Genomic DNA, 57671 nt, shown 5'->3' on the forward strand with positions numbered 1-57671 from the left:
TTTGGAATGGGAAGAAGTATACCGCGATAATTTCTACGGAACTTTGAAAAGTGAAGTAGAACGTATTTGGGCCAAAGGCAAAAATGTGATTTTTGATATTGATGTATCTGGCGGATTGCGTATCAAGCATAAATTTCCTGAAGAAACTTTAGCCGTTTTCGTGAAACCACCAAGCGTGGATGAACTAAAAAGAAGATTAAAGGAGCGCTCTACCGAAAGTGATGACAAAATCAACATGCGTATTGCAAAAGCTTCTGTAGAACTGGCTACAGCACCACAATTTGATGTGATTATAAAAAACTACGATTTAGATATTGCCTTGGAAGAAGCGTATCAATTGGTAAAGAATTATGTAAAAAAATAGTAATTAGTAAAAAGTTACTAGTAATTAGCTTAAAAATGGGTGAGATAAAATCATACAAAGATTTATTGATTTGGCAAAAAGGGATTAAAATAGTCTGTTTAGTTTATCAATTAGTAAAATCATTTCCTCAAGAAGAATTATATGCTCTGTCAAGTCAGTTAAAAAGAGCTTCAGTATCTATTCCTTCGAATATTGCTGAAGGCTATGGAAGAAATACGGATAAATCATTCAGTCATTTTTTAGATATTTCAAGAGGCTCATTATTCGAAATTGAAACTCAGTTACTAATTGCTAATGAACTTGGATTTATAACAAGTAAGACTTTGTATACAGAAATTTTAAGTCAAATTGAGGAAGAATCCAAAATGATTAATGCTTTCTCTAAAACCCTCAAAAACTAATTACTTTTTACTAATCACTAGTCACTAAGTCAATGAAAATAGGTCTTTATTTCGGAACGTTTAACCCCATTCATGTTGGGCACCTCATCATTGCCAATCACATGGCGGAACATGCCGATTTAGACCAGGTATGGATGGTGGTTACGCCACACAATCCTTTGAAGAAAAAAAACACATTGCTCGATGATTACCATCGTTTGCAAATGGTACATCTTGCTACCGAGGATTTTCCAAAAATAAAACCTTCGGATATTGAATTCAAGCTGTCACAGCCTAATTACACCGTGAACACTTTAGTTCACTTACAGGAAAAATTTCCAAGTTATGAGTTCTCCTTAATCATGGGCGAAGACAATCTCAGGTCGTTGCACAAATGGAAAAACTACGAAGCTATTCTGGCGCATCACGAGATTTATGTGTATCCACGACTCGAGACCAAAGGCCGAACAGGTGAAGCAATTGTTTCGGAAACAGAAAATGCAACTTTCAATAATCACCCAAAAATTCATATGATTGACGCTCCAGTTGTAGAAATATCGTCGACATTTATTCGGGACAATATAAAAAAAGGAAAAAATGTGCAACCGTTATTGCCTGCAAAAGTTTGGGAATACATTGATCACAATAACTTTTATAAGAAGTAATTACGCCAAAATTCTTTTCAATTCTACTTCAATATTCTCAAAAATAGTATTCAAATTATCGTTTTTACCGGATAATAAAAACACTTCAGTACTTGGCATTTGCTTGCTGTTCCACAACAATTGGATTTTATTTTCTACTATTAAACTTTTTGAATTGCAATCCCAAACGACAGCGATTCCGGTGTTTTTCGAAATTATTTCGAGCATTTCATATTCAGATGGAATGATATAATTCGGAATCATCGAAGGTCGTTTTTTATTAAAAACATGCAGCCAGAACAATTTAATATGCGGAATCTGCGCATTGTGGCTGAACCATTTTTGGTCGTTTAACCAATGCTCAATTGCTGGGAAATCTTTTATTTTTATATTGGATTTTAATTCGGATGCATCGATAGTGTTTGAGCCAATAACAACTTGCTTAATTTCTCCTACCTTTTTTTGAATGGTGTCAAATGTATCGTATTGCTTGGTAACAACTGCAAAATCTAATTTTTTAGAATCCACCAATTCAAAAAGTGTATCATTTTCATGAAAACTAAAATCGATAAATTCAAATTTTGAAACCAAGGCACTTCCCAAACTACTCATCAAGTGTTTTGAAAGTCCAATTGAAATTAATCGATTCGCATCAAACGCTTTCGCACGGAAACCATTCTCCACATTTTCCAATCGGTCTAACGCCTCGATGATTAAATTATTGAGTAACTTAGCATATTCCGTTGGTTCTACACCTTTTGACTTTCGATTAAAAAGCTTATACCCTACATGCGCTTCTAACATAGATATTTGCTGACTTACAGCAGGTTGACTGATAAATAACTCTTTTGCAGCCAAAGAAAAATTACCATTTTTATAAACGGATTTAAACGTTCGATACCATTCGAGATTGACCATGATATAAATATATTTATTACAAACATAATTTAAATTATTTTTACTAATAACATATTCGCCCTAAATTTGTACAAACAGAATTAGAAATGAAAAAAATCGCACTATTTGCCATTATAGCATTAACCGTTAGTTGTATTACAGCAACTGCACAAAATAAAAAAAACATGAAAAAAGTATTATTTGTTGTTACCAGTCACGATAAATTAGGTGACACAGGAGAGAAAACAGGATTTTGGACAGAAGAATTTGCTGCGCCCTACTATGAACTTTTAGATAAAGGAGTGACTATTGACGTCGCTACTCCGCTAGGTGGCCAACCCCCGATTGACCCAAAAAGTGAAGATCCTTCAGCTGCAACTGAAGATACTAAACGATTTGATGCTGATACTGAGCTATTGGCAAAACTAAAAAATACAAAAAAATTAGTCGATGTAAAAGAGTCTGATTATGATGCCGTTTTCTACCCAGGAGGTCACGGACCGTTATGGGATTTAGCTACAGATGCAACTTCAAGTGCTTTGATTGAAGCATTTTATACCAATAATAAACCCGTTGCTTTTGTGTGTCACTCACCAGCTGTACTGAAAAACGTAAAAGTAAATGGCGAATTTTTAGTAAAAGGTAAAAAAGTAACTGGATTCTCAAACACAGAAGAGGCAGCGGTAGGTTTGACTGACGTAGTTCCTTTTTTATTAGAAGATGCTTTGCAGGCCAATGGCGCAACGTATTCAAAAGTAGCAGACTGGCATCCTTATACCGTCGAAGATGGTTTATTGATTACAGGTCAAAACCCAGCTTCGTCTAAATTAGTTGCCGAAAAATTATTAAACCAATTGAATTCAAAAAAATAAAAACATGTTAAATTTCGAATTATACAATCCTACCAATTTAGTTTTTGGAAAGGGGCAAATTGAAAAACTTTCCACTTTAGTGCCAAAAGGAGCAAAAATTCTTCTCGCGTATGGTGGTGGAAGTATTTTTAAAAATGGAATTCACGAACAAGTAATCAATAACCTAAAAGGTTTTGATATTGTGGAATTTTCAGGAATAGAAGCAAATCCTCATTTTGAAACATTGATGAAAGCAGTTGCGGTTATCAACGAACAAAAAATAGATTTTATTCTTGCAGTAGGAGGAGGATCCGTAATTGATGGGGTGAAATTTATTTCAGCTGCAGCTCATTTTGATGGAAATCCAATAGACATTCTTCAAAAAAGAATAATGACTACTGATTTAACTAAGATAATTCCTTTTGGTACTATACTTACTTTACCGGCAACAGGTAGCGAAATGAATTCTGGTGGAGTAATCACTATAGAATCCACTCAAGAAAAATTATCCTTTGGCGGTAGTGCCTTGTTTCCAAAGTTCTCTATCTGTGACCCAACCGTAATTGAATCTTTACCAAAAAGACAATTACAAAACGGAGTTGTTGATGCCTATACTCATGTTTTAGAACAATATTTAACGTATCCGCATGAAGGGTATCTTCAAGATAGAATTGCCGAAAGCATTTTACTAACCTTGATTCAAGTAGGTCCTGATGTTGTTGAAAAACCAACTGATTATCCTTTAGCGTCTAACTTTATGTGGAGTTGCACCATGGCTTTGAATGGGTTAATCCAAAAAGGAGTTCCTTCTGATTGGGCAACACACATGATTGGTCATGAATTAACGGCTTTGTATGGAATCGATCACGCCAGAACATTAGCCGTTGTAGGGCCAAATTTATACCGAGTAATGTTTGAAACCAAAAAAGGAAAGTTAGCACAATATGGAAAACGTATTTTTAATTTAACCGGAACTGAGGACGAAATTGCAAACGAAGCTATTAGCAAAACAGTTGAATTTTTCCATACTATGGGAATGGAAACTAAATTATCTGATTATACTAAAGAGTTTGATAAAACAGCTGATTTCATTGTAAACCGTTTTGAAGAAAGAGGTTGGTTAGGTTTAGGAGAAAAGCAAAATATCACTTTAGAAAAGGTAAAATCAATTGTTGAAATGAGTTATTAATTCAGATAACTGGATGACTGATTATAGCTGTTAAAATAAAAAGGCGTTCTCATTTTTGGGAACGCCTTTTAAAATTCTAAATTATAACTAACTAACTCAATTCTCATTATTTTGTTAAATTATTAAACAATAAATAACAAGAACGAAAAAGTGATGTTTATATTGTGTTAAAAAATAAAATAAAATAAAATTATTTTTTATCCGCTGCCATCACAGGGTTTCCAACATATCTAAAAATCAACCTACTCGTTCTAATTTTATTTGTATAATCAGTACTTTTTTAAGTACTTTTGATTAAATTCAATAAAAAAATGGCTGAAAATATAAAATTTGCAGTAATAGGTGGTGGAAGTTGGGCAACAGCAATAGCAAAAATGTTATGTGTAAATCTTACTGAAATCTCATGGTATATGCGCAATGAAGCTGCTATAGAACACATTAAAACATACAAACACAATCCAAACTATTTAAGTTCCGTAGAATTCGACATCAATAAGCTGAAACTGACCAGCGATATCAATGAAGCTGTAGCGTATGCAGATTATATCATTTTTGCTATTCCGTCTGCTTTTCTAGGTGGTGAATTAGAAAAATTAACGGTTTCATTAAAAGATAAAATCATTTTTTCAGCGATTAAAGGAATTGTTCCAGAAACAAGCTTAATTGTAGGAGAACATTTCCATGTAAAATATGACATTCCATATTACAACATCGGTGTAATCACTGGTCCTTGTCACGCAGAAGAAGTAGCTATGGAGCGTCTTTCTTACCTTACCATTGCGTGTGGCGATCCCGATAAAGCAAAAACCGTAGCTAAAAATCTATCTGGAAATTATATCAAAACTAAAATTACAGATGATATCATAGGAACGGAATATGCGGCCATGCTTAAAAACATTTACGCTATTGCAGCGGGAATTGCTCATGGCTTGGGCTATGGCGATAATTTCCAGTCCGTATTGATGAGTAATGGGATTCGAGAAATGAAAAAATTCATCAAGAAAGTTCATAGAATGAAACGCAACATCAATGATTCCGCTTATTTAGGTGATTTATTGGTTACCGGTTATTCTATATTTTCCAGAAATAGAATGTTTGGAAATATGATTGGTAAAGGCTACACCGTTAAATCAGCAATGATGGAGATGAGTATGGTTGCAGAAGGATATTATGCCGCAAAAAGTGCGTATAAACTCAACCAGGCTTATGGTGCCAAAACACCAATTATAGACGCTGTTCACAGTATTTTATACGAAGGACAGGATGCTAAGTCCGTATTTAAGAAACTTACTGATAAACTGGATTAATTCAGCTACAGATTTAATAACCAAACACAATCACTTCATGAGCGAAAGATGGAAATACCAAATTAAAACTGGTGGAATTTGGGGTCTATTTATGACGGTTTTCAATGTATTATTCGACATTAAAGAAATTCCTTTTTCAGAACAGGTTGCTACACCTAATTTTTATATTCGCGCAGCTGCTTATATCCTTGTAGGGGTATTTGTTTTAGGGTATTTTACCTGGAAATCCAAGGTTAAACAACAAGCCGCTAAATAATTTTATGAGTGAAAGATGGAAATACCAGCTTAAAATAGGATCAATTTGGGGGGTATCATTTTCTGTTATCATACAAATATTTGACTTGTTAGAGATGTCATTTTCACAAGCCTTTTTATCCAAAAGAAGTTTACTACGAATGCTGTTTTTTATTGTAATCGGGATTTTTCTTGGAAGCAAAAAACAAAAAGAGAAACTAGTATTGAATTATCTCACGATAACCCCGTCAACAAATAGAATAGGCACTTCTTCAACGAAATCCTCATGGATGGAATGTGCTTTGAAAATGAACTTTTTATCGTATAATTTGTCTCCAATAAAAAACGTTAGCATGAACTCATTGTTGAGCGCCAAAACACTTTTTTCAATCATTTCAATTTTCACCACTGAAACTGCTGGCACTTCTACAAAAGCGTGACGCAAAAGCGATGTTTTCTTCATTTCGCCATCAATAGTCCCAAAAGCTTTGGAAACCACCATAACACTTTCGATTAAGTAATCGCTATCATTTACTAAATAAGCATACCACACTTTTTCCATGAAATCGTCACTCCATTCTTGCACTACAGCAAGAAATACGTTTTCTACTTCGGGGATGATGATGTCGGCTTTCATTTATTTGATTGTTTGATTGATTAACGATTTTTGATTGCAGATTTAAACTTCTAAAATGCTTCGCCAGTTCGCTTTCGCTCGGGTCAAAAATCGCTAATCTTAAATTTTATATGCTTGATTTGAATTGCTCTAAGAAACGAACGTCATTTTCGTAGAACATACGGATATCGCCGATTTGATACAACAACATGGCAATTCTTTCGATTCCCATCCCGAATGCAAAACCGTTGTATTCGTCAGGATTGATGCCACAGTTTTTCAAAACATTAGGATCTACCATTCCGCAACCCATGATTTCTAACCAACCAGTTCCTTTGGTAATTCTATAATCGGTTTCTGTTTTCAGACCCCAATAAATATCAACCTCAGCACTTGGCTCAGTAAATGGGAAATAGGACGGACGCAAACGGATTTTTGATTTTCCGAACATCTCTTTGGTGAAATATAAAAGCGTTTGTTTTAAGTCTGCAAAAGAAACGTCTTTGTCAATATACAAACCTTCCACTTGGTGAAAAATACAGTGTGAACGGGACGAAACAGCCTCGTTACGGAATACTCTTCCCGGAGAAATCGTACGAATAGGCGGTTTGTTGTTTTCCATGTAACGCACTTGCACTGATGATGTGTGCGTACGCAACAAAATATCAGGATTCGTTTGAATGAAAAACGTGTCTTGCATGTCACGTGCCGGATGGTATTCCGGTAAGTTTAATGCGGTGAAATTATGCCAGTCATCTTCGATTTCCGGACCTTCAGAAACGTTGAAACCAATGTTTGAAAAGATGTCAATGATTTGGTTTTTTACCAATGAAATAGGGTGACGAGAGCCAATAGTTATTGGTTCAGCCGAACGCGTCAAATCACCATAAAAACCTTTAATTTCTTCTTTACTTTCTAAAGCTTCCTGTATGGTTTTTACTTTGTCTTCGGCAGAAGTTTTAAGCAAATTGATTACTTGTCCAAATTCCTTTTTTTGGTCGTTAGGAACGTTTTTAAATTCAGCGAAAAGGTCTTTTAAAAGTCCTTTGCTTCCCAGAAATTTAATTCGGAATGTTTCTAATTCTGCTGCATTTTGCGTTGAGAAAGCTTGTGCTTCGCCAATATATTCTTTTATCTTATCTATCATTTTCATCCAATAATTGAGAGTGCAAATTTAGGAAATTTGTTCCAAGTATACTCTTTAAAGTTTAAAGTTTCCATTCTAAATTGTTAGATTCCTTTTTACCGCTGTTCTGCTTCTTTTTAAATCCTAAAAGTTCGTTTAAGCAAGGTAATATTAACTCAACATTAAAATCGGCGCACTGAATACTACTTTATAAGTTCTCTTTCGAGGAAATAATTCACAATAGCTTCTTTCATTAAAACCGACTGTTCTCCAGCTTTTAAAGGTGGTAATTCCTCTTTTACTTTGTAATGTGGCCAGCCTTCTTCATCAAAAAACTCAAATTCATAGAAACCATAAGGCTCTAACAACCTGCAAATCGCAATGTGCATCAGGTTTAATTTTTCGTCTTTTTTGTATTCACTATGAACTTTTCCAAGTTCTTGTACGCCAATTAGATAAATAATAGCGTCGAGATCTAAGTCCTCACCTTGAGAAAATTGATTGGAAAGTATATTTACAAGCTGTTCCCAGCGTTCTTTAAGTTGTGTGTCTCTTGACATTTCTTTAATTATGAGTGACAAATTATGAACTATTAGTCCATAATCTATGAAATTATTTTGAGCAAAGATAAGAACTTGAAAATTGGCAATGGTAAAGAACAATTCTTTTATATTTGCACTTTTATTTTTCTTAATTAAGTATCATGGGATTTTTGGATATTGTTTTGGGTGTATTACTTGCTTTTGCTTTATATAAAGGCATTAGAAATGGTCTTTTTGTAGAATTAGCTTCTTTGGTTTCGCTATTGGCAGGAATTTATTTTGCCATAAAATTTTCGTCATTTATCAAAGAAATCTTAGCCGGATTTGTGAAATGGAATCCCAATACAATCCAGGTAATTGCTTTTATACTCACATTTATACTCGTAGTAATTGGAATATCCCTTTTGGGTAAATTCCTCACAGGAATTGCTGATTTTGCCTTTTTAGGATGGCTAAATAAACTAGGTGGCGGATTCTTCAGGGTGCTAAAAACAATTTTGATAATAGGAATTGTTTTCAAGGTTTTCGAAAAAATAAACTACCATAATTTTTTAGCCAAAAAAGAAACCTTAGACAAGTCTCTTTTTTATAATCCAATCCAAAAAACAGCAGGATTCATGTATCCTTCGATAGAAAATTGGTATGATGATTTGAAGAAGAAGTAATAGATAGATTTGAGAATATATAAAAATTTAGCTAATAACTTATGCTTGAAAAAACATTAAACAAAGTATTCTTTTTAATAAAAACAATCTTTGTAATACTAACTTCACTTGTGTTTTTTGCTTTATTATTTAGAGTAATTTCTCCAAATATGAAAGGAATTTCAAATGTGGACTTAATCGATTATTTCAAGTTTTCTATATTACTGATTTGCTTCTATATTCTTTTAAAAATTATTAAAAAACGAATACAGCATTAACTCAAATTGGAATTACTTCACTTCCTTAATTGCACTGCTTTCAATCCAGCCTTCGGTTCCATCCGTTAGTTGTACTTTTTTCCATTTTCCAATGGTTTCCCCCACATAGACTTTTGTTCCTTCGTGCAACACAAATATTGGCTGACCGCCATTTCGGGGTTCGCTCTTTACATTGGCCATTTCGGCAAAAACAATAGCCGGTTTTTCAGTATCAAAGTGACTTTTTTCAAAAATAGTAGACGAAACGCTGATTAGAATTAGAAAAAAAAGCACAAACATTCCAAAAAAGAAAATCCTTTTTGAAAGTGTAATTTGTGAAAAATAATACCCGATAAAAAACAACAGGAACGCCGTTGCCAATCCTACAGAAATCCATGCCCACGTATTGTAATGATAGATTCCCGTAAAATCACGAATCAGCTTTGCAAAACCTACTTTTGGGATTACTTTGATTTCATCGATAGTTCGTTTTTGAGCGAATTTCAAGTTGTTAATCGCATCGGTATTATTTGGATTTAAAACCAATGCTTTTTCATAATTATAAATAGAAGGTGCTACTTTATTCAATTTATAATACGCATTCCCTAAATTAAAATATAATTCAGAAGAGTGTTTGCTCTCTGTCAAAACACTTTCATAAGCCGCAACCGCTTCATTATATTTCCCTTTTTGATAATACTCGTTTCCTTTTTCAAAGCCACTTTGGGCAAAGAAAACTTGGGTTGTCAATAATAATATATAAAGTATGTTTTTCATTTTAATGTTATAAGTTGTCGATTAACCATTCTTGCAAATCTAGATGAGATTGCTTCGTTCCTCGCAATGACATCGTTGGTTAAGCAATTTGTTTTTCTAAATCTGAAATAATCACTACCGCTTTATCAAAATCCTTTTGTATCGTAACACTTGATGATGGTGCATATCGAGCGATTTCACAGTTTTCCGTAAGTGCAATAAAATCAGTCACCGCTTCAGGATTTGCATTTCTTGACAATAACAATTCTTGAATATTATCTTTACTCATTTCTGAAGTTTCAATACGCAACTTGGCTTTCAAGAAATTATGCATTGCTTTCTCCAGCGCAATGTAAAACAGTTCTTTGTTATTGATTTGTTTCTTGGCTTCAGATAAATATTTCTTCGCCAATCTATTATTCATTCGAATTCTATTTCCGGTAATATCACCATCAATAGCTTCTTTTTTCTTTTTGAATAATACAATTAATGGCAGCATTAAAAATGGAAAAAAGAACAATCCGTAAAATAAATTAGACCCAAAAAAGTCTTTCTTATTCATTGTCAAAAGATTGCTTTTTAACTTTATGAATTTGAATTGCTCTACTTTGTCTATTTTATTCTTGTTCGTATCCGTGCCAGAAGCTACTGTTGCATCAGTAGGCGAAGGACCGTCAAGAACATTAATCATGATCTCTTGAGAACTTAGCGTTTTATAGGTTTTGGAACCCAAGTCAAAATAGGTAAATTTTAATGGTTTTATCGGATAATTCCCTTTGTACTGCGGAACGATGGTGTAGCTGTCCGAAATTTTTCCGGTCATTCCTGAAAGTGGCGTGTTAACTTGTTCGCTATGAACAGCTTCATACATTTCCAGCGCATTGGGAGCTATCGGTTTTGGTAAACTGAATAATTTCAGATTTCCTTTTCCGGTTACACTTACTACTAAGTCCAGGCTTTCTCCGTTTTTTAAATTAGTTTTGGTTGGTGTTACTTTGAAATCAAAATTCCCAACAGCACCCGAGAAATCTTCCGGTTTCCCAGCTTCGGGAAGAGCTTTTACATTTATGGTTTTAGCTCCTGCAGAAACTCTCTTGCTGCCCTCGGTGACAACCATTCGACCAAACATATCCCTGCGATTCGACGGCAATTGAACATCAATATCTAATGACAATGGTTCAATGACCAACTTTCCTGATTTTTGAGGGTACAAAACTATTTTTTTAAGCACAATAAAACGGTATTTCTCCCCTTTAAACATACCTTCTTCAACAACAAATCGTTTTATATCAATGTTCTGACTCCAGAAATCATTGTATTTTGGCTTACTAACTTCGTTAGAATTTGTGACTCCAATATTATAACTGAAATACATTTTATAAACTACCGTAATGGATTCGTTTACATATGGATTTGTTTTAGAAATATCAGCAACAAGATAAATATTATCATCTGCCGAAACACTGGTATCATTTGGATCTCTGGGCTGTTCCGTTGCAGCGGTAACATTTATTTTTATAGGAGCTGTTTTATAAATTTGCCCGTTGTATTCTATAGCGGCTTGCTTGATAACCAACGTCCCTTTTTGATTCGGCAAAAGAAAATAAGAATATATTTTCTCAAAAGAGCTTCTTCCGTTCACCCAAGATTGACTCACTTGCTGGCTTGGTCCGGCAATAATTCTAAATCCTTCAAAAGACGGTTGGACAAAATTATCTCCATCTACATTCATCATAAAATCGATACGAAGTCTCTCGTTTATACCTAGCGTAGCTTTACTCACTCTAGCCTCAAATTGTACTTGAGCACTAAGTAAATTGCACACCATTAAAACTAGTACAGCTATAAATTTTTTCATTTTCAAATTATCTAATTCAACTACCAATCTTTCTCCGTCTTAACTGGTTTCCCTTGTACTTTTTTGGCGTTTACTTTATCCTGTACCTTCTTTTCTTCTTTATTCACTGCATTCAACAGGTTTTCCAGACGTTCTTTAGAAATTCCTCCGGGAGCTGGTTTTGGCTCTCCATTTTCATTTGGTTTAGGGTCTTTATTTTGCTTGTCTTTATCTCCCTTATCGTCTTTCTTTTCTTTATCCTTATTGTCTTTTTTATCTTTTTCTCCGTCTTTCTTATCGTTCTTCTTGTCTTTATCGCTCTTTTTGTCGTCTTTTTTATTGTCATCCTTTGGAGGATTTTCTTTCAGCATTTTTTTTGCCAAAGCATAATTATAACGCGTTTCTTCATCTGTTGGATCATTCCTCAACGCGTTTTTGTATGCCTCAACCGCTTGTGTGTAATCCTTTTCATTCATGAAAACATTCCCTAAATTATGAAAGGCTCTGTGTTTTTGCGGTCTTGTTTTTGAATTTTTTAAAGATTTAGCGTATGCAAATTTTGCTTCCGAAGATTGTTTTTGTTTATAAATAGTATTTCCCAAATTGAAAGGCGCTGTTGCTTTATTTGGAAATTTTGAATCCGAAATTCTATAATTAGCTTCGGCATCTACAAATTTATTTTCAGCATATTCCTCGTTCGCTTTAGGCAATATTCTATCTTTCTGTTGTGCGTTTGCAACAAAAGAAAAAAGCAATAACAGATATAAAATTATGTTTTTCATTGTATTTTTAAATGTAAGTGTCAAAGTATACTTAGTGTTTTTGTTCCAATAATGGAGCGCAACTTTATACTTTAAACTTTTTTATTCTCGTTAAATAAATTCAATTTGTTTACCCAACTTGTTTTTCTTTCCAAAAGGAAAATATCCAGAAATAAGAAAACAAAAGCAAAACCTAAAAACCATTGAAATTGCGATTGAAAATCAGCCATTTCTGTCGCTTCAAATTCTGTTTTTTGAATATTATTCAATGCATTCTTAATATATTCAAGGACTTCTTTAGTGTTGTTTCCGTTTACATAACCGCCTTTTGTCGCTTTAGCAATCGCCGTCAGGCTTTCTGGAACTCGTTTCGTTATAACAACCTCATTGTTATTATCTCTTTTGAAACCTTCGACAATTCCATTTCTTTTCAATGGAATCGTACCTCCTTTTTCAGTTCCAACACCAATTGTAATAATTTTAATTCCTAGTTTATTGGCCTCTTCCGCTGCTTCTTCTGCACCTTCATTATGGTCTTCACCATCAGAAATCATAATCAAGAGCTTGCTCGTTTTTTTATCATCAAAATACGTTGATGATAATTTGATGGCCTCGTTGAATGACGTTCCTACCGAAGAAACCATATCCGTATTCATGCTTTGCAAAAACATTTTTGCAACACTATAATCCGTAGTAATTGGCAATACCGGGAAAGCGCTTCCGGCATACGCCACAATTCCTATTCTGTCGCTTCCCAATTGATTGATAATTTGCGAAACAATTTGCTTGCTTTTATCCAAACGGTTTGGCGCTACATCTTCGGCCAGCATACTTTTGGACACATCCACTGCGAAAACAATGTCGATTCCTTCCCTTTTTACGGTTTCCATTTTGGTACCAATTTTTGGATTTACCAATCCAAGAATTAATCCGGTCAATGCCAAAAGCAATACTCCTAATTTCAAAACCGGTTTAAAAACAGAACTTTCCGGGCTCAGTCTTTTCACCATTTCTAAATCTCCAAATTCGCGCTGTTTTTTTCTTTTCCAATATAAATTGGCCAAAAAAACCAACACCAAAAGTGGCAGTATAAAAAGGAGGTATAAATATTTTTTTTCGTCTAATTCCATAATTTTTTTTAACCGCTAAGTTCACAAAGAAGGCGCAAAGTTTACTAACTATCTAAACTCATTCCCTTAAAGACTTCTAGTCTTTTGTGTTTTTAAATATTATATAAAGCTTTTAAAAACTGTATTTCGCAATCCTAATTCAAACAATAATAAAAAACCGGCTAACCATACAAATGGCCTGAATTTTTCATCATAATCATAAAATTTCAATTCTTCGATTTCAGTGGTTTCTAACTTGTTTATTGTTGCATAAATTTCAGCTAATTTGCTGTTGCTCGTTGCTCTAAAATATTTTCCACCCGTATTATTAGCAATTTTTCTCATCATTTGCTCATCAATCTCCACTTTCATCATTTGGAAAAGAAATTTTCCATTTGGCGCAATAGCATAGGGAAACATCGCCATTCCGTTTGTCCCTATTCCTATTGTATATACTTTTATTCCGTATTGTTTTGCAATGTCAGAAGCTGTATCCGGTTCAATAAATCCGGCATTATTTACCCCGTCAGTCATCAAAATAACCACTTTACTCTTTGCTTTACTGTCTTTTAATCGGTTTACGGCGGTGGCCAATCCCATTCCTATTCCCGTTCCGTCCACTAAAACATTATCGTATTTTATACTTCTGATAGCATCCAGAATAACCGCTTTATCGCTGGTTACCGGTGTTTTTGTATACGCTTCCGAAGCATACACCACAAGCCCAATTCTATCGTTTGGTCTTTCTTCAACAAAGTCTGACGCCAGTTTTTTAAGTGCTTGCATTCGATCCGGTTTCAAATCTTTGGCAAGCATACTTCCAGAAACGTCAATTGCCATAACAATATCAATTCCTTTGGTCGTTTTTGTTTTATTACTTACATCAACTGTTCTTGGTCTTGCCATAGCAATAATCAAAGAGCACAAAGCCAAAATTCTAAGTACATTCAACATCGGCTTTAGCTTTGTCAAATACGACTTGGAACCTTTAAATCCTTGTAACGAACTTATTTTTAATGTGGCTGATTGATGGTTCTTTTTCCGTAACAACCACACAATTGCTACTGGAATCAGAAGAAACAACCAAAAAAACTCTGGGTTTAAAAAAGTTACTTTAGTCATTATTTACTTGCTTGTTTTAATTCGACAGAGTTCAAAACTCGTTCTGATATTTCATTTGCATAGGTATCTCCTTCTTCATGAAAAAGTAAAATCTGTTGTAATCCACCTTCCTGACTAAACAGTAATGCTTCATAATACATTTTTGCACTTGACTTATCATCTCCATTAATTTGCGAAAAAGTACCATAGGCTTTAATGCCTTTAACCCCTTCTTTGGTTTCAAATTCCTCTTGCTTCACAATCATATTTTGGGCGCCTTGAGCTTCCATTGATTGCAATATTCCATCCATAGATTTAGCCAAATCTATTTGTGTCTCCTGTTTAAATTTTAAAGTAGAAACCATCAGATAAAAAGGATCCAAAGCACTTCCATACGCAAAAGACTGCATTTCTTTGATCAAAGCCATTCCATCTTTAGGAAGTGTTTTTGTCAAATCTACTCTCTTAAGCACTTTTGGTGTTTCTATAATAACTCCAGGATTTCCATAATCACTTTTTACCCACTCTCCTTCCAATAATTCTTTGGTAGGATGACCAATGATATTGTCTTTTACATAACTAAATCCTTTGGTTACAATGAAAAAAGTTGTGGTCGCTGACAATAAAAATACAACAGATGCTACGGCAGTAACAATACGTTTATTTCTTTGTTTGCGCAATTGAATTTGTATCTGCTTTTGTCTTTGCGCTTCATTCAACAACACATCTTCTTCAACTGGTACTTCCACAGGAATTGAATTATCTAATGTCAGAATTGCTTTTTGAATCTTATTTCGATCCTCGGTAATTTCAAAATCCAGTGGTTTTGACTTGGCAAATTTTACTAAATCGGCTTGTTTCAAAACACGCTCCAGATTTTCGATGATTTCCTGTGAAAGCGTCATTTTCTTTTTGACAGAAGCCGCTCTAAGTCCTTGAATCAATTCTGAAGTCGTACTTTCCATTGCTGGAATTTCTATCGCTTCTTCGATATAATTTCTGGCGATATCCGTCAATTCACTATAATAGGCTTTTACTTCCCCTTTTTGCCAAAGTTCTTTTTTCTCTAAAGTATCCAGCAAACTGGTCGCTTTCTCGATTGGCGTTTTATAGATTTCTTCCTGTAATTTCTTTTCTTGGCGGTTTTTAATGAACCAATAAATAAACGCTCCAATACCAATAATCAAAGCAAAAATCAACAGGTATTTCCACCAGTCGCCAATCGGGTTATCTGCTGGAGCAATGTCCTTAATGTCGAACATTTTTTGTTTCAAAGTATCCACTTGAACATTTGCCACTTCAAGCAAAAGTGAATCCGTCATAAACGGTTTGCTGTCGATAAAGATCTTTATACTTGGAACAACATATCTACCGGAATCAAATTGGGTTAAACCGTATTTTTTGATTAATTCATAACGGCCATCCATTTTGACAGTATCAATAGGATACGACTGAATCACCTCTAAAGCACCAAAATTTTTTAGTTTTGGAAAAATCACTTTAGACGAAGTATCAACAGTAGTTTTTATGGACAGTTTAAATTCGGCACCAATTTTATTTTTAATCGTATCAATACTTGTGACTACTTGCTTTTGTTGTGCAAAAACAGCCGTAGAAAGCAGCAATAGTAGTAGGTATAATTGTTTTTTCATCTTTTATTATTGAACCCTTATCTCGATTTGAAATAACTTAATAATTTCGTCACATAACTTTCGTCAACTCTAGTGTTTACAACACCTGAACCTGATTTACTGAATGTTTCTTTAAAATAGTTGACTTTATCGTGGTACTGTTTTTCATAATTCATTCGCACTGCTTTCGAACCGGTATTTATCAATTCAATTGCTCCGGTTTCGGCGTCAAGCATAGAAACCATACCTAAATCCGGCATTTTTTCTTCTCGAATGTCGTACACGCGAATACCCGTTATATCGTGTTTCTTGGATGCTATTTTTAATGTTTGCTCATAATCTTCCGACATGAAATCAGAAATTACAAACACAATCGCTTTCTTTTTTTGAGTTCCCGATAAAAATTTTAAGGCTTGGGCAATATCTGTTTTACGGCTTTTAGGTTGAAATTCTATTAATTCTCGAATGATTCGCAACACGTGTGATCTTCCTTTTTTTGGCGGAATGTATAATTCGATTTCATCCGAAAACAAAATCAAACCTATTTTATCATTGTTTTGAGTTGCCGAAAAAGCCATCGTTGCAGCAATCTCCGTAACAATATCTTTCTTGGATTGATTTTTTGAACCAAAACTTTCTGAACCCGAAATATCAACCATTAACATCATGGTCAATTCACGTTCTTCCTCAAAAACTTTTACGTGCGCTTCGTTGTAACGTGCGGTTACATTCCAATCAATCGCACGAATATCATCTCCGTACTGGTATTGACGCACTTCACTGAAAGTCATTCCACGCCCTTTGAAAGACGTATGATACTCTCCCGAAAAGATGTGATCGCTCAATCTTCGGGTTTTGATTTCTATTTTTCGTACTTTTTTTAAGAGGTCTTTTGTATCCATTTCTTTAGTAATTAGTAATTAGTGAATAGTGAATAGTAACCAACCAAGGCTAATTACTATTCACTTATTACTATTCACTTTTAGGGTACTTCTACTTCGTTTACAATTTTGTTAATGATGTCTACTGAAGTAATATTTTCTGCTTCTGCTTCGTAGGTAACTCCAATTCTGTGACGCAACACATCATGAACTACAGCACGAACGTCTTCTGGGATTACATATCCACGACGTTTGATAAAGGCGTAGCATTTTGCGGCATTCGCCAAATTGATACTTCCACGTGGCGACGCTCCAAAACTGATTAATGGTTTCAAATCAGCCAATTTATATTTTTCTGGATAACGCGTGGCAAAAATGATATCAAGTATGTATTTTTCTATTTTTTCATCCATGTAAACTTCACGAACTGCTTCTTGAGCGCGTAAAATTTGTTCTACTGAAACCACAGGATTTACTTTTTCATAACTTCCTTTTAGGTTTTGACGAATCACTAAACGCTCGTCTTCCATTTTTGGGTAATCAATAACCGTTTTCAACATGAAACGATCGACTTGAGCTTCAGGTAATTGATATGTTCCTTCTTGTTCAATTGGATTTTGAGTAGCCAAAACCAAGAATGGTCGGTCTAATTTGAAAGTAGTATCACCAATAGTCACTTGCTTTTCCTGCATAGCTTCCAGTAATGCCGATTGTACTTTGGCAGGCGCACGGTTAATCTCATCGGCAAGGACGAAATTAGCGAAAATTGGTCCTTTTTTTATCGAAAATTCATTGGCTTTAATATTATAAATCATAGTCCCCACAACATCGGCAGGCAATAAATCCGGGGTAAACTGTATTCTGCTGAAAGATCCGTGTACCGCTTGTGAAAGAGTGTTTATCGCTAATGTTTTTGCTAATCCGGGAACTCCTTCCAGCAAAATGTGCCCCTGACCCAAAAGTCCAATTAACAAACGCTCCACCATATGCTTTTGACCCACGATAACCTTGTTCATTTCCATTGTGAGAAGGTCTATAAAAGCACTCTCTCTTTCTATTTTTTCATTGATTGCTCTGATGTCTAAAGTCGCTGTATTTTCTTCCATTTTATTATTTTTAAAACCTTGAATTTAATGCCCTCGTTTTGATGGTGCAAATTGAATTTTTTTTTAGAAGTAAGATGTTAAAAAATGGTTAAAACTTCGACAAAAGCCCTAATTTTAAGGACGAATTATGATACAATTTTTATATTTTTAAGAACTTTGAAAAATATACCTTGAAATAGCAGATTAATGAATTTCAATAAAAAATAAAAACCATGAATAAAACAAAATTATCGCCTATTGTAGCGGGTGTCATGAATTGGGGAATATGGGATAAAAATCTCAATACCAAAGAAATGGAAAACATGATTAATGTATGTTTGGAAAACAAAATTACCACTTTCGATCATGCCGATATATATGGTGATTACACCACCGAATCTGATTTTGGAAAAGCCTTTGCTTCTAGTAAAATTGCCCGAGGAAAAATACAATTAATATCCAAATGTGGCATCCAAATGGTGACGGAAAACCGCATCAACACAATCAAACATTATGAATATTCCAAAGATTATATTATCTGGTCCGTTGAAAACTCCTTAAAAAATCTACACACTGATTATCTGGATGTTCTTTTACTCCACAGACCCAGCCCGTTAATGCAAGCGGATGAAATTGCCGAAGCAGTTTTGAAACTAAAATCAGATGGTAAAATCATTGATTTTGGTCTTTCTAATTTCACGGCTTCACAAACTGAATTGATCCGTCAAAAAACAGAAATTTTGTACAATCAAGTGCAGTTTTCGGCCACTAATTTTGAGCCTATGGTGGATGGAAGTTTTGATTATATGCAAGCGAACAACATTCGCCCTATGTCTTGGAATCCGCTGGGATCCGTTTTTAGAGAAGACATTCCACAAACCAGACGTTTGAAAAAATTACTGGCAACCTTAGTTTCAAAATACCATTTGGGTTCTGATACGATTTTGCTTTCCTGGATTTTAAAACATCCCGCACAAGTAATTCCTATTGCAGGAACAGTAAACGTGGCCCGAATCCAATCGTTGATGAAAGCAGTCGAATTAGAATTAGACAAAGAAGATTGGTTTGCCATTTGGTCAGCAAGTATGGGGAATAATGTAGCCTAGAATTAGTGTTTATTTCAGCAACTTTAGAATCTAAAAACAGAAAAAAACTCATGACTAAAACAGCCTTAGTGACTGGAGCAACCAGCGGAATTGGTAAAGCAACAGCACAAATATTAGCTAAAAATAACTATAAAATTATTCTTTGCGGACGCCGTGAAGATCGTTTAATTGCTCTTGAAAAAGAGCTTTCAGCACTTACAGAAGTACATACTTTGTCGTTTGATGTTCGGGATAAAAAAGCGGTTTTTGAAAGTATTAACTCCCTACCAGAAGCTTTTTCTAAAATTGATATTTTGATTAATAATGCCGGAAATGCCCATGGTTTAGATCCTATTCAAAACGGAGACTTAGATGATTGGGATGCCATGATTGACATCAATGTAAAAGGGCTTTTATATGTTTCGAAAGCCATAATCCCGCAAATGATTGAACGAAAATCAGGTCATATTATCAACATTGGTTCCATTGCCGGAAAAGAAGTATATCCAAACGGAAACGTTTATTGCGCCTCCAAACATGCGGTTGACGCCTTGAACCAAGCCATGCGCATGGACTTAAATCCTTATGGAATTAGGGTGGGAGCCATTCATCCCGGTGCAGTAGAAACCGAATTTAGCGAAGTGCGTTTTAAAGGCGATACAGACAGAGCGGCCAATGTTTATAAAGGTTTTGAGCCATTACATCCAGAAGATATCGCTGATATTATTCACTTTGTAGTTTCCAGACCGTATCATGTAAATATTGCCGATTTAATAGTATTGCCAACAGCCCAAGCCGCTGCTACAATTTTAAAAAGAGATTGATTATTGTTAATTTTTTATTTCTATTATTATTTATAAACCCTTTAAATATGGCGAATTACAATTCTTTTGAGGAAATGGGAATCTATCAATTAGCTAGAGAACAAAGTAATCACGTTTGGCATTTAATTCAAAACACAACTCTTGGTCAAGATTATAAATTAAGGGATCAAATCAATGGTTCTTCTAGGTCAGTTATGGATAATATTGCTGAGGGTTTTGGCCGGGAGGAAATAAAGAATTTATTACTTTTTTGAGTTATTCAAGAGGTTCATGTTGTGAAACAAAAGCACAATTACAAAGGTCCTTCGATAGAAAACATATCAACGACGAAAACTATTTAGAGTTAACTTTAAAATCTCAAATTATAATCGACCAAATTTCAAAATTCATGAATTTTTTAAAAAGTTCTGATAGAAAAGGATCAAAATATGGTTAATAAATATGTCTTAACAACAATAAAAAATAGAAATAAATAACAAACAATACCAATGATCAACAAACGTATTCTTATTAAAAACCTGCTCGCTCACAATGATGAGAGTAGTTTTTATGATAAAAAGCGCCAGTTGAATTTGCATACACGGGAAGGAAAAGCAAAGTTTTTAAAACACATTTGCGCGCTGTCCAATTCAAATCCCACGAACAATTCCTATATCGTTGTGGGTGTTGAAGATCAAGACAATACTATCGTGGGCGATGACTTTTTTGACGATAGTAGGATTCAGAATTTAGTGAATGCCTATCTGGAAAATCCTCCGAAAATTCAGTACGAAAACGTGCCTTTCCCAAACTTGCCGAAAGATAAAGTTATCGGGCTGGTTACGGTCAAGCCAAAAAGCAAAACTTCCCATTTCAAAAAAGGAATTCACACGATTCCTACCAACAGTATTTTTATACGGCGAGGCAGTAACACGATGCCTATTGAAGGCGAAATTGAAAAGAATTACCAGAATACGGAAACCGTAATTGGCATCGAAAACAACTCTCGAAACAGCATCGAATACACACTAGATGGCGTGATTGATTTTATGAATTTTCGCCACAAGGATATGGCGCCAAAGTATAAAGTATTCAAAGAATTATTTGTGATTTGCTGGGCAGGAATTGCAAAAAAATCGCGGGACAAAACCTATTTATCACGTGTGGATATTGAACTGATCAATGAACAAATCAAGCTGTTTTATTCGGCTCAGGATGTGGTCGAAATTGTTTATAATGAAGATACTTTCACTATTATTGAATACGTTCCTTTGGGTTTAAACGACAAAACAAGCTATTATCCTTTAGAAAAACAAACGATTCATTTTCATGATAATGGCTATTATAAAATAGAAAGGGAGATGCTTTTTCAGCCTCCGGAATTCAACAAAAAAATGTTATTTCATATTTATAATGCCAATATTACTTTGCTGAACAAACTCCAAAAAGGACTTTCATTATCTGAGCGGGAACACAAAGATTTAGAAAACTTGCCCTCAACATTTATGATTTGTTACCTCAACGGTTTTGAAGAAGCCAAACAAAAACTGATAGATGCAAAAACACTGATAAAACCTTTCAACCAAGTGTATTTATCGTTTAAAGAAGCGTTACGGATTTTGAGAAAGATGAAATATGATGTACAGTAACTACAATTATTTTATAGATTTTACTCGGCAAGAAAGCCCAATATATAAGCATTAATTTCTTTTTTCTGCCTTTTATTTCCTCTGTCATTCATGTCATTATGAATGGTATTGGGGAGTTTAATAATTTTAATTCCGAACTTTTTCTGCTCTTCAACAGTAGGTAAAACTCCCTCATCAGCAGGCTGGTCGCTGGAACGAAGCGAGTAAATTTTAGGCTGAGAAGTTCTGGGTAATGACATTCTGCGGTTGTCCAATGAAATTATTTTATTGGCTAAATTTGGGTATTTATGAGCAAATAAAACCGTCATATCACCTCCATTGGAATGTCCAACTAGGTTTACATGTTTGAAATCTAATTCTGGTTTTATCCTTTTCAGTTCATTAAGAACAAACAGGATATTCTCTGCTCCTCTTTCCCAATTTGACCGTCGCACCACTTGAGGAATTCCTGTCAAAGGCAATAAATCATCGGTTGCTAATTCATGCTGGATACTCACTACAAAATAACCTTTGGACGCTAATTTTTTCGTTAGATAGGAATACGATTTATTTGCACCCGGTTTATTTTCTCCATAACCGTGACTCACAATTACCAATTGTTGATTTGAAATTTTATCCTTTACAATTGGGGAATAAAACGCAACCGGAATCAACCTGTTTCTGGAACTGTCCAACCAACTGTCACTATCTGATTTGACCTCAAATTCTTGGTTATTGAGTTTAGTATTTGTATCATTTTTATAAGATGAACAACTTAGCAAAAAGAAACAAAACAGTATTTGCAGGTATGTTTTCATGTGAATTTGGAACATTTATCTGATTGAAAAATGGTTTTTAAAATGACAGTATTGATTTATTATTCTAAATCAAAGCCAACAATTCTTTTAAAACCTGACAGATCATTTTAGCCAAAAGTAACGATAACGCAAGAAGTGCACTCATTTTATAGCGGTTTATTTTTTGTAAAGTTAATCTTAAAAAATAAAAAAAACATCACCTAAAACAGTGATATTTTATTCCCTGATTAAACCAGCATTCTAAAGAAATTCCTATTCTGTTTTTCATGAAAATTACAATCTTTAAAATACCGTTCCTTTTAATTTATTTAAAAAAATAAGTTAAAGTAGCATACTTCATCACTCTTTTACTTAATTTTATGACTTGGAAACAGCATTGTTTTTTGGCTGTTTTTACACTAATAAAGAACATTCAGTACATGAGAACACTTGTTATAGGCGATATCCACGGTGGTTTACGAGCATTGCACCAAATTATGGAAAGAGCCAGCGTTACTAAAAACGACACTCTGATTTTTCTGGGAGATTATGTTGATGGCTGGAGCCAATCCCCTCAGGTACTCGATTTTATAATTGATTTAAAAACCAAACAAAACTGTGTTTGCATTCGCGGGAATCATGATGATTTATTACTGGAATGGCTTGACGAAAGTAAAGACAATCTGTTGTGGTATAAGCATGGTGGTGAAGCGACTGTTTTGGCCTACGAATCCGTTAATGCAGAAACCAAGCAGAAACATATTGAATTCTTGAAATCATTAGAAAATTTTCATCTGGACGAGCAACGTCGTCTGTTTGTTCATGCTGGTTTTACTAATATGAATGGTGTCGATTTTGAATATTTTCCAGGGCTTTTCTATTGGGATAGAACCTTGTGGGAAACGGCTTTGGCATTGGACAAGACTATAAAAACGGATGATATTTTCTACCCAAAACGATTTACTTTATACTACGAAATTTATATTGGTCATACACCTGTCACCCGAATTGGCGAAACAATCCCAGTTCAAAAAGCAAATATTTGGAATGTGGATACTGGCGCTGCCTTCAAAGGTCCATTAACCATTATGGATGTTGACACCAAGGAATTCTGGCAAAGCGAACCCTTGAATCAATTGTATTTTGACGAAAAAGGAAGAAATTAGGTTTTATTGCGCTACTTTTGCACCCATTTAAAAATTAAAAGTATGAAAAAGATTACTACATTAGTTTTGCTATTGACAGTTGGCTTGATCAATGCGCAGGCTTTCAAAGGAAAAGGAGATGTTAAATTTGATGTTGGAGGTAACTTTCAAAACGGCGGATCAGGAATTCGTGTTTCTTCTGATTTTGGAGTTGGAGAAAACATGTCATTCGGATTTGTCACTTCTTATTTGTTATCCGTTTCTAATGATGATTTAGGTAACAAACCTGATTTTGGAGACAGAGTAGATATTAAAGGACGATTCAATGCAAACTTGGGAAATGTTTTTCAATTTGATCCAAAAATGGATATTTACCCAGGATTGGATTTAGGTTTACGAAATTTTGGTGCGCATTTAGGATTCCGTTATTTCTTTACGGAAGGTTTTGGTATTTTCTCCGAAGCTGGAATTCCAATCGCAACTTATAAAACGGATGCCGTAGGTTTTGATAAATTAAACAACCAGTTTACGTTTAATATTGGCGCTTCTTTCAATCTGTAAAAAGATTATTTGCAACGTTTACGAAGCAATTTTAATAAAAAAAGGCAATTTGAATGTTCAAATTGCCTTTTTTAGTTTGTTTTATTTTGTTGTTACAAATCAAATTTGATTCCTTGTGCCAATGGCAATTGAGTTCCGTAATTGATCGTATTAGTTTGTCTTCTCATGTAAGCTTTCCAAGCATCAGAACCAGATTCACGTCCACCACCGGTTTCTTTTTCACCACCAAAAGCACCACCAATTTCTGCTCCTGAAGTACCAATATTTACATTGGCAATTCCACAATCAGAACCAGATTGAGAAAGGAATAATTCCATTTCTCTCATGCTGTTTGTGAAAATAGAAGATGAAAGTCCTTGTGGAACTCCGTTTTGCAACGCAATAGCTTCTTCAATTGTGCTGTACTTCATTACATATAAAATAGGAGCAAAAGTTTCTGTTTGAACAATGTCAAAGTGATTCTCAGCTTCAATGATACATGGTCTTACATAACAACCACTTTCATATCCTTCGCCTTCAACCAATCCGCCTTCAACGATGATTTTTCCGCCTTCTTTTTTGGCGCTTTCAATCGCATCCAAATAATCCTTAACAGCTCCTTTATCGATAAGTGGCCCAACGTGATTATTCTCATCTAATGGATTTCCTATTTGCAATTGACCGTACGCGTTTTTCAATACGCTGATGGTTTTGTCATACACACTTTCGTGAATGATTAAACGTCTGGTTGATGTACAACGTTGTCCTGCTGTTCCTACCGCTCCAAAAACGGCTCCAACCAATACCATACTGATATCCGCATGTTCCGAAACGATAATTGCATTGTTTCCTCCTAATTCAAGGATGGTATTTCCAAAACGTTCTGCAACGGTTTTTGATACGTGACGTCCTATTCTAGTTGATCCTGTAAAAGAAACCAATGAAATTCTTTTGTCATTATTGATTAAATCTCCTGATTCGTTTCCAGTTACCAAACAACTAACACCTTCAGGAACATTATTTCTTTTTAAAACTGTTTTGATAATATTTTGACAAGCCACTCCACACAAAGGTACTTTTGAACTTGGTTTCCAAATCGCAACATCACCACAAACCCAAGCAATCATTGCGTTCCAACTCCAAACTGCTACCGGAAAGTTAAACGCCGAAATGATTCCAACCGTTCCTATTGGATGGTATTGCTCATACATTCTGTGCAAAGGTCTTTCAGAATGCATGGTTAATCCGTACAATTGACGGGATAATCCTACCGCAAAATCACAGATATCAATCATTTCCTGAACTTCACCATATCCTTCTTGAAGACTTTTTCCCATTTCATAAGAAACTAGTTTTCCAAGAGGCTCTTTGAATTTTCTTAATTCATCTCCCATCTGACGAACGATATCACCTCTTTTAGGAGCTGGAACCATACGCCATTCTAAAAACGCTTCCGAAGCTTTTTGCATCGCTTTTTCATAATCTTCTTTAGAAGACGTTTTTACTTTTCCAATTAAAGCCCCATCTGCTGGCGAATAACTTTCGATGATTTTTCCGTTGGCAAAATTAGCTGCTCCAGTTGATGTTCCTTCATTTATCTCCTCAATCCCTAATTGCTTAAGGGCTTCTTTGATTCCGAATTGATCTGCTATTGTTATCATTGTAACTTTTTTATTAAAAATTGTTATATTATTTTACAAATATATTGATTTAAGGTGAAAAACTAAACATTGCTACTTTTATTTTACGCTTTTTAGCCGCAATAGTAGTGGCATCCTTTTGTAGTCTCGTTTTTTTACGAGACCACAAAAGATAGAACGAATAGCGGGGCACAAGCGAAGCGAACTGACGAAGTAAATAGCTCCTAAAACTGAAATAAATTCAGCATTAAACTATTTCTTGGCAACAAATCTTGGATCTGTTTCCATTACACTGCCACATTTTTCGCAGGTTCTCAACTTTTCTGAATTGTAAAAATGTTCAAAATGAGGCAAGAAATCATTCTCGATATTATGCAGTTCAAAATAAACCTCATGTAGCTTGTGATTGCAGGTATCACAAAACCACAATAACCCATCCGTATATCCTTTTCCAGCTCTTTTTCGTTCGATGACAAGTCCTATAGAACCTTCGGAACGTACCGGAGAATGCGGAATTTTAGCAGGATTAAGGTACATATCACCGGCACGCAATTCCATTTCTTTGCGCAAACCATCTTCTTGAATAATCACTTTGATGGTGCCTTCAAGTTGGTAAAATAACTCTTCGGTTTCGTTGTAATGGTAGTCTTTTCGGGCGTTTGGACCCGCAACAATCATAACGATATAATCACCGGATTCCCTGTACAAGTTTCTATTACCAACGGGTGGTTTTAGGAGATGACGGTTTTCATTAATCCATTTATTGAGGTTGAAAGGTTTTGCAATTGCCATGATTTTTATTTTAAATGTAAAGTTATGAAATAATAAATCGTTATTTTTTTTCCTTAATCAAATAAATATACACCGGAAAATGGTCGCTAAACCCTATTTCGGTGTTAGAATGTCGCAACGGATACCCTTTATATTGTCCGCTGGTTTGTATCAAAAATGACTTATTATAAATTCCGGCTTTCCAATATCGAAAGCTCGAATAATCTGATTGCAGTAAAGTTTCGGAAACCATTATTTGGTCAAAAACATCCCATGCATCCCGAAATGCGATGGTTCCAAATCCTTTCTTGGCCATTTCTTCGAATGGATTGTAAATCCCAAAAGGAAGTACTTCTGCCTTTTTGGCTTTGGCACCAAGCCCAATTTTGACACTTTTATTATACGGGCCGTCATTTAAATCGCCCAAAGTAATCACTTTTGCATTTGGATTTATGCGTTGCAAAGAGTCTATTATTTTTCGGTTTAATGCTCCGGCGGCTTCCCGAAACGGACTTGATTTTTTCTCTCCGCCAGAACGAGATGGCCAATGATTGACAATAATATTGATTTCTTCGCCGTCCAAAAATCCGGTTACCAACAATTGATCTCGTGTATAAACCCGATAATTTTTGGTGCTTATTTGCAATTCATCATCTGTTTTTTCTTCAAAACTGGCTTTGGAACTTTCATTCGTATTTCCGCTTTCTTTATAAATGTATAACGGGATATTGCTGTAACTCGTGGGCTGAAATTTCTTTTTTTGATACAACAGCGCCACATCAATTCCTCTTTTGTCGGGCGAATCAAAATGGATGATGCCGTAGTCTTTCTCGATTAATTTGGGTTGCTTGACTAAATCTTCCAAAACGCTTCTGTTCTCAATTTCGCAACCGCCAATAAATGTGGGCGAATCAGTATTTTCAGCAGAACCTATTTCAGATAAAACGCGGGCTAAATTCCCCAGTTTCTTTTCGTACTTATCAAATGTCCAGCGTTGCAAACCGGTTGGCGTCCATTCTTCATCAAAAGTGGCAGGATCATTTATGGTGTCAAAAAGGTTCTCGAAATTATAAAATGCGACGGTATGAATGACGTATTTTTTCTGTTGTGCAGTAGATTTTACTATTGGAAAAAATAAAAAAAGAACAGGAATCCAGTACGTAATTCTCATAGGCATCATTTATTTCCAGTCGTTGATTAGATTCTTTTTTGAATCTGTTTATTGTAAAAATAGTCATTTGGTCGTGAACTTAAAATTATTTTCTAATTGTCTATCTTTGTTTTTGTCTTTTAAGACTCCATGATTCCAATTATTTTAGAAAAACAATAAAACATGAATGCAAACCGATTTACTTTTACACTACACCATTCTGTTTTATATAAATTTCTATTCCTTATTTTTGTTTTACAATCTTTCAACAGTCAAGCCCAATACAAAATGATTACACCACCAAGTTTACAAAAAGGAGATACCGTAGCAGTTTTGGCAACAGCCAGAAAAAATATAGATGACAACTTGAAACCCGCCATCGATTTGTTGCACAGTTGGGGACTGGAAGTTGTTATTGGCAGCACCATAGGTTTAGACAACGATCAATTGGCTGGAACTGACGAACAACGCGCTGCCGATTTTCAGCAACAACTGGACAATCCAAATATAAAAGCAATTTGGTGTGTAAAAGGTGGATATGGAACCGTACGAATGATTGATTTATTGGATTTTACTTTGTTCAAAAAAAATCCAAAATGGATTGTTGGGTTTAGCGATGTCACCGTTTTACACAATCATTTGAATACTATGGGTTACAAATCCATTCACGGAATCATGCCAATAACCGCTCCTAGAGCAACTCCTCAAGCCATAGAAACACTGCGAATTGCGTTATTTGGTGAAAAATTGTCGTACGAAATAGATCCTTTCCTGATGAACAGACCCGGAAAAGCTACCGGAGAATTAGTGGGCGGAAATTTATCGATTCTATACAGTTTGTTTGGCTCACCATCAGCGATTGACTGCGCTGATAAAATCTTGTTCATAGAAGATTTAGACGAATATTTGTATCACATTGACCGTATGATGATGAATTTAAAACGAAACGGTTGTCTCGAAAGCATCAAAGGAATTGTTGTGGGTTCGATGACAAAAATGAAGGATAATGATATTCCATGGGGGAAAAATGCCATTGAAATTATCGAGGATGTTACCAAAAAATACAATATTCCTATCTTGTATAATTTTCCAGCCGGTCATATTCAAGACAATAGAGCTTTAATTTTAGGGAATAATGTCACTATTAATGTCAATGAAAAATGCAGTACGCTGGTTTTTGAATAATGGCAATTTGATTTTTGATTGCAGAAGTTTAAAAACTTGAAACCTTAAACTTAAAAACAAAATTTTTCAATGGCGGAACACAACGAGCTCGGAAAACTTGGAGAAGAAATGGCAGTTGAATTTCTTAGGAAAGACGGCTATACTATTTTAGAAACCAACTGGACCTTTCAAAAAGCCGAAATAGACATTCTCGCCCAAAAAGAAAATACACTCGCCGTTGTTGAAGTCAAAACACGTTCCTCTTTGGAATTTGGTTTGCCTCAGGATTTTGTAAAAACAAAAAAAATTCAGCTACTTGTAAAGGCCGTAGACGCTTTTGTAAACGAAAGAAATTTAGATGTTGAAGTCCGTTTTGACATAATTGCCATCCATAAAGAAGGTAAATCTTTTGTAATTGAGTACCTTATAGATGCTTTTTTTCATTTTTAAGTAATTTTTTGAATGTTATATTTGTAACAAATTGTTTTTTTATTTACATTTGCCATGTTTTTAACACACAACTAACTAAACTTACAAATCTAACTAACTAAAAAAACTTAGAAATTATGAAAACTGTTTCTTCTATTGTAGAAAATTACATCAAAACAAAGCCTTTCTTGTTGAATGCTTTATCACTTGGAATTATCAATTTAACGTCATTATCCAGAAATATAATGACCGAATTAGAAAGTGAATTTGGCAAAGAAGTAAAACAAGGCGCTGTTGTAATGGCTTTAAAAAGATTAACGGAAGAATTAGACTTCAGGTTAAACCATAAAATTAACAAAGTCATCAAGAATATTGGGGAAATCACCGTTCGTTCTGCTTTGACTGATTATACTTATGCTGCATCAGAAACCGTTTTGAACAAGCAAGCCGACTTAATTACTGACATCAATGCTTTTCCAGATATTTTTTACACTTCTTCCAGAGGTGTGAATGAAACTAATATCGTGGTAAGCAATAGCATCAATCACTTAGTTGACAAGCATTTTGCCAATGAAAAATTGATTCAAAAACTAGACAATCTGGCTTCGATTACGGTAAAATTACCTAAAGAAAACATTATCGTTCCAGGGATTTACTATTTCATTTTTCAACGTTTAGCTTGGGAAGGAATCATCATCAATGAAGTAATTTCGACTTCTAATGAGTTCACGATTTTAGTGAGCGAAGAACAAGTGGATGTAGCTTTCAAAGTTATTAAGGATTTGAAGAATTAGAAATCTCACATTCTATAATTTTAAAGCTTCCATCCTACTAGGACTGGAAGCTTTTTTATAAAATAATATTCTGTTATTGTATTTCTAAACAGCAGTTTAAAATTACAAATTCGTTCCTCCCGAAACTTCTAAGCGTTGTCCATTCACCCATTTAGCATCGTCTGTACACAAAAAGGCTACAACGCTTCCAATGTCATCCGGCAAACCTACACGTCCTAAAGCTGTTAATGAAGCAATCAATTGATTTAGTTGTTCGTTATCACGAACGGCACCGCCACCAAAATCAGTTTCTATTGCACCCGGAGCCACAATATTGACTCTGATTTTTCTTTCGCCCAATTCCTTTGCCTGATATTTCGTCAAGGTTTCCATTGCTCCTTTCATACTTGCATAAGTTGAATATCCCGGAAATGAAAAACGGGTCAATCCTGACGAAATATTTACAATTCCACCACCATCATTCAGTACTTCCAAAGCTTTTTGAGTCAGAAAAAAAGGCCCTTTGAATTGAATATTAACCATATCATCAAATTGAGCTGTACTTGTTGTCGCAAAACTTTCGTGAAGACCAACACCCGCATTATTGATTAAAAAATCAATTTTTTCGGCACCAAAAGTACTTTTTAAAGCGCTCGCTACATTTTGAAAAAACAAATCAAAACTACTCACATCTGCAACATTCAATTGAATGGCTACTGCTTTTTGTCCCAGTTTTTCGATTTCGGCAACAACATCATCCGCTTCTGCTTTTTTGCTGTTGTACGTTAGGATTACATCAAGCCCTTTTTTGGCAAGATTAAAAGCCATATCTTTTCCTAATCCACGGCTTCCTCCAGTAACTAATGCTATTTTATTGTTCTTGATTTCCATGTTTATTATTGTTTTAAATTAATACCACAAAATTAATTCAGATGTAAAGCTTGCCAATTGTAAATATCAATCCAGAGTTTGCGAAATTCAAATCAATCTCTTTATACTCGAAAAGCGATAGGTGTCAACGTTGTTTGTTTTTTGAAAAAATTAGAAAAATGTGCCAACTCTTCAAAACCGAGTGAATACGCAATTTCCGAAATATTCCAATCGGTTTCTTTTAAAAGAATCTTGGCTTCATGTATTAATCGGTCACTGATTAATTCAGTAGTCGTTTTACCAGTATTCTCTTTTAAAACTTTATTCAAATGGTTGACATGAATGGACAATCGAGTAGCAAAATCTTTGGCAGATTTCAATTCCAACCGTTGTCGAGGCGACTCTATCGGGAATTGTCTTTCGAGTAATTCCACAAATAAGGAAGAAACTCTGGCTGCCGAATTGTGTTTTGAATATAAAGCAGTTACGGGTTGTAGTTTCTGTCCAAAGTGTATTAACTCCGCCACATAATTCCGAATCAAATCGTATTTATACACATAATCAGAATTGATTTCTTTGTGTATCTTTTTGAATATCAAATCAATTTCTATTGCTTCTTCATCAGAAAGCTCAAAAACAGGATAGCCATCTGATTTAAAAATAGGAAGTTCGTCAAGTACAATTCCGCTTTTATCTTTTGTTAAAAACTCGCTCGTAAAAACACAAAAATTTCCCGATTGCTGCGTGTCTTGCGGCACATAATGATAGGGGATTTTTGGCGTAGCAAATAAAAGAGCATTCTTTTCAATGTCAATTACTTTATCTGCGTATTCCGCTCTGTTTTTTCCTCGTATCAAGCTTATTTTATAATACGCTCTCCTGTCATAAGGCATAAAAGACTTGTCCTTTAGTCTTTCATAAAGTTCTTTGATATTAAAAACATTGAAATGACCAATTTCTTTTTGGATACCTTTAGGTAATAATGTATTCGGTTCCGTACCCGAGTCTCCAGAGATTTCCTGGTAAAACTCGTCTATTGATTTTAATTTCATTGGGAATGAATTTGTAAAAATCAAATATACAAATTAAAACCAAAGCTTAGAATCTTTAAAAGGTTAAACGCTTTCGCCAAAATAATTCATTATATACTCTGCCCGAAAGTCAGCAGATTATTGTCTGGATCAAGTACCGAAAATTCTTTTTGCCCCCAAGGTTTGATCTCTAAAGGTCCATTTGGATGGATGCTTATTTTTTTGTCCAATAACGATTGGTACAATTTGTCAATATCGTCCGTTCTGATATAAACTTGTCCATAATTTTCTTTTGGATCAAGTTCTTTAAATTCAAAAAAATGAATTTGAATACTGTCTTTTTGCACCATAAGATAGCCCTCAAAATCAGCACTACCATATTCCTCAAAACCCAATTCGTTCAAATAGTAATCTCGCGTAATCGCTTTGTTACACATCGGCAATTTGGGATTAATGTCTGTAAGCATATTTATTCCAATTTAATTTGTTCAATGCAAGCCAAATTTAAAAATAACTCTTCCCGTTTAATCTCAATCACTATCAAATTGAATATTTATTTTCTATTTTCCCAACATCTCCATCAATTCCAAAGCAGTTCTGGTATTTTTCACATTGTCAAAAGTCAACAAAAGTCGTAATCCTGCTGGTGTTTGTTTTTCTTTCATTTTACAAATAGAACTATGCGTTTGCACAAATTGTAGTACCTGATGAAAACGATTCGATTGATAATAATCTGATTGTTGATCAGACACAAAATAACCAATCATCTTGCCTTGTTTCATCACTAATTTCTCGATTCCAATGCGAGTCGCAATCCATTTGATACGAATGCTATTCATCAAAGCATTGGCTCGTGGTGGCATTGGACCAAAGCGGTCAATCAATTTATTTTGGAAAATGATGAGTTCTTCTTCATTTTTTACAGCACCTAATTCATTGTACAAACTCAATCGTTCCGAAACGTTATTGATGTATTCATCTGAAAATAATAACTCAAAGTCGGTATCAATTTGCAGGTCTTTTACGTATTCTTTGGTTTCCAAATTATTTTCTTCCGGATACAAATCCTTGAATTCATTTTCTTTTAATTCATCGATGGCTTCGTTCATGATTTTTTGGTACGTATCAAAACCAATTTCGTTGATGAAACCACTTTGTTCGCCTCCCAATAAATCTCCGGCACCACGAATCTCCAAATCTTTCATCGCAATATTAAAACCACTTCCCAATTCACTGAATTGTTCCAAAGCCTGAATTCGTTTTCTGGCATCATCGGTCATGGCAGAATACGGCGGACAAATAAAATAGCAAAACGCTTTCTTGTTGCTACGCCCTACTCGACCCCGCATTTGATGCAAATCAGACAATCCAAAGTTATTCGCATTGTTGATAAAAATCGTATTCGCATTAGGAACGTCTAAACCGCTTTCGATAATTGTGGTTGCCACCAAAACATCAAATTCTCCGTTCATGAAAGCCAACATTAATTCTTCGAGCTTTTTTCCGTCCATTTGGCCATGACCAATTCCAACTCTGGCATTTGGCACCAAACGCTGAATCATTCCGGCTACTTCCTTGATATTTTCGATTCGATTATTAATAAAGAAAACCTGTCCATTTCGCTGAATTTCATACGAAATCGCATCCCGAATCAACTCTTCACTAAAACCAACTACATTCGTTTCAATAGGATATCTGTTAGGCGGAGGCGTTGTAATTACTGATAAATCGCGCGCTGCCATCAACGAAAACTGCAAGGTTCGTGGGATTGGCGTTGCTGTCAATGTCAAAGTATCGACATTCGCCGCAATGGTTTTGAGTTTGTCTTTTACGTTGACACCAAATTTTTGTTCCTCATCCACAATCAACAATCCAAGGTCTTTGAAAACTACATTTTTGTTGACCAATTGGTGTGTTCCAATAACAATATCTAGTTTTCCTTCGGCTAATTGTTTTAGCGTTTCTGCTTTTTGTTTGGCCGTTCTGAAACGGTTTAAATACCCAACAGAAACCGGCATGTCTTTCAATCGTTCCGTAAAAGTGCGGTAATGTTGGTACGCCAAAATAGTTGTAGGAACCAAAATGGCCACTTGCTTACTGTTGTCTACCGCCTTGAAAGCGGCACGAATAGCAACTTCGGTTTTACCAAAACCTACATCACCACAAACCAAGCGATCCATTGGACGATCGCTTTCCATATCGGCTTTGACTTCTGCTGTTGATTTGGTTTGATCCGGCGTATCTTCATAAATAAACGAACTTTCCAGTTCATTTTGTAAATAACTGTCGGGTGCAAACTGGAATCCTTTTTCCAATCTTCTTTTGGCATACAACTGAATCAAATTGAATGCAATATGTTTGACGCGTGCCTTAGTTTTTTGTTTTAAAATCTTCCAGGCATTCGAACCCAATTTGTAAATTTTGGGTGGCGTTCCGTCTTTTCCGTTGTATTTTGAAATTTTGTGCAGCGAATGAATACTCACATACACAATATCATTATCGGCATAAACGAGCTTGATCGCTTCTTGTGTTTTGCCTTCGACTTGTATTTTTTGCAAACCTCCAAACCGTCCGATACCGTGATCGATGTGTGTCACATAATCACCAACTGACAAAGTTGTGAGTTCTTTTAAAGTGATATTCTGTTTTTTTGAATAACCATTTTTGATGCTGAATTTATGATAGCGCTCAAAAACTTGATGGTCCGTGTAACAAGTTATTTGATTTTCTTCGTCAATAAATCCTTGGTACAAAGGCAAAACAACGGTATGATATTGTTTTCTGATATTCTCCGAATTGGCCTCATCCAAGGTTTCGAAAATATCATGAAATCGTTTGGCTTGAGCATCATTGGAACAAAACAAATAATTTTTGTAACCATTGAAATGATTTTCATTCAGATTATTCAACAACAAATCAAATTGTTTGTTGAACGACGGTTGCGGCTGAATGTGAAATTCGAATTTTTTGTTAGTTCTAAAAATAGCTTTTGGACTCAATTCCACAATGGAGAAATCCAACGCTCTTTTTATAAACTCCGTTTGATTCAAGAACAATTGTTCCGGCGTCGAACGTTTTATTTCCTGCGACAATTTTGCGAAAGCTTCTTCGGCTTTGCCAAATTGTTTGTCTAATTGCGATAAAAAATCTTCGGTATTCTGGATAAAAATCACCGTTTTCTCCGAGATATAATCCAGGAAACTTTCTCGGTTTTCCTGAAAAACTTTGTTTTCCACATTTGGAATTATTGTGATTTTCTTCTGTTGCAAAATCGACAATTGAGTCGCTACATCAAAACTACGGATGCTTTCGACTTCGTCTCCAAAAAACTCAATTCGGTACGGATTATCATTCGAAAATGAAAACACATCAACGATTCCTCCACGAACCGAAAATTCTCCGGGTTCTGTAATGAAATCAACTCTTTTAAATTCATATTCGAATAAAACTTCGTTGATAAAATCGATGGAAATCTTGTCACTAACAGCAACTTTCAACGTGTTTTTATCCAATTCTTTTCGGGTAACCACTTTCTCGAATAAGGCTTCGGGATAGGTGACAATAACGGCCGGTTTTTTACGGGAATTGATTCGGTTTAACACTTCGGCGCGAAGCAAAACATTGGCATTATCGGTATCTTCGATTTCGTAAGGGCGACGAAATGAACCGGGATAAAAAAGTACATCTTGCTCCCCAATCATTTGTTCCAAATCATTCAAATAATACGCCGCTTCTTCTTTATTGTTTAAAACAATTAAAAAAGGAAGTTCGGCTTTCTTGAAAACAGATCGAATTACAAACGAAAGTGCAGAACCCAAAAGTCCCGACAGTTGCATTTTGACTTGGTTGTTTTCCAATAAACGAGCAACAATTTGCTGGGTTTTTGGCGAATTATCGTAGGTATTGTATAAGGCTGTTTTACTCAACGCGTGGCAGATTTGGGTCGATAACTGGTGTATTAGGAATGGCTCTTGTGGTGTCCATCATTTTCAATAAATCAGATTCCCCTTCTTCAAGCGGAATTCTACTTTTCTCCACAATTTTGTCCATTTGTCTTTGTAACGAAACCAATTCCAAGTTGATTTCTGATACTAATAATGTCACTTTTTTATCCGGAATATTATCCAAATGAATGAATAAATCCAACAAACGTACTTTAGTGATTAAAGTCGAAATCCTACTTTTTATTTGAGGTTTATTGTATTCATACGGAATATTGGTGTTCAAAGCCATTACTTTTTTAGAAAGTGCTTTCGATTTTTGCTGAAAAGCACCAATGGTTTTTTTAGGTTTCAAGGCTAGTTCAGCCAAAAAAATGCGCCATTCATTCCAGGATGCAATGCTTTTTTCAGAAGCTTCCGTTACAGGTGTGTCATAAAAAACCCAACCTTTCTCTATGTTTTTGAAAATGACTTCTCTTTTTTGCATCTCTTTTTTATTTTCGGCAATACGTTTTTGATTGTCATTTTTACAGGACAACAAAAGAAAAACCAGAGAAAAGAAAACTGCTATTTTATATTTCATGTGTGGCTATTTATCGTTTTTTTAATGGCTGAATGTAATTCACATACGCTCTTAATTTTATAAATTAGAACGAGTTATGCTCCTTTAAAAATTTCCATTAATTAAGCTACAAAGTTACAAAGTAAATTTACAATTACGAATTACCGCATAGGAATAACAATCTAATATTCTTGAAGCAGTTTTTGTGTTTAAAAAGTCATAAATTAAGAAATAGAACTCCTTTTTAAATACTATTTTAAGAAATTCACATTGTTTTTAATCAAAATTATGTTATTTGCGAAAACGTTATCTTTGTTTTTCAAAACAGACAAAAATGAGTACTAAAATATTGATTATTGGAGCTTGCGGACAAATTGGAACGGAGCTTACCCAAAAGCTGCGGCAACTACACGGAACAGAAAACGTAATTGCTTCGGATATCCGAAAGTTAAATATTGATGTTGTCAATTCCGGTCCATTTGAAGTGGTGAACGCTTTAGATTTCAATCAAATTGAACATTTGGTAGAATTACACCAAATTGACGAAGTGTATTTGATGGCGGCATTATTATCGGCTACAGCCGAGAAAAACCCGGCATTTGCTTGGGACTTAAATATGAATTCGTTGTTTCACGTTTTGAATTTGGCGAAAGCCGGAAAAATAAAAAAAATATTCTGGCCTTCGAGTATTGCGGTTTTTGGACCAACAACTCCTAAAGAAAATACGCCACAATATACCATTATGGAACCTTCAACGGTGTACGGAATCAGCAAACAAGCAGGCGAAAGATGGTGCGAATACTACCATAATATTTTTGGTGTGGATGTAAGAAGCATCCGTTATCCGGGTTTAATCAGCTGGTCATCGCCTCCTGGTGGCGGAACTACGGATTATGCAGTAGATATTTTTCACAAAGCACTTTCGGATAAAACATACGAATGCTTTTTATCTTCAGAAACTAAAATGCCGATGATGTATATGGATGATGCCATTGCTGCGACCATCCAAATTATGCAAGCGCCGGTAGACCAAATAAAAATTCATTCTTCGTATAATCTAGCTGCAATGAGCTTTACGCCAACAGAGATTGCTGCCGAAATCAAGAAACACATTCCTGAATTTACCATTACATACAAACCGGATTTCCGTCAAAAAATAGCCGACAGCTGGCCAGCGAGTATTGATGACGCTGAAGCCAGAAAAGACTGGAACTGGAAACATGAATTTGATTTGGAAAGCATGACGGTTGATATGCTAGAACATTTGAAATAGATCTATTAAATATAAAAAATGCCACAAAATTTAGGTTTTGCGGCATTTTTTGTAATGGTAAAATTTGAAATCATTTAAATTCAATACATTATTTTTTGAAAATAATCATCTAATTTTTTACAGCTTTTGTAATGCATTCTAACAATGGCCTATCATCTTGCACCATATAGAAATCAAAAACAACTGAATCATTTGGGTTAAGTTTTAGTGGCTTAATTTCAATTGTTCTGTAGCCAAAACCTGTCACCTCCATTCTTAACAATTCATAATCGACTTTTAGACTATAAGTGCTTGCATTATCTACACGGATATTTTCACAATCTCTTTTAATCCAATAAGTCAAATTACTTAAAGGTTTACCGTTTAATGCCTTTACATTAATCGTAACATTATTATTTGATTTTGTGTGTCTTTTATGCAATGCAATTGTGTAAAAAGAATCATTGTAAGTTGGGAGCTTCTTTTTAACATCGCAGCTAAAAATAATTGTACATAATAATACAAGAATATACTTATTTATTTTAATTAGTTTGTTCATTACAAATTATTTTTGTTCCATTTTGAATTATACTATCGCCGTTAAAATCTTTTCCAATTGCTTCATAAGCGATAACATTGATTATCCTTTCTTTTGTTGCATTATCAAGTTTTTCAAATGCTGCTGTTTTATACAGCCCAGCCCAAGACATATCATCGTAAAATTGCTTTGTCAAATTATATCCTTTAGAAATACCATATTCTTGCAATGATATAGAAATATTCGAACTGAACTTACGAACAAATTCTTCATGATGCGCCAAATTTAAATCTTGTGTTTTAGCAAATTCAACAACTAAATCCGCAAAATCTATATTTGCTTTCGTTATATCATTTGCGAAAAATGATACAAGATAAGCATGTATTCCCTCATGCATGATAGTTCTTGCCCAGGATAAATCCGTCGCATTTGGAAAGGAAAGAGGATGGAATGTTGAAATTGCCGACTTGCTTGCAGTATCGTATACAGATGATGTAGAGCCAGTTGTGGAAAGAAATTTTGAATTATCACTTTTAATAGTCCAATTATAACATGGTTCTTCACCAGAAAATGTTTTAATAATTGATGCAATTTTACCTTCCTTAAGATTCTTGAGATCAAGCAGAACTTGGGTCAAACAAGGGTTTAATTCACTATCATCGATTTTGTCTTCAAAATCCTCCTCTTCGGCAACCACAGGTTCTGCTCCACTACCCCCTCCGCCTCCGCCAAAACCCCAATTAAGAAGAGAACTACTGCTGGAATCTAACTCCCAAGAATACACGTAAAGGTAAGCCACGGTCAGACTTTGAACTGGTTTTCTTGCAGGAATTATTACTTCTTGCAGCTCTATTGGCTCCGTAGCGTATGCTGTTGTGGATTTGCTTTCTATTTTATTTGTTGTACTAGTAGATGGCTTTTTTATAAATTTAGAGATAATGTATCCATTTTTCATTCTAAATCCCTTAAAAAAGTCACCGTTTATGCTAGTAATCAGTACTCGACCTGAGAACTCATTTGTGCTTTGAGCAACATCAGGATACATTGTAAAAACAACACTTTTTAATGTGTCGTTTACTGTAAGCAACAGTACTCTACTATTTTGTTGTTTATCACTATCTGGTAAAGGAATTACAGTTAACAGCTGATCGCTATTTGTTATTTTTTCTAGTGTTATCGCATCATAATTAGACAAAGTAGTCGTTTTGGATGTTTTGTTACCATTAACTTTTAGAGGATTTTGTTGTAAAAACTGAATCGCCTGCTCTCTCGACACGGTTTGAATATTTGATTCATTTTGTAACAACGCCTCTTCTGTACTACAAGACTGCATAAAACAAAGGGTAAAACTCATAAAAAAGAAAACGATTTTCCGCCTTATTTCATTTGTTTGTTTGTTTGTTTGTTTGTTTGTTTGTTTGTTTGTTTGTTTGTTTGTTTGTTTTCATATTTTTTTTAATTAGTTACTATTTCATAAAAATAAGTAATGTTTTACAAGTTACAATACCCACTTTTAGTGATATTTAAAAAATAAAAATAGCCGACAGTTGGCCGGCGAGTATTGATGACGCTGAAGCAAGAAAGGACTGGGGATGGAAACATGAATTCAATTTAGAAAGTATGACTACAGATATGCCATAACATTTGAAATAGTTTCCTTAAAAATAAAGCCAAAAAAAGTCTAGTTCAAGAACTAGACTTTTTTTATGGGGTTTCGATAGAATTACTTTATCTCATAAGTGTTATTTTCCATTTTTAAATCGGCCATTAATCCACTTGGATCAATCGTTATTTTCTTGATGGAAGCTTTTGATTTCGCAATGTTGAATTCAAAGGTTGGGTACGCCCAAGCCCAATCATTCAAAACCGTTCTTTTTACTGCAGGATTTGGATTTTCTTTTTCAAAACTCATCATGCGCAACGGGATGTAGAAACTTTCTGTTGTTCCGTCCGTATATTCCACTGTCAAATCTATCGGCATTGGCATTCTTCCAATTCTTTCTAGAGTAACGGTTGTTTTATCCGCATTTTCCTTTACTTCTTTGATCCCATAATCAATAGTATTGGTAGTTTCAGTCCAATCCACTAAATACCAATCCAGATTTGCTCCAGAAACTCTTTCGGCAGATCTTTTGATATCATTTGGCGTAGGATGTTTGAATTTGAAATCGCTGTAATATTTTTTCAACGTTTTAAATAAATTTTCTTTACCTATTAAGTATATCAATTGTGCTAAGAAAATTTCACCTTTACTGTAGGAAGTAACGCTGTAGACTCTGTTTTCATCAAAACGATCCGCATGAGTTCCCTGTGGCAATTCTTTTCCTGAATTTACCATTGCAAAATACCCTTTATAAGCTGCTGCAAATGGGTTTTCTACTTTTTTATCGGCAATTTCATTAAGTCCAAAATCTTCCAGAAATGAGGTAAATCCTTCATCCATCCATCCGTGTTTTGATTCATTGGAAGCCAAAATATGCTGGAACCAAGAATGTGCCATTTCATGTGCGGTTACTCCTAGCAACCCATCAAACGTACCTTGACCCAAAATCAACGTACACATGGCATATTCCATTCCACCATCGCCACCTTGAATCACAGAATATTGTTTATACGGATAATCTCCAACCGTTTTGTTGTAAATTTCCATCAACTGAACCGTTTTTGGTTGCAGGTTTTTCCAGTTTTGAATGTATTTTGGATTGTTTTTATACAAGAAATGTAAATCGACACCATTAGGTGCTTTTACTACATCATGAATGTAATTCTTATCAGCAGCCCAAGTAAAATCATGAACCATTGGCGCATTAAAATGCCAAGTCAAAGTTTTTGTTTTCTTTGGAACAGACACAACAACACCTTGGTCTTGATAACCGTGACCAATTTCGTTTTTATTTTGCAAATAACCGGTACCTCCTAAAACATAATCTTTATCAATAGTAATGTTTACGTCAAAATTTCCCCAAACGCCATGAAACTCTCTGGCGATATAAGGATCAGCATGCCAACCTTCAAAATCAAATTCAGCCAGTTTTGGATACCATTGCGCCATTGATAATTCTACGCCTTCGGCATTATTTCTACCGGAACGACGAATCTGAATGGGAACCTGACCATCAAAATCTAATGTGAATGTAGTTTTTGAATTTGGTAGAATTGGCTTAGCCAAAGTCACTTCAAGGATAGTCCCAATCTCTTTTGCACTAGCAACTGCTCCGTCTTGCTTGAAATTAGAAATTCGTAAGTAACCAATTTCATTTGGTTTCAAATTTTTAATGCGGCTTTCTTTGACTTCTTTATCACCAACTTTTACTTTGGTGACCATTCTGCCGTCTGGATCTTTGATGCTTTGGATTCTAGCATCCATTTCGCTTCCGGGCTGAAAGGCATTATTAAATAGGTGATAATATACTTTTCTCAAAGTATCAGGAGAATTATTGGTGTAAACCAATTCCTGTTTTCCTTTGTATTGGTATGTTTTTACATCCATAGACACATCCATTTTGTAATCGACATGCTGCTGCCAATACGTACCGTTTTGAGCCAAAAGACTTCCAAAACTTAAGGATAAAATAGAAACTAAAAGTAATTTTTTCATGTAGGTTAAAATAAAAATGGAAGGGCAAATTGCCCTTCCAAAAGTAATGAATTCTTAAAATATTATTTAGACATTTTTTCTGCCATCAGTAAAGCGTTGTATGCATTTACTATTTTTCCTGATTTAGACAGAGCAGTAAAAGAACGTGTGTCATTTGCTTTTCCTCCTACAATAACATCCGTTGTAATTGCAACTCCTGAATCCATCAAAATATGCTTCACTTGTTGAGCAGATAATTTTGGATAGTACGAACGAATTAAAGCGGCAACTCCGGCAGCATTTGGTGCAGCCATTGAAGTCCCTTGTAAATATTTATAAGTATTGCTTGGAGTTGTAGCGTAGATTTTTACTCCAGGAGCAAAAACGTCAACATTAATTTTTCCAATGTTAGAAAAACGAGCCACCACTTTATTTCCGTATTCAAAATTCAACGCACCAATTGTGATTAAATTATCTGCAAACTCTGTTACTTTATCTTGAGAATCGTTAGGGAAGTTTTCTGCATAATCAATGTCTTTTGCATCATTACCAGCTGCGTGAACGATTAATACATCTTTTTTCTCAGCATATTTTATAGCATCATAAACCCATTGCTTGTGTGGAGAAAAGCTTTTTCCAAAACTTCCGTTGATTACTTTGGCACCATTATCTACTGCATAACGAATTCCAAGTGCAATATCTTTATCATACTCGTCACCGTCTGGCACTGCACGAACGGTAAGAATCTGAACATTATTAGCAACACCATCACCACCTAATACGTTGTTTCTAGTTTGAGCAACAATTCCGGCAACGTGTGTTCCATGAAGAATCTCGTTCTTGTCTGGTCCCATCACATTATTGTTTCCGTATTTTGTATCAGTGATATCATTTGGATTATCTCCTACTACTTTACGGTAATCTGTTTTCAGATTGTCTCCATTTATAAGTGCAACCTGATCCTCTAGTTGTTTTTGAACAGCAACTTTTAGTTCCGCTATTGGCAATCCATAAGAAAGCATTTGTTGCATAGCTGCTTTGCTCTTTTGTGTTGCCGGTTCTTGTGAAACAATTGCATTTACCTCCTCAATTGTGTAAACTGGTTTACCAAAATGTTTTGCCAAAACAGCATCACTTGCAGCAATAGTCTCTAACATTTGCTCTGAGCGTGTTTTTCCCGCAACTGCATCAGCAATTTTTTTATCATTCAATGCTTTAGCCTCTTGATACGTAGCGCTATCAACTAAGGTTTTATCTTTAATGATTCTTTCATATTCCAGATTCTCTTTGGTACTATCTCCAAGAAAATTCCATCCATGAATATCATCGATATATCCGTTTTTGTCATCGTCAATTCCGTTTCCGGCGATTTCTTTTGTATTGGTCCAAAGTACCGATTTCAAATCTTCGTGTTCGATATCTACACCAGAATCTACAATTCCAACAATAACTGGAACGCCTTTTTTGCCTTTCAATAATTCAGCATAAGCCTTGTCAACACTCATTCCAGGAATAGTATCAGTTACGATATCCAGATGACTCCAACGTTTCAAGTCATTTTCAGCAATTGGTGCCTTTTTTTTAATGTTTAAAGGTGCGCTTATGGCAACTAGTCCAGAATTAGTGGTATTTGAAACTTGTTTTGAAGCGCCACATCCTACTAATGCTAAAAGAGCAAAAGCAGAAATGTAAATAGGTTTAATGGTATTCATCGAAAATGTTTTTGTTAATTTTGAAATATTTGTCTAAAATAATTTTTTTTGTTACAAAAGGAGTTATGATTAACACTATGTTAAGATTTGTTCGCAAGTAAAAACTTCTGCCAACCGAACGCCTTTTTCTGTTTTTTGTACGGTTATTATTTCATTATGCGCGTCGTGCTCCAAGAACAAATAATAATTATTATCAGCCGCCGCATTCATGAATTTTTCTTTTTCTGGCATGGTCAATAAAGGTCGGGTGTCATATCCCATCACATACGGAATTGGAATATGCCCGGCTGTTGCCAATAAATCAGCGCAAAAAACGATGGTCTTATCCTTATATTGAATGTGCGGAATCATTTGCTTCTCGGTATGTCCATCTGCAAAGAAGATGCCAAAACCCAGCTCTGATGTTGCCAAAAAATCTCCTTCCGGTCTTTGGATAAAATGCAGCTGCCCACTTTCCTGCATCGGCAAAATATTTTCGGATAGAAAAGACGCTTTTTCTCTGACATTGGGTTTTGTTGCCCATTCCCAGTGATTTTCATTAGACCAGAATTTAGCATTTTTAAACGCCGGTTCATAACCGGTTTTATCAGCGTTCCATTGAACACTTCCTCCGCAATGGTCAAAATGCAAATGCGTCATAAAAACATCGGTGATATCGTCACGATGAAAACCATATTTTGCCAACGATTTATCCATGGAATGTGTTCCCCAAAGCGAATAATAACCAAAAAACTTCTCTGATTGTTTGTTTCCCATTCCGGTATCAATCAAAATCAATCGGTTGCCATCTTCAATCAATAAACAGCGTGCCGCAATATCAATCAGGTTATTTTCATCGGCTGGATTGGTTTTATTCCAAATAGTCTTTGGCACTACGCCAAACATTGCGCCACCATCTAGTTTAAAATTTCCGGTTTCTATAGGGTATAGTTTCATTTTTTTATTTTTTTCGAGAGGAACCAAAGTTAAGAAATTCAAACGCTTTTACTGGTCGCAAATAGCTTTTTTCTATTTTTGCATTAGTTATAAAAATGTTATCAATTATGGAAAAAGCTTTTTATACACTATCTTTGTGCTTAATTTAGACAAAATCAATATAAGCTATGATAAAAGTTTCTGACACAGCAAGAAAAAAAATCATCGATTTAATGAAAGATGATGGTTTTGATGCTGCAATTGACTACGTAAGAGTAGGTGTAAAAAGCGGCGGATGTTCTGGATTGTCTTATGATTTAAAATTTGATAAAACAAAAAGCGACGACGATAAAATTTTTGTAGACAACGATATCACTATCGCTGTTGAAAAAAAATCATTCCTTTATTTAGCCGGGACAATTTTAGAATTTTCAGGTGGAATAAACGGAAAAGGATTTGTTTTCAATAACCCAAACGCAAACAGAACTTGTGGTTGCGGAGAATCATTTTCATTATAGTCGAATGTCGAAAGTCATAAAGTCGAAAGACTTGCAATGACTTTAAAACTTTAGACTTTAAAACTTTAAGACAAAAAATATGTCAAAATACACAGAAGACGACTTAAAAATCGAACTCGAAAACAAAGAATACGAATACGGATTTTACACCGAATTAGAATCAGAAACGTTTCCTATTGGTTTAAATGAAGATATCGTTCGCGCCATTTCGCACAAAAAAGGAGAACCTCAATGGATGACCGATTGGCGCCTTGAGGCTTTTCGTGCTTGGGAGCAAATGACAGAGCCAGAATGGGCAAATGTGCATTATACCAAACCTGATTTTCAGGCTATTTCCTATTATTCAGCTCCAAAAGCGGTAGATCCTAATAAAACATTGGACGATGTAGATCCGGAACTTTTAGAAATGTACAAAAAGTTAGGCATCTCGGTCGATGAGCAAAAGATGATGAATAATGTGGCAATGGATATCGTAGTTGATTCGGTTTCAGTAGCGACTACATTCAAGAAAACATTAGGCGAAAAAGGAATTATCTTCATGAGTATTTCTGAAGCCATCAAAGAGCATCCAGAATTAGTTCGTAAATATTTAGGAACGGTTGTACCACAAAAAGACAACTTTTATGCAGCCTTGAATTCGGCAGTTTTCTCTGATGGGTCTTTCTGTTATATTCCAAAAGGTGTTCGTTGCCCAATGGAACTTTCGACATATTTTAGAATCAACCAAGCAGGAACAGGACAATTCGAAAGAACATTATTAGTTGCTGACGAAGGTAGTTATGTTTCCTATTTAGAGGGTTGTACTGCTCCAAGTCGTGATGAAAATCAATTGCACGCTGCTGTAGTGGAACTAATCGCTTTGGACGATGCCGAAATCAAATATTCAACAGTACAAAACTGGTATCCTGGAAACAAAGAAGGTAAAGGTGGGGTTTATAATTTTGTGACCAAAAGAGGAATCTGCGAGAAAAACGCAAAAATTTCTTGGACTCAAGTTGAAACTGGTTCAGCGATAACTTGGAAATATCCTTCTGTTATTTTAAAAGGAGATAATTCAACCGGAGAATTTTATTCGATTGCGGTTACCAATAATTTCCAACAAGCCGATACAGGAACCAAAATGATCCATTTAGGTAAAAACACTAAATCGACCATTATTTCTAAAGGAATTTCTGCCGGAAGATCACAAAACAGTTATAGAGGTTTAGTTCGAATTTCACCAAATGCAGATAACGCCAGAAACTTTTCACAATGTGACTCGTTGTTAATGGGGAATAATTGTGGCGCACATACTTTCCCTTATATCGAAAGTAAAAATCCATCGGCAAAAATAGAACATGAGGCTACGACAAGTAAAATTGGCGAAGACCAAGTTTTCTATTGCAACCAACGTGGAATTCCAACTGAAAAAGCTATTGCTTTAATCGTAAACGGTTTCAGTAAAGATGTATTGAATAAGTTACCAATGGAATTCGCCGTAGAAGCACAAAAATTATTAGAAATTTCGTTAGAAGGTTCAGTAGGATAAAAATTTGTTTAAAGTTTAAGGTTTAAAGTTGAGCAACTTATGATTAACTTTAAACCTTAAACAAAAATGAATGGCGACAATAACTAGGTTTGAAGATTTAGAAATTTGGAAAGAGGCTAGAAGACTCGCTAAAGAAATTCATATTATTTCTGTAGAATCAGATTTAAAAAATGATTTCAGATTTAAAGATCAAATAAAAGCATCATCAGGCTCAGTAATGGATAATATTGCTGAAGGTTTTGAGAGAAACGGAAATTTAGAGTTTAGACAGTTTTTGTCTATCGCAAAAGGATCCGCTGGAGAAACCAGGTCGCAATTATATCGAGTTTTGGATTATAAATACATCAATGAAGAAAAGTTTGAAATTTTAAAAACTGACTTCGAAAATTTAAGTGGAAAAATAAACAATTTTATATCATATTTAAACAAGAAAGATTTTAAAGGCACCAAGTTTCAGTAAACACGAGAACTTTAAACTTTAAACTTTAAACAAAGAAAACATGTTAAGTATAAAAAATTTACACGCCTCGATAGGTGACAAAGAAATATTAAAAGGAATCAACCTTGAAGTAAAAGCAGGAGAAATTCATGCGATTATGGGACCAAACGGTGCTGGAAAAAGTACGCTTGCTTCTATCATTGCTGGAAACGAAAACTACGAAGTAACCGAAGGTGAAATCTCTTTAGACGGAGAAGACCTTTCTGATTTGGCACCAGAAGAAAGAGCACACAAAGGTGTTTTTCTTTCATTCCAATACCCCGTAGAGATTCCAGGAGTTTCAGTAACGAACTTCATGAGAACTGCCATCAACGAAACACGTAAAGCAAACGGTCAGGAAGAAATGCCTGCAAACGAAATGCTAAAAGTGATTCGTGAAAAATCAGAATTATTAGAAATTGACCGTAAATTTCTTTCTCGTTCCCTAAACGAAGGTTTTTCTGGTGGAGAGAAAAAACGTAACGAAATTTTCCAAATGGCGATGTTGGAACCAAAATTGGCTATTCTTGATGAAACCGATTCTGGACTTGATATTGATGCCTTACGTATTGTTGCAAATGGTGTTAACAAACTAAAAAGTGACAAAAATGCAATCGTAGTGATTACGCACTACCAAAGATTGTTAGACTATATCGTTCCTGATTTCGTTCACGTGTTGTACAACGGAAAAATTGTAAAATCCGGAGGAAAAGAACTAGCACACGAACTAGAAGAAAAAGGATACGACTGGATTAAACAAGAACAAGAAGCTTAAAAATTTGTTTGAAGTTTAAAGTTTAAAGTTGCCTCGAGATAACTTTAAACATTTAAACCTTAAACTTTAAACAATCAAAAAATGGAATTGAAAGAAAAATTACTATCGTCTTTTATGGCTTTTGAAGAGCGTGTAGATGTTCACTCTGAACTTCATGACGTGAGAACTGCCGCCATAAAAAACTTTGAAGATAAAGGTTTCCCAACCAAAAAAGACGAAGCTTGGAAATACACTTCGCTAAATGCCATCTTAAAAAATGACTTTACCGTTTTTCCAAAACAAGAAAATGCTGTTGAATTCAACCACGTAAAAAAATACTTTTTACACGAAATAGACACCTATAAAGTAGTGTTTATTGATGGTGTTTTCAGTTCGCATTTGTCGGCAACCACACACGAAGGGATTGATGTTTGCTTGATGTCATCGGCATTGACCAAACCAAAATACAAAATGATTATTGATACTTATTTTAATCAAATTGCCAACAAAGAGGAAAGTTTGACTTCATTGAATACGGCTTTCGCTATTGAAGGTGCGTATATCAATATTCCAAAAAACAAAGTAGCGGATAAACCAATTGAGATTATGTATTTCTCAACAGGAAATGAAGCGGCACTTTTGGTTCAGCCAAGAAACTTGGTGATTGTGGGTGAAAATTCACATGTTCAAATTATTGAGCGTCATCAAAGTTTAAACGAAAACCCTGTTTTAACGAATTCTGTTACCGAGATTTTTGCTCAAAAACGCGCGATTGTTGATTATTACAAAATTCAAAACGATACGCTTGAAGCAAATTTAATCGACAATACGTTTGTTTCTCAACAAAAAGAAAGTCACGTTTCCGTACATACTTTTTCTTTTGGAGGAAACTTAACGAGAAACAACTTGAATTTTTATCACTTTGGAGAACGATTGACAAGTACATTAAACGGAATCACAATTATTGGCGAAAAACAACACGTAGATCATTATACTTTAGTAAAACATTCTGCTCCAAATTGCGAAAGTTTCCAAGATTATAAAGGAATTTATTCTGATCGTTCTACGGGCGTTTTCAATGGAAAAGTGTATGTGGAAAAAGATGCTCAAAAAACAAATGCGTTCCAAAAAAGCAATAACATTTTATTGAGCGACAAAGCGACTATAAATGCTAAACCACAATTAGAGATTTTTGCCGATGACGTAAAATGTTCTCACGGTTGTACTATCGGACAATTAGATGAAACGGCAATGTTCTATATGCAACAACGCGGAATTCCTAAAAAAGAAGCCAAAGCATTATTGATGTATGCATTCTCTAATGCAGTTATCGAAAACATAAAAATACCGGAACTTAAAAAACGAATTACAACTATTATCGCCACAAAATTAGGTGTAAAATTGGGATTTGATTTGTAATTTTTAAACACAAGGTTCACTTAAGATTTACGCAAAGGGCACAAGGTTTTTACTAAACTTTGTGCCTTTTGCGGTTAATTTTTAGTCTCTAACTGCAATAATAAACATTATAATTCCTATAAAAAGCAATACAAGACCTCCAAAAAAACAAAATGCATTTATTATTGGTAACCTAAATTCGTAGAATAACCTAAACCTATTAAAAACCAACCTCCAATTATCATTAAAACTGATTGTAAAACTTTATTCTTTATCATAAAAATTATTTCTTCACACTTTCAATTATCCCTTTCAACATTCCGTTAAAATCAAAATTAGATTCTTCCTTTAAACCCATTCTTACAATCACTAAATCAAGAGACGGAATAATCGCCACCATTTGTCCTTGAAAACCGCTGCAGTAATACATATCTCTTGGCACATCCGGGAAATGTCCGCCGGCATTGAGCCAAAAGTGTCCGCCATATCTTCCATTGGAAGTATTTGTTGGAGTTGCAGTGTATTTCGCCCAGCTTTCGTTGAAAATTTGCTCCCCGTTCCAATTGCCTTTGTGCAAATACAACAACCCGAATTTTGACCAATCTCTCGTTGTAGCCCAGCCGTAGGAGGAACCTACGTAATTTCCCGCCATATCCGTTTCGATTACCATAGAATTCATTCCAATTTTATCAATCAATGCCGAATACCAAAAATCTAGATATTGCTGATGCGTTTTAAACTGCTTGCGCAAAATCCCAGACAGTAAATTCGTGGTTCCTGAAGAATAATTCCAACGCATATTGGGTTTATATTCCGCTAGTTTTTCTAATTGCGAGCGGGTCATATCTTCAGACTGAAAAAGCATTTTGGTGGCATCAGAAATTGTCGCATAATCTTCCACCCATTGTAAACCGGAATTCATGTGCAGCAAGTCACTTGTTGTGATCAATTTTCGGTTGTCATTTACCCATTCTGGAATTGGAGCAGGATCATCAATGTCAAATTTTCCTTGTTTTTCCAAAATTCCAAACATAGCACTAGTAATACTCTTGGTCATAGACCAACCCAGTATTTTGCTGTTTTTAGTAAATCCAGTATCGTATTTTTCGGCAATGATTTTGTCTTTATAAATTACTAAAAGGGAACGTGTTCTTTTTTTGATTTGCCCTTTTGTATCAAAAGCATTGGCAACAGCCGCACTCAATTTAGCATAATCAACATTTGTAAAAACCGTATCTTTTGGTTCATTAATTCCATACGGAAAAGGTAAATCATTCTTCAATTTTGTTCTTTTTGGAACCAAATACGGTTTAGTCACATCAAAATCATCGTTGATTAAAGTCGCTCCCAAACCTTCACGGTAAATTGCTTTTCGTTCTTTCAAACCATAAACCGAAGCAACTGCAAACTTTCCTGCGTCTTCAATTTTGTTTCTGGCCAAATCAATCATATCGATATCGTTGTCGCCTTTCTCAATCATTTCCTGCGAACGATTATCAATAAAATGCCCCGAAGCGATACTTTTGGCTGAAAAGCCAGAAATTAAATCCAGTTTTGGATAAGTAGTGAACCCAATATAAAAGATTCCGATAAAAGAAGCAAAACCAACGAACTTGAAGAATTTTTTCATAGAGAATTAATTTGAAGCAATTTAATAAAAAAGAACTACATTTTTGAAACACTTAGTAATACTGAAAAATGATTTTTATGCGAATAACTATTTTTTCAAAACGATTAAGAAATTAAGTTTCGTTAAGAATTAATACTTAATTTTTCTTAATTTTTTAATGGTTAAATTTATAAAGAGAAATTGTTTCATGAAATCTTCCGATTTAACAAAAAGTAAGATTTGATGTCGTATTATATTTTTCTAAATCGTGAATAGTAATAACTTTTATTAACAAGTGTTTTGTCAAAAATTAATTCCAATTTCACTACTTTTGTATTTAGAAAAATTCTAAATAATGAGAGGCTAATTTCAACTTAGTCTGTCAAAAAAAATGTAGAATACTGGCAATCTATTTGACCAATAAAAACATTAAAAACAAGCCGAAAAAATGTTAGACATTAATAAAATTAGAGCCGACTTCCCTATTCTTTCACAAAAAGTAAACGGAAAACCATTGGTTTATTTCGACAACGGAGCTACTTCGCAAAAACCACAAGTGGTGATTGATGCGATTTCAAAATATTATCAGGAAATCAATGCCAACATTCATCGTGGCGTTCACACGTTAAGTCAATTAGCAACTGATGCATACGAGATTTCACGCGGTAAACTTCAAAATCACATCAATGCAAAATTTGCCCATGAAGTTCTTTTCACTTCGGGTACAACGCATGGAATAAATTTAGTTGCCAACGGATTTGCTTCGATTTTGAAACCAGGCGATGAAGTTTTAGTTTCGGCATTGGAACACCACAGCAATATTGTGCCTTGGCAAATGTTATGCGAGAAAACGGGAGCAACTTTGCGCGTGATTCCAATGAATGAAAATGGCGAATTAATCATGTCAGAATATGACAAATTACTTTCGGATAAAACGAAGATTGTAACCGTAAATCACATTTCGAATGCTCTTGGAACGGTCAATCCAATTAAATATATGATTGACAAAGCGCATGAAATTGGAGCGGCGATTTTGATTGACGGAGCGCAAGCTGTTCCGCATTTGAAACCAGATGTTCAGGAATTAGATTGTGATTTTTACGTTTTTTCAGGACATAAAATATGTGGGCCAACAGGAACCGGAATTTTATATGGAAAAGAAGCTTGGTTAAATAAATTACCACCCTATCAAGGTGGAGGCGAAATGATTAAGGAAGTGACTTTCGAGAAAACTACTTATGCGGAGTTACCTCATAAATTTGAGGCCGGAACACCAAATATTGCTGGAGGAATCGTTCTGGGAACTGCTGTTGATTATATGAATGAAGTTGGTTTTGACAACATTCAACAGCAAGAAAAAGAATTACTGGAATACGGAACGAAACGATTATTGGAAATTGAAGGTTTAAAGATTTTTGGTACCGCCAAAGAAAAAACTTCCGTAATTTCGTTTAACATTGAAGGAATTCATCCGTACGACATTGGCACCATAATTGACAAATTAGGAATAGCAGTACGAACAGGCCATCACTGCGCCCAACCTATAATGAATTTTTTTAATATTCCGGGAACTATACGAGCATCATTTGCTTTTTATAATACCAAAGAAGAAATTGATGTTATGGTTGAAGCTATTAAAAAAGCGCAACTCATGTTGTCTTAAAAAATTAAAAATATCAACACATGAAAATTCTATCCTTATTATTTCTGACTATTTTTCTGGGCAACGGTTGCGATAGCGCCAAATCGCAAGATATTGAAACCGCTGTTATTGAATACACGGCCAACACAAGAGGGTTTTATCAAAAAATAACAGTAAAAAATCAGATGCTGACGGTTTCAAAAGACAGAGACGGAAATGATAAAGCGGTACCAACAAAAATTTCAGATGCCGACTGGAAAGAATTAGTGGATTGTTTTAAAAAGGTGGAATTAGATAGTTTATCCAAATTAAAAGCGCCATCCGAAAAACGTTTTTATGATGGTGCAGCGATCGCGAATTTGAAAATTACCTTCAAGGAAAAAGCCTATGAAACGAATAGTTTTGATCATGGTTTTCCGCCAAAAGAAATTAAGAAATTAGTCAATACGATAACGTCATTAGCTAAAGAATAAAACTGAAATAAATTCAGCATAGTATGAAAATTAAAGAGATACAAGAGGAAATTGTTGATGAGTTCTCCATGTTCGACGACTGGATGGAGCGTTATGAATACATAATCGAATTAGGAAAAAAACTTCCTTTAATCAAAGAAGAATTCAAAACAGAAAACAATCTGATTAAAGGCTGCCAGTCAAAAGTGTGGTTGCAAGGAGAACAAACGGATGACAAAATTGTTTTCACTGCCGATAGCGATGCCATTTTGACCAAAGGAATTATTGCGATATTAATTCGGACTTTTTCCAATCAAAAAGCATCTGATATTCTCGAAGCCGACATGAATTTTATTGACGAAATAGGTTTGAAAGAACATTTATCACCAACGCGCGCTAACGGCTTGGTATCGATGATAAAAAATATAAAAATGTATGCTTTGGCATTCAACACGCAGAATTGATTTCAAACTAATTCGTTTAACCATATAAGACATTTAAGGTCATATAAGTCAGAATAAAAAACGGAAAATTTATGACCAAAACATCTTTAAAAGATTTAATTTATCAGGTTAATGGTTGTGCTATAGAAGTACATAAACATCTTAGTCCCGGTCTTTTAGAAAGTGTTTATCATACATGTTTAAAAAAAGAATTGACAATTAGAGGTTTTGAATTTCAAACTGAACTTACAATTCCTGTTTATTATAAAGGTTTAGAACTTGAAACAGGATTAAGATGTGACTTATTGGTTGAAAAAAGTTTAGTAGTTGAACTTAAAGCAGTCGAAAAAGTTTTACCAATACATGAAGCCCAAATTTTAACCTATATGACCCTTTTAGAAATTCCTATAGGATTAATGATAAATTTCAATGTAACACATATTTTTAAAGAAGGACAAAAAACATATGTCAACGAAAGATATAGATATCTGGATGAATAAAAAACAAAAATAGCAGACTTTAAGTACGATTTAATCAAGCTAAATAATAAAAAAAGTACAAATATAATATTCAAAACAAAAACCTTAAATGACCTTCAATGTCTTATATGGTTAAAATACTCAAACAATGGAACAAGAAATAGACACCACAGAATTAGGAGAATCAATCGTAAAAATATTAAAGACTATTTACGATCCGGAGATTCCTGTAGATATATATGAATTAGGACTGATTTATGACGTGATGGTTAATACAGATTATGAAGTAAAAATCTTGATGACACTTACCTCTCCAAACTGTCCCGTTGCTGAAAGTTTGCCAAGAGAAGTGGAAGAAAAAGTAAAATCGATTACCAATGTAAAAGATGCTGAAGTAGAAATTACTTTTGATCCACCTTGGAGCAAAGATTTAATGAGCGAAGAAGCAAAATTAGAATTGGGAATGTTATAAAATTTGTTTCAGGTTTAAAGTTTAAGGTTAAGCAACTTTAAACTTTAAATCTTTTAAACTTGTTCAAATGGAAGAAATAACAAATAAAGTTGCGAATAGTGTTTTGGAAGTTTTCGATCTCGAAGATTATTATCCAAAAGGAATTCGTACGCAAATCGATATTTCGCAATGGCTTTTGGAAGGTTTTTTATTGAAAGAAAAAGACTTTAGAGAAGAGCTGAAAAATCAGGATTGGTCACAATACCAAGATCAATATGTAGCTATTCATTGCAGTACCGATGCTATTGTTCCGGCTTGGGCTTCTATTTTGGTGGCCATTCAATTAGCGCCATTTGCCAAGAAAATCATCAATGGAACTTTAGAAGATTTAGACGCTTCGCTCTATGAAGAATTATTGCCTAAAATTGACTATTCGGTATATGAAAATAAGCCTGTTATCATAAAAGGATGCTCCAGAAAACCGGTTCCGATGCGGGCGTATGTATTAGCAGCGCATTACTTACAACCTTTTGCACGAAGTATAATGTATGGCGAAGCATGTTCTGCCGTTCCATTATACAAAGCACCTAAAAAGGAATAATATATTGCATTTATTTTATACTTTAATAGTGGAATTTAAAATATAAAACATGAAAAAAACAGCTTTTTCTGTAGTGTTTCTTTTTGCAATGCTTTCTGCTGCTGCACAAGAAACGGCAACAGACACGATAAAGTATTGGACCAAAAAAGGAAATATCTCACTGCTTTTTAATCAGTCCGCTTATAATAAGCAATGGCTGGGTGGTGGAACTTCGAATATTGCGGGGAATTTTGGACTGAATTACGACTTCAATTATAAAAAAGAAGATATCGTTTGGGATAATAAATTCATTTTAGCGTACGGTTTAACCAAAATAAAAGGAGACGAAAAAACCGCAAAAACGGACGATCGTCTGGAACTGAATTCTCTTTTGGGAAAGAAAGCCAAAGGGCAATGGTACTATTCGATGTTTTTCAATTTCAAGACTCAAATGGACACTGGATTGGACAAAAATGACGATAAAATATCTCATTTTTTCTCACCGGCTTATTTCCAGTTGGGACCAGGAATGCTGTGGAAAAAAAGTAATAATTTGAGTGTCAATTTTTCTCCGGCAACAGCAAAACTAGTTGTTGTTCATCCTCATTTTACTGAATTTGGCCCTTCTTTTGGAGTATTGCAAGGGGATTCTACTCGATTTGAGTTTGGAGCCAGTATTACGGCATACTATAAATTCAATATCATGACGAATGTATCTATAGAAAACCGACTGAATTTATATTCCAATTATTTAGACAATCCACAAAACGTGGATGTTGATTACCAAATGAATGTTATTATGAAAATCAATAAATACTTGTCGGCTAACGTAGCATTACAAGCCATTTATGACGACAATTCCATTCAAGCCGTTCAGGTTAGAGAAGTATTTGGATTAGGCGTTAATTACGGTTTCTAAGAAAAAATATTTTTATAAAAAAAGACCTTTAGAAATTTCTAAAGGTCTTTTTTTTGTTCTATAGTGTCTCTGTACTCTGGTGCTCGTTTGCAACGAGTACCTACTTACTTGTGTGAACTAAATAAAGCGTTTGCAACGCGGCTAATATAAATAGATTACCATAAAGGTTCGACATTTACATTACAAAAAACAGTATTGTCTTCTTCATAATTTCTATAACTACTGTTTACATAATCTCTTTCATGAAAAACAATTTCGGCTTCAATAGGATTATAATGAATATAGTTTAGACGCTGTTCTATTTTTTCCAAAGTATCCAATATAACGGGATGAAAACCATCATGCCATACTTTATAATTTTTAGCCCTTCCTGATTTTTGAGCTTCAAAACTAAATTTTCGTAACAGCCATTCTCGCCTGCTTTCAGGGTGTTTTTTTATTGCTTGTACCAGTTTTTTTGAGGTGAATTTTTTAAAATCCCGAATAACATTTTGCAGCTCACCATCAAATGCTGTTACAATTAAATGAATATGACTAGTCATACATACATAAGCATGCACACTCAATCCTTTTTCCTTGATACAATAATTTAAGGATTCATCTAAAATAATACAATAATTAGGTCGTACAAATAAATCTACCCAATCTACAACTGTTATAGTAATAAAAGTAGGTACTGTACTATCGATAACTTTGTAATTCTCAGACATTTTTTTCAAATATTGATTTTAAGAAACGCTACTATAAAACAGTAGCATACTCCTTTAAAGAAACTCCGGTTTTAGCGATCCGCGTTGCAAACGCTATAATTTGTTTCTTAATTTAAGTAGGTACTCGTTGCAAACGAGCACCAGAGAAGTTAAAATTGATAAGACAATTAATAAACTGTAAAATTGATGTTTCATTTAATATATTTTTCTCTAAAGACGATAAATTCGTTAATTGTGACGATGTTTGTTATAATTAATGGCAACGTTCCCGCGCTACAAGCGGTTTGGGATTAAGGAAGCGTAATCTTTAGGATTTGCCAAATCTTCCAAATACAAAACCACCTTTAAATTCAGCCTAAAACTCCAATCTTGCCAAACGGCTGTTATTAGTAGTTTTTTATTCAATATCAGGAATCACTATATTTTAAATCTTTTCTCATTGCTTGAATTATTTCATTTTCGATTGCTTTAAAATCTGCTCCTCTCAAACGATTTGAAACTTCTACAGCTTTATGTGCCGCTTCAGAAAGTAATATTGTATCAACACCAGGCGTTCTATAAACAGAATATGTATGAAAAGCTTCAAAACATTCTTGATACTCTTTGTTTAAGTCTTCAATCATTTTCAAAATGGATGGTTTGATAAATGGTTGGTTAATTAAGTAAAAGTTTATAAAATCGTTCGATTCTTGAAATAAATCCTTTGCCATTTCTTCGTTTCCAATCATACCATATTGTTCAAGCTTGAATTTAAAGTTATATATTCTTTTCAATAATTCTCGATGAATTTCAATTTTTTCTTTGAAGATACCAGAGTATGCAATTTTATATGTTTCTAAATTTTCTTCCCATTTTGTTTTTATCCATGTAAAGAAAATTACATTACATGCTAAAGTTACTAGACCAGCAGATAAAGCAGTGAGAATAATTTCCATAGTTGATTTTGTTTTTAAAAGTGTATTGATGTATGGTTTTTTGTAAAATTTCTGCTAACTTGTATATAGCTGTTACAAAATAGCGCATATATATATATATATATCATTTTGGGTGGATAGGCGCTACTGCATAGCGTATTAATTTCAAATATTCACTTTAATAATTATCTTACAAATCATCAAATGGACTTTTTATTTGTAAATTATCGTCATCGCTAAACCGCATGAAGGATGGCAGCG

The 57671-nt window shown here is 34.6% G+C and carries 58 protein-coding genes and 2 pseudogenes (1 of these 60 only partly in view); 31 read left to right on the top strand and 29 right to left on the bottom strand.

What is annotated here, in order from left to right; translation table 11 throughout:
* The 3 genes in view from gmk to nadD are tightly spaced (at most 35 nt apart) and all read left to right on the top strand, a layout consistent with a single transcriptional unit that may run on beyond the window.
* On the top strand, positions 1-364 hold the 3' portion of the coding sequence (gmk, locus tag QLS65_RS03720) for a guanylate kinase (RefSeq protein ID WP_282715282.1). It extends 212 nt beyond the left edge of the window; the window shows 364 of its 576 coding nt (coding positions 213-576); the start codon falls outside the window, past its left edge; it ends in the stop codon at positions 362-364.
* A 35-nt stretch (positions 365-399) separates the two neighbouring features.
* The gene (locus QLS65_RS03725) at positions 400-765 is read left to right on the top strand and encodes a four helix bundle protein (RefSeq protein WP_099714094.1); all 366 of its coding nucleotides are present in this window, start codon (positions 400-402) and stop codon (positions 763-765) included.
* A 32-nt stretch (positions 766-797) separates the two neighbouring features.
* A complete protein-coding gene (gene nadD, locus QLS65_RS03730) occupies positions 798-1409 on the top strand; it encodes a nicotinate (nicotinamide) nucleotide adenylyltransferase (RefSeq protein ID WP_282715285.1) in 612 nt (203 codons plus the stop codon).
* On the opposite strand, the gene QLS65_RS03735 is transcribed toward nadD, so the two are convergent.
* Positions 1410-2306 (bottom strand): LysR family transcriptional regulator, encoded by an 897-nt coding sequence (locus QLS65_RS03735; protein ID WP_282715287.1) that lies wholly within the window; start codon positions 2304-2306, stop codon positions 1410-1412.
* Positions 2307-2392: 86 nt separating this feature from the next.
* Here QLS65_RS03735 and QLS65_RS03740 point away from each other — a divergent pair, with 86 nt between their 5' ends.
* The 4 genes from QLS65_RS03740 to QLS65_RS03755 all read left to right on the top strand — a co-directional run bounded on the left by QLS65_RS03740 (position 2393) and on the right by QLS65_RS03755 (position 5888).
* Positions 2393-3157 (top strand): type 1 glutamine amidotransferase domain-containing protein, encoded by a 765-nt coding sequence (locus QLS65_RS03740; protein WP_282711081.1) that lies wholly within the window; start codon positions 2393-2395, stop codon positions 3155-3157.
* A gap of 4 nt (positions 3158-3161) precedes the next feature.
* A complete protein-coding gene (locus QLS65_RS03745; protein WP_282715289.1) occupies positions 3162-4325 on the top strand; it encodes an iron-containing alcohol dehydrogenase in 1164 nt (387 codons plus the stop codon).
* 311 nt (positions 4326-4636) lie between these two features.
* Entirely contained in the window at positions 4637-5632 is a 996-nt protein-coding gene (locus QLS65_RS03750) for an NAD(P)H-dependent glycerol-3-phosphate dehydrogenase (RefSeq protein ID WP_282711083.1), read from the top strand.
* A gap of 37 nt (positions 5633-5669) precedes the next feature.
* Positions 5670-5888, top strand: coding sequence for a hypothetical protein (locus QLS65_RS03755; protein WP_282715291.1), 219 nt, complete (start codon positions 5670-5672; stop codon positions 5886-5888).
* 207 nt (positions 5889-6095) lie between these two features.
* On the opposite strand, the gene QLS65_RS03760 is transcribed toward QLS65_RS03755, so the two are convergent.
* The 3 genes from QLS65_RS03760 to QLS65_RS03770 form a co-directional block, all read right to left on the bottom strand.
* On the bottom strand, positions 6096-6503 hold the full coding sequence (locus QLS65_RS03760; RefSeq protein ID WP_099714088.1) for a hypothetical protein: 408 nt from the start codon (positions 6501-6503) through the stop codon (positions 6096-6098).
* Positions 6504-6609: 106 nt separating this feature from the next.
* Complete coding sequence (pheS, locus tag QLS65_RS03765; RefSeq protein ID WP_099716240.1) at positions 6610-7629, bottom strand: phenylalanine--tRNA ligase subunit alpha; 1020 nt, start codon at positions 7627-7629, stop codon at positions 6610-6612.
* 182 nt (positions 7630-7811) lie between these two features.
* Positions 7812-8168 carry a hypothetical protein gene (locus QLS65_RS03770; RefSeq protein ID WP_282711084.1) on the bottom strand — a complete coding sequence of 119 codons (357 nt, stop codon included), beginning with the start codon at positions 8166-8168 and terminating at the stop codon, positions 7812-7814.
* A gap of 143 nt (positions 8169-8311) precedes the next feature.
* Here QLS65_RS03770 and QLS65_RS03775 point away from each other — a divergent pair, with 143 nt between their 5' ends.
* Complete coding sequence (locus QLS65_RS03775) at positions 8312-8815, top strand: CvpA family protein (protein ID WP_282711085.1); 504 nt, start codon at positions 8312-8314, stop codon at positions 8813-8815.
* Between the two features lie 269 nt (positions 8816-9084).
* Here the strand turns inward: QLS65_RS03775 and QLS65_RS03780 are convergent, their stop codons facing one another.
* From QLS65_RS03780 to QLS65_RS03815, 8 genes are all read right to left on the bottom strand, one after another.
* The gene (locus tag QLS65_RS03780) at positions 9085-9828 is read right to left on the bottom strand and encodes a tetratricopeptide repeat protein (RefSeq protein WP_099714085.1); all 744 of its coding nucleotides are present in this window, start codon (positions 9826-9828) and stop codon (positions 9085-9087) included.
* Between the two features lie 79 nt (positions 9829-9907).
* Positions 9908-11665, bottom strand: a complete 1758-nt coding sequence (locus QLS65_RS03785) for a BatD family protein (RefSeq protein WP_282715295.1) — start codon at positions 11663-11665, stop codon at positions 9908-9910.
* A gap of 20 nt (positions 11666-11685) precedes the next feature.
* Entirely contained in the window at positions 11686-12426 is a 741-nt protein-coding gene (locus tag QLS65_RS03790) for a tetratricopeptide repeat protein (RefSeq protein WP_282715297.1), read from the bottom strand.
* Between the two features lie 71 nt (positions 12427-12497).
* Positions 12498-13535: a VWA domain-containing protein gene (locus tag QLS65_RS03795; protein ID WP_121343041.1), complete on the bottom strand. Its 1038-nt coding sequence runs from the start codon at positions 13533-13535 to the stop codon at positions 12498-12500.
* Positions 13536-13634: 99 nt separating this feature from the next.
* The gene (locus QLS65_RS03800; protein ID WP_099714081.1) at positions 13635-14636 is read right to left on the bottom strand and encodes a vWA domain-containing protein; all 1002 of its coding nucleotides are present in this window, start codon (positions 14634-14636) and stop codon (positions 13635-13637) included.
* The gene (locus QLS65_RS03805; protein WP_282715301.1) at positions 14636-16267 is read right to left on the bottom strand and encodes a hypothetical protein; all 1632 of its coding nucleotides are present in this window, start codon (positions 16265-16267) and stop codon (positions 14636-14638) included. The genes QLS65_RS03800 and QLS65_RS03805 overlap by 1 nt, the downstream gene beginning before the upstream one ends.
* Positions 16268-16284: 17 nt before the next feature.
* Positions 16285-17148, bottom strand: a complete 864-nt coding sequence (locus QLS65_RS03810) for a DUF58 domain-containing protein (RefSeq protein WP_282715303.1) — start codon at positions 17146-17148, stop codon at positions 16285-16287.
* Positions 17149-17228: 80 nt separating this feature from the next.
* On the bottom strand, positions 17229-18233 hold the full coding sequence (locus QLS65_RS03815) for an AAA family ATPase (protein ID WP_121343043.1): 1005 nt from the start codon (positions 18231-18233) through the stop codon (positions 17229-17231).
* Between the two features lie 212 nt (positions 18234-18445).
* On the opposite strand from QLS65_RS03815, the gene QLS65_RS03820 reads away from it, so the two are divergent.
* The 4 genes and pseudogenes from QLS65_RS03820 (at position 18446) to QLS65_RS03835 (ending at position 21749) form a co-directional block, all read left to right on the top strand.
* Positions 18446-19318, top strand: coding sequence for an aldo/keto reductase (locus QLS65_RS03820; RefSeq protein ID WP_282715306.1), 873 nt, complete (start codon positions 18446-18448; stop codon positions 19316-19318).
* A 50-nt stretch (positions 19319-19368) separates the two neighbouring features.
* Positions 19369-20121, top strand: coding sequence for an SDR family NAD(P)-dependent oxidoreductase (locus QLS65_RS03825; protein WP_282715308.1), 753 nt, complete (start codon positions 19369-19371; stop codon positions 20119-20121).
* 74 nt (positions 20122-20195) lie between these two features.
* Positions 20196-20557, top strand: a pseudogene (locus QLS65_RS03830) (four helix bundle protein).
* Between the two features lie 52 nt (positions 20558-20609).
* Entirely contained in the window at positions 20610-21749 is a 1140-nt protein-coding gene (locus tag QLS65_RS03835; protein WP_282715310.1) for an ATP-binding protein, read from the top strand.
* A 20-nt stretch (positions 21750-21769) separates the two neighbouring features.
* On the opposite strand, the gene QLS65_RS03840 is transcribed toward QLS65_RS03835, so the two are convergent.
* A complete protein-coding gene (locus QLS65_RS03840; RefSeq protein WP_282715312.1) occupies positions 21770-22546 on the bottom strand; it encodes an alpha/beta hydrolase in 777 nt (258 codons plus the stop codon).
* A gap of 419 nt (positions 22547-22965) precedes the next feature.
* On the opposite strand from QLS65_RS03840, the gene QLS65_RS03845 reads away from it, so the two are divergent.
* The gene (locus tag QLS65_RS03845; protein WP_282715314.1) at positions 22966-23691 is read left to right on the top strand and encodes a metallophosphoesterase family protein; all 726 of its coding nucleotides are present in this window, start codon (positions 22966-22968) and stop codon (positions 23689-23691) included.
* Positions 23692-23733: 42 nt separating this feature from the next.
* Complete coding sequence (locus QLS65_RS03850; RefSeq protein ID WP_099714072.1) at positions 23734-24231, top strand: DUF6646 family protein; 498 nt, start codon at positions 23734-23736, stop codon at positions 24229-24231.
* Between the two features lie 92 nt (positions 24232-24323).
* Here the strand turns inward: QLS65_RS03850 and amaB are convergent, their stop codons facing one another.
* The 3 genes from amaB to QLS65_RS03865 all read right to left on the bottom strand — a co-directional run bounded on the left by amaB (position 24324) and on the right by QLS65_RS03865 (position 27792).
* Positions 24324-25871: an L-piperidine-6-carboxylate dehydrogenase gene (gene amaB / locus QLS65_RS03855; RefSeq protein WP_282715315.1), complete on the bottom strand. Its 1548-nt coding sequence runs from the start codon at positions 25869-25871 to the stop codon at positions 24324-24326.
* A gap of 231 nt (positions 25872-26102) precedes the next feature.
* Complete coding sequence (locus QLS65_RS03860; protein WP_282715316.1) at positions 26103-26642, bottom strand: 3-hydroxyanthranilate 3,4-dioxygenase; 540 nt, start codon at positions 26640-26642, stop codon at positions 26103-26105.
* A 40-nt stretch (positions 26643-26682) separates the two neighbouring features.
* Positions 26683-27792 (bottom strand): endonuclease/exonuclease/phosphatase family protein, encoded by a 1110-nt coding sequence (locus QLS65_RS03865; RefSeq protein WP_282715318.1) that lies wholly within the window; start codon positions 27790-27792, stop codon positions 26683-26685.
* Positions 27793-28059: 267 nt separating this feature from the next.
* Between QLS65_RS03865 and QLS65_RS03870 the strand changes: the two genes are divergently transcribed.
* The 3 genes from QLS65_RS03870 (at position 28060) to QLS65_RS03880 (ending at position 30158) form a co-directional block, all read left to right on the top strand.
* On the top strand, positions 28060-28956 hold the full coding sequence (locus QLS65_RS03870; RefSeq protein ID WP_282715759.1) for a S66 peptidase family protein: 897 nt from the start codon (positions 28060-28062) through the stop codon (positions 28954-28956).
* Positions 28957-29025: 69 nt separating this feature from the next.
* Positions 29026-29385, top strand: coding sequence for a YraN family protein (locus QLS65_RS03875; protein WP_282715320.1), 360 nt, complete (start codon positions 29026-29028; stop codon positions 29383-29385).
* A 116-nt stretch (positions 29386-29501) separates the two neighbouring features.
* Positions 29502-30158, top strand: coding sequence for an aspartate kinase (locus QLS65_RS03880; RefSeq protein WP_282711101.1), 657 nt, complete (start codon positions 29502-29504; stop codon positions 30156-30158).
* A 102-nt stretch (positions 30159-30260) separates the two neighbouring features.
* On the opposite strand, the gene QLS65_RS03885 is transcribed toward QLS65_RS03880, so the two are convergent.
* From QLS65_RS03885 to QLS65_RS03905, 5 genes are all read right to left on the bottom strand, one after another.
* Complete coding sequence (locus QLS65_RS03885) at positions 30261-31028, bottom strand: SDR family NAD(P)-dependent oxidoreductase (RefSeq protein ID WP_282715322.1); 768 nt, start codon at positions 31026-31028, stop codon at positions 30261-30263.
* A gap of 101 nt (positions 31029-31129) precedes the next feature.
* Complete coding sequence (locus QLS65_RS03890) at positions 31130-32059, bottom strand: helix-turn-helix domain-containing protein (RefSeq protein ID WP_121343056.1); 930 nt, start codon at positions 32057-32059, stop codon at positions 31130-31132.
* An 89-nt stretch (positions 32060-32148) separates the two neighbouring features.
* A complete protein-coding gene (locus QLS65_RS03895) occupies positions 32149-32505 on the bottom strand; it encodes a bleomycin resistance protein (RefSeq protein ID WP_282711114.1) in 357 nt (118 codons plus the stop codon).
* Positions 32506-32598: 93 nt separating this feature from the next.
* Positions 32599-35964 (bottom strand): transcription-repair coupling factor, encoded by a 3366-nt coding sequence (gene mfd / locus QLS65_RS03900; RefSeq protein WP_282711115.1) that lies wholly within the window; start codon positions 35962-35964, stop codon positions 32599-32601.
* Positions 35957-36562, bottom strand: a complete 606-nt coding sequence (locus QLS65_RS03905; protein ID WP_099714063.1) for a hypothetical protein — start codon at positions 36560-36562, stop codon at positions 35957-35959. Before QLS65_RS03905 ends, mfd begins: the two co-directional genes overlap by 8 nt.
* 313 nt (positions 36563-36875) lie before the next feature.
* Between QLS65_RS03905 and QLS65_RS03910 the strand changes: the two genes are divergently transcribed.
* Complete coding sequence (locus tag QLS65_RS03910) at positions 36876-37814, top strand: L-threonine 3-dehydrogenase (protein ID WP_282715325.1); 939 nt, start codon at positions 36876-36878, stop codon at positions 37812-37814.
* A 109-nt stretch (positions 37815-37923) separates the two neighbouring features.
* Here the strand turns inward: QLS65_RS03910 and QLS65_RS03915 are convergent, their stop codons facing one another.
* Complete coding sequence (locus QLS65_RS03915; protein ID WP_282711117.1) at positions 37924-38352, bottom strand: hypothetical protein; 429 nt, start codon at positions 38350-38352, stop codon at positions 37924-37926.
* Entirely contained in the window at positions 38336-39664 is a 1329-nt protein-coding gene (locus QLS65_RS03920) for a hypothetical protein (RefSeq protein WP_282715327.1), read from the bottom strand. The genes QLS65_RS03915 and QLS65_RS03920 overlap by 17 nt, the downstream gene beginning before the upstream one ends.
* 200 nt (positions 39665-39864) lie before the next feature.
* Here QLS65_RS03920 and QLS65_RS16180 point away from each other — a divergent pair.
* Positions 39865-39972: pseudogene (locus QLS65_RS16180) on the top strand (NAD-dependent epimerase); the annotation flags it as partial.
* Between the two features lie 82 nt (positions 39973-40054).
* On the opposite strand, the gene QLS65_RS03930 reads toward QLS65_RS16180, so the two are convergent.
* From QLS65_RS03930 to QLS65_RS03940, 3 genes are all read right to left on the bottom strand, one after another.
* The gene (locus tag QLS65_RS03930) at positions 40055-41929 is read right to left on the bottom strand and encodes a M1 family metallopeptidase (protein ID WP_121343061.1); all 1875 of its coding nucleotides are present in this window, start codon (positions 41927-41929) and stop codon (positions 40055-40057) included.
* Between the two features lie 62 nt (positions 41930-41991).
* Entirely contained in the window at positions 41992-43620 is a 1629-nt protein-coding gene (locus QLS65_RS03935) for a S8 family peptidase (RefSeq protein WP_282711119.1), read from the bottom strand.
* 75 nt (positions 43621-43695) lie between these two features.
* Positions 43696-44556, bottom strand: a complete 861-nt coding sequence (locus QLS65_RS03940) for an MBL fold metallo-hydrolase (protein WP_282715329.1) — start codon at positions 44554-44556, stop codon at positions 43696-43698.
* A gap of 167 nt (positions 44557-44723) precedes the next feature.
* On the opposite strand from QLS65_RS03940, the gene QLS65_RS03945 reads away from it, so the two are divergent.
* The 5 genes from QLS65_RS03945 (at position 44724) to sufD (ending at position 49232) form a co-directional block, all read left to right on the top strand.
* Positions 44724-45053, top strand: a complete 330-nt coding sequence (locus QLS65_RS03945) for a HesB/IscA family protein (RefSeq protein ID WP_099714058.1) — start codon at positions 44724-44726, stop codon at positions 45051-45053.
* 79 nt (positions 45054-45132) lie between these two features.
* Positions 45133-46581 carry a Fe-S cluster assembly protein SufB gene (gene sufB / locus QLS65_RS03950; protein ID WP_099716236.1) on the top strand — a complete coding sequence of 483 codons (1449 nt, stop codon included), beginning with the start codon at positions 45133-45135 and terminating at the stop codon, positions 46579-46581.
* 70 nt (positions 46582-46651) lie between these two features.
* On the top strand, positions 46652-47041 hold the full coding sequence (locus QLS65_RS03955; RefSeq protein ID WP_099714057.1) for a four helix bundle protein: 390 nt from the start codon (positions 46652-46654) through the stop codon (positions 47039-47041).
* Between the two features lie 40 nt (positions 47042-47081).
* Positions 47082-47834: a Fe-S cluster assembly ATPase SufC gene (sufC, locus tag QLS65_RS03960; protein ID WP_282711122.1), complete on the top strand. Its 753-nt coding sequence runs from the start codon at positions 47082-47084 to the stop codon at positions 47832-47834.
* Positions 47835-47915: 81 nt separating this feature from the next.
* Positions 47916-49232, top strand: coding sequence for a Fe-S cluster assembly protein SufD (gene sufD, locus QLS65_RS03965; RefSeq protein ID WP_282715331.1), 1317 nt, complete (start codon positions 47916-47918; stop codon positions 49230-49232).
* Between the two features lie 262 nt (positions 49233-49494).
* On the opposite strand, the gene QLS65_RS03970 is transcribed toward sufD, so the two are convergent.
* The gene (locus QLS65_RS03970) at positions 49495-50841 is read right to left on the bottom strand and encodes a serine hydrolase domain-containing protein (RefSeq protein ID WP_282715333.1); all 1347 of its coding nucleotides are present in this window, start codon (positions 50839-50841) and stop codon (positions 49495-49497) included.
* 427 nt (positions 50842-51268) lie between these two features.
* Here QLS65_RS03970 and QLS65_RS03975 point away from each other — a divergent pair, with 427 nt between their 5' ends.
* The 7 genes from QLS65_RS03975 to QLS65_RS04005 all read left to right on the top strand — a co-directional run bounded on the left by QLS65_RS03975 (position 51269) and on the right by QLS65_RS04005 (position 55786).
* Positions 51269-52483, top strand: coding sequence for an aminotransferase class V-fold PLP-dependent enzyme (locus QLS65_RS03975; protein WP_282711125.1), 1215 nt, complete (start codon positions 51269-51271; stop codon positions 52481-52483).
* 20 nt (positions 52484-52503) lie between these two features.
* The gene (locus tag QLS65_RS03980; RefSeq protein ID WP_282711126.1) at positions 52504-52935 is read left to right on the top strand and encodes a hypothetical protein; all 432 of its coding nucleotides are present in this window, start codon (positions 52504-52506) and stop codon (positions 52933-52935) included.
* Between the two features lie 23 nt (positions 52936-52958).
* Positions 52959-53378: a SufE family protein gene (locus tag QLS65_RS03985; protein ID WP_282711128.1), complete on the top strand. Its 420-nt coding sequence runs from the start codon at positions 52959-52961 to the stop codon at positions 53376-53378.
* A gap of 71 nt (positions 53379-53449) precedes the next feature.
* Positions 53450-53857: a GxxExxY protein gene (locus QLS65_RS03990; protein WP_282711129.1), complete on the top strand. Its 408-nt coding sequence runs from the start codon at positions 53450-53452 to the stop codon at positions 53855-53857.
* A gap of 127 nt (positions 53858-53984) precedes the next feature.
* Entirely contained in the window at positions 53985-54308 is a 324-nt protein-coding gene (locus QLS65_RS03995) for an SUF system Fe-S cluster assembly protein (RefSeq protein WP_282715336.1), read from the top strand.
* A gap of 67 nt (positions 54309-54375) precedes the next feature.
* Complete coding sequence (locus QLS65_RS04000; protein WP_282715338.1) at positions 54376-54888, top strand: DUF2480 family protein; 513 nt, start codon at positions 54376-54378, stop codon at positions 54886-54888.
* Positions 54889-54937: 49 nt separating this feature from the next.
* Entirely contained in the window at positions 54938-55786 is an 849-nt protein-coding gene (locus tag QLS65_RS04005; protein ID WP_282715340.1) for a DUF3078 domain-containing protein, read from the top strand.
* A 155-nt stretch (positions 55787-55941) separates the two neighbouring features.
* On the opposite strand, the gene QLS65_RS04010 is transcribed toward QLS65_RS04005, so the two are convergent.
* Positions 55942-56496, bottom strand: coding sequence for a transposase (locus tag QLS65_RS04010; protein ID WP_282715342.1), 555 nt, complete (start codon positions 56494-56496; stop codon positions 55942-55944).
* A 407-nt stretch (positions 56497-56903) separates the two neighbouring features.
* The gene (locus QLS65_RS04015) at positions 56904-57431 is read right to left on the bottom strand and encodes a hypothetical protein (RefSeq protein ID WP_282715344.1); all 528 of its coding nucleotides are present in this window, start codon (positions 57429-57431) and stop codon (positions 56904-56906) included.
* Positions 57432-57671 lie beyond the last annotated feature (240 nt).

This window comes from Flavobacterium algoritolerans (genome assembly GCF_030010385.1).
GTDB lineage: Bacteria > Bacteroidota > Bacteroidia > Flavobacteriales > Flavobacteriaceae > Flavobacterium > Flavobacterium algoritolerans.

Excerpts from the sequence above, each read along its gene's own strand:
- QLS65_RS03725 (WP_099714094.1), top strand. The coding sequence starts at position 400 with ATGGGTGAGATAAAATCATACAAAGATTTATTGATTTGGCAAAAAGGG.
- nadD (WP_282715285.1), top strand. The coding sequence starts at position 798 with ATGAAAATAGGTCTTTATTTCGGAACGTTTAACCCCATTCATGTTGGG.
- QLS65_RS03735 (WP_282715287.1), bottom strand. The coding sequence starts at position 2,306 with ATGGTCAATCTCGAATGGTATCGAACGTTTAAATCCGTTTATAAAAAT.
- QLS65_RS03740 (WP_282711081.1), top strand. The coding sequence starts at position 2,393 with ATGAAAAAAATCGCACTATTTGCCATTATAGCATTAACCGTTAGTTGT.
- QLS65_RS03745 (WP_282715289.1), top strand. The coding sequence starts at position 3,162 with ATGTTAAATTTCGAATTATACAATCCTACCAATTTAGTTTTTGGAAAG.
- QLS65_RS03750 (WP_282711083.1), top strand. The coding sequence starts at position 4,637 with ATGGCTGAAAATATAAAATTTGCAGTAATAGGTGGTGGAAGTTGGGCA.
- QLS65_RS03755 (WP_282715291.1), top strand. The coding sequence starts at position 5,670 with ATGAGCGAAAGATGGAAATACCAAATTAAAACTGGTGGAATTTGGGGT.
- QLS65_RS03760 (WP_099714088.1), bottom strand. The coding sequence starts at position 6,503 with ATGAAAGCCGACATCATCATCCCCGAAGTAGAAAACGTATTTCTTGCT.
- pheS (WP_099716240.1), bottom strand. The coding sequence starts at position 7,629 with ATGATAGATAAGATAAAAGAATATATTGGCGAAGCACAAGCTTTCTCA.
- QLS65_RS03770 (WP_282711084.1), bottom strand. The coding sequence starts at position 8,168 with ATGTCAAGAGACACACAACTTAAAGAACGCTGGGAACAGCTTGTAAAT.
- QLS65_RS03775 (WP_282711085.1), top strand. The coding sequence starts at position 8,312 with ATGGGATTTTTGGATATTGTTTTGGGTGTATTACTTGCTTTTGCTTTA.
- QLS65_RS03780 (WP_099714085.1), bottom strand. The coding sequence starts at position 9,828 with ATGAAAAACATACTTTATATATTATTATTGACAACCCAAGTTTTCTTT.
- QLS65_RS03785 (WP_282715295.1), bottom strand. The coding sequence starts at position 11,665 with ATGAAAAAATTTATAGCTGTACTAGTTTTAATGGTGTGCAATTTACTT.
- QLS65_RS03790 (WP_282715297.1), bottom strand. The coding sequence starts at position 12,426 with ATGAAAAACATAATTTTATATCTGTTATTGCTTTTTTCTTTTGTTGCA.
- QLS65_RS03795 (WP_121343041.1), bottom strand. The coding sequence starts at position 13,535 with ATGGAATTAGACGAAAAAAAATATTTATACCTCCTTTTTATACTGCCA.
- QLS65_RS03800 (WP_099714081.1), bottom strand. The coding sequence starts at position 14,636 with ATGACTAAAGTAACTTTTTTAAACCCAGAGTTTTTTTGGTTGTTTCTT.
- QLS65_RS03805 (WP_282715301.1), bottom strand. The coding sequence starts at position 16,267 with ATGAAAAAACAATTATACCTACTACTATTGCTGCTTTCTACGGCTGTT.
- QLS65_RS03810 (WP_282715303.1), bottom strand. The coding sequence starts at position 17,148 with ATGGATACAAAAGACCTCTTAAAAAAAGTACGAAAAATAGAAATCAAA.
- QLS65_RS03815 (WP_121343043.1), bottom strand. The coding sequence starts at position 18,233 with ATGGAAGAAAATACAGCGACTTTAGACATCAGAGCAATCAATGAAAAA.
- QLS65_RS03820 (WP_282715306.1), top strand. The coding sequence starts at position 18,446 with ATGAATAAAACAAAATTATCGCCTATTGTAGCGGGTGTCATGAATTGG.
- QLS65_RS03825 (WP_282715308.1), top strand. The coding sequence starts at position 19,369 with ATGACTAAAACAGCCTTAGTGACTGGAGCAACCAGCGGAATTGGTAAA.
- QLS65_RS03835 (WP_282715310.1), top strand. The coding sequence starts at position 20,610 with ATGATCAACAAACGTATTCTTATTAAAAACCTGCTCGCTCACAATGAT.
- QLS65_RS03840 (WP_282715312.1), bottom strand. The coding sequence starts at position 22,546 with ATGAAAACATACCTGCAAATACTGTTTTGTTTCTTTTTGCTAAGTTGT.
- QLS65_RS03845 (WP_282715314.1), top strand. The coding sequence starts at position 22,966 with ATGAGAACACTTGTTATAGGCGATATCCACGGTGGTTTACGAGCATTG.
- QLS65_RS03850 (WP_099714072.1), top strand. The coding sequence starts at position 23,734 with ATGAAAAAGATTACTACATTAGTTTTGCTATTGACAGTTGGCTTGATC.
- amaB (WP_282715315.1), bottom strand. The coding sequence starts at position 25,871 with ATGATAACAATAGCAGATCAATTCGGAATCAAAGAAGCCCTTAAGCAA.
- QLS65_RS03860 (WP_282715316.1), bottom strand. The coding sequence starts at position 26,642 with ATGGCAATTGCAAAACCTTTCAACCTCAATAAATGGATTAATGAAAAC.
- QLS65_RS03865 (WP_282715318.1), bottom strand. The coding sequence starts at position 27,792 with ATGAGAATTACGTACTGGATTCCTGTTCTTTTTTTATTTTTTCCAATA.
- QLS65_RS03870 (WP_282715759.1), top strand. The coding sequence starts at position 28,060 with ATGATTACACCACCAAGTTTACAAAAAGGAGATACCGTAGCAGTTTTG.
- QLS65_RS03875 (WP_282715320.1), top strand. The coding sequence starts at position 29,026 with ATGGCGGAACACAACGAGCTCGGAAAACTTGGAGAAGAAATGGCAGTT.
- QLS65_RS03880 (WP_282711101.1), top strand. The coding sequence starts at position 29,502 with ATGAAAACTGTTTCTTCTATTGTAGAAAATTACATCAAAACAAAGCCT.
- QLS65_RS03885 (WP_282715322.1), bottom strand. The coding sequence starts at position 31,028 with ATGGAAATCAAGAACAATAAAATAGCATTAGTTACTGGAGGAAGCCGT.
- QLS65_RS03890 (WP_121343056.1), bottom strand. The coding sequence starts at position 32,059 with ATGAAATTAAAATCAATAGACGAGTTTTACCAGGAAATCTCTGGAGAC.
- QLS65_RS03895 (WP_282711114.1), bottom strand. The coding sequence starts at position 32,505 with ATGCTTACAGACATTAATCCCAAATTGCCGATGTGTAACAAAGCGATT.
- QLS65_RS03905 (WP_099714063.1), bottom strand. The coding sequence starts at position 36,562 with ATGAAATATAAAATAGCAGTTTTCTTTTCTCTGGTTTTTCTTTTGTTG.
- QLS65_RS03910 (WP_282715325.1), top strand. The coding sequence starts at position 36,876 with ATGAGTACTAAAATATTGATTATTGGAGCTTGCGGACAAATTGGAACG.
- QLS65_RS03915 (WP_282711117.1), bottom strand. The coding sequence starts at position 38,352 with ATGAACAAACTAATTAAAATAAATAAGTATATTCTTGTATTATTATGT.
- QLS65_RS03920 (WP_282715327.1), bottom strand. The coding sequence starts at position 39,664 with ATGCAGTCTTGTAGTACAGAAGAGGCGTTGTTACAAAATGAATCAAAT.
- QLS65_RS03930 (WP_121343061.1), bottom strand. The coding sequence starts at position 41,929 with ATGAAAAAATTACTTTTAGTTTCTATTTTATCCTTAAGTTTTGGAAGT.
- QLS65_RS03935 (WP_282711119.1), bottom strand. The coding sequence starts at position 43,620 with ATGAATACCATTAAACCTATTTACATTTCTGCTTTTGCTCTTTTAGCA.
- QLS65_RS03940 (WP_282715329.1), bottom strand. The coding sequence starts at position 44,556 with ATGAAACTATACCCTATAGAAACCGGAAATTTTAAACTAGATGGTGGC.
- QLS65_RS03945 (WP_099714058.1), top strand. The coding sequence starts at position 44,724 with ATGATAAAAGTTTCTGACACAGCAAGAAAAAAAATCATCGATTTAATG.
- sufB (WP_099716236.1), top strand. The coding sequence starts at position 45,133 with ATGTCAAAATACACAGAAGACGACTTAAAAATCGAACTCGAAAACAAA.
- QLS65_RS03955 (WP_099714057.1), top strand. The coding sequence starts at position 46,652 with ATGGCGACAATAACTAGGTTTGAAGATTTAGAAATTTGGAAAGAGGCT.
- sufC (WP_282711122.1), top strand. The coding sequence starts at position 47,082 with ATGTTAAGTATAAAAAATTTACACGCCTCGATAGGTGACAAAGAAATA.
- sufD (WP_282715331.1), top strand. The coding sequence starts at position 47,916 with ATGGAATTGAAAGAAAAATTACTATCGTCTTTTATGGCTTTTGAAGAG.
- QLS65_RS03970 (WP_282715333.1), bottom strand. The coding sequence starts at position 50,841 with ATGAAAAAATTCTTCAAGTTCGTTGGTTTTGCTTCTTTTATCGGAATC.
- QLS65_RS03975 (WP_282711125.1), top strand. The coding sequence starts at position 51,269 with ATGTTAGACATTAATAAAATTAGAGCCGACTTCCCTATTCTTTCACAA.
- QLS65_RS03980 (WP_282711126.1), top strand. The coding sequence starts at position 52,504 with ATGAAAATTCTATCCTTATTATTTCTGACTATTTTTCTGGGCAACGGT.
- QLS65_RS03985 (WP_282711128.1), top strand. The coding sequence starts at position 52,959 with ATGAAAATTAAAGAGATACAAGAGGAAATTGTTGATGAGTTCTCCATG.
- QLS65_RS03990 (WP_282711129.1), top strand. The coding sequence starts at position 53,450 with ATGACCAAAACATCTTTAAAAGATTTAATTTATCAGGTTAATGGTTGT.
- QLS65_RS03995 (WP_282715336.1), top strand. The coding sequence starts at position 53,985 with ATGGAACAAGAAATAGACACCACAGAATTAGGAGAATCAATCGTAAAA.
- QLS65_RS04000 (WP_282715338.1), top strand. The coding sequence starts at position 54,376 with ATGGAAGAAATAACAAATAAAGTTGCGAATAGTGTTTTGGAAGTTTTC.
- QLS65_RS04005 (WP_282715340.1), top strand. The coding sequence starts at position 54,938 with ATGAAAAAAACAGCTTTTTCTGTAGTGTTTCTTTTTGCAATGCTTTCT.
- QLS65_RS04010 (WP_282715342.1), bottom strand. The coding sequence starts at position 56,496 with ATGTCTGAGAATTACAAAGTTATCGATAGTACAGTACCTACTTTTATT.
- QLS65_RS04015 (WP_282715344.1), bottom strand. The coding sequence starts at position 57,431 with ATGGAAATTATTCTCACTGCTTTATCTGCTGGTCTAGTAACTTTAGCA.